Here is a 56377-nt window from a genome sequence, read left to right as displayed (position 1 = left end):
GGTCAAGCCCGGCGGCCAGGTGTTCTTCTCCACCATCAACCGCAACCCGAAGGCGTACCTGTTCGCCATCGTCGGCGCCGAATACATCATGAAGCTGCTACCGCGCGGCACTCACGACTTCAAGAAATTCATCCGCCCGTCCGAGCTGGGCGCCTGGAGCCGCATGGCCGGCCTGACCGTCAAGGACATCATCGGCCTGACCTACAACCCGCTGACCAAGCACTACAAGCTGGCGGCGGACGTTGACGTCAACTACATGATCCAGACCCTGCGCGAGGAGTAAGCCGATGGCCATCAGAGCAGTCCTTTTCGACATGGACGGCACTCTGCTCGACACCGCGCCGGACTTCATCGCCATCTGCCAGGCGATGCGCGCGGATCGTGGCTTGCCGCCGATGAACGACAAACACATCCGCGATGAAATCTCCGGCGGCGCCAAGGCCATGGTCGCGGTGACGTTCTCGATGGATCCGGAGTCGCCGGGCTTCGAGGAATTGCGTCTGGAGTTCCTTGAGCGCTACCTCGTCGGTTGTGCCGTGCACAGCAAGCTGTTCGACGGCATGGGCGAATTGCTGGCCGACATCGAGAAAGCCCATCTGGTCTGGGGCGTGGTCACCAACAAGCCGCTGCGCTTCGCCGAGCCGATCATGCAGCAACTGGGGCTGGCCGAGCGCTCGGCCCTGCTGATCTGCCCGGATCACGTAAAGAACAGCAAGCCGGATCCCGAGATGCTGACCCTGGCCTGCAAGATGCTTGATCTGGATCCGTCGACCGTTCTGTTTATCGGCGATGATCTGCGCGATATCGAATCCGGCCGTGACGCCGGCACCAAAACCGCTGCCGTGACCTATGGCTATATCCACCCCGACGACAACCCTCGGCACTGGGGCGCGGACGTGGTGGTGGATCATCCGCTGGAGTTGCGCAAGGTGCTCGACAACGCGCTCTGCAGTTGCTGAGTGGTGCGGCAAAGCGACCATCGCTGAATTCCCGCGCATGACGCGGGAACGATCAGAAGTTAATGGATTAGAGGTTTCTTATGTTTGATTACTCCGCTCGCCCCGAATTGCTCAAGGATCGGGTCATTCTGGTCACCGGTGCCGGTCGTGGCATCGGCGCGGCTGCCGCCAAGGCCTACGCCGCCCACGGTGCAACCGTGCTGCTATTGGGCAAGACCGAAGCCAACCTGACCCAGGTCTACGACGAGATCGAAGCAGCCGGGCATCCGCAGCCGGCCGTGATCCCGTTCAACCTCGAAACCGCCCTGCCCCATCAATACGATGAGCTGGCGGCGATGATCGAGACCGAGTTCGGCCACCTCGACGGCCTGCTGCATAACGCCTCGATCATCGGCCCGCGCACGCCGATCGAGCAGTTGTCCGGTGAAAACTTCATGCGCGTCATGCAGGTCAACGTCAACGCGATGTTCATGCTGACCAGCACGCTGCTGCCGCTGCTCAAACTGTCGCAGGACGCCTCGGTGGTCTTCACCTCCAGCAGCGTCGGGCGCAAGGGCCGTGCTTACTGGGGCGCCTATGGCGTGTCGAAGTTCGCCACCGAAGGCCTGATGCAAACCCTGGCCGACGAAGTCGAAAACGTCGCCCCGGTACGCTCCAACAGCATCAACCCGGGCGCCACTCGCACCAGCATGCGCGCTCAGGCTTACCCGGGTGAAAACCCGCTGAACAACCCGACTCCGGAAGAAATCATGCCGGTCTATCTGTACCTGATGGGCCCGGACAGCACCGGTATCAATGGCCAGGCCTTCAACGCCCAGTAATGCCATACGTCGCATTTGTTGCCGTGGCGGAATACCGTCGCGGCATGCAATTGCCGCTTTGAGCACGGAAAATTCAGTCAAATAACCACCGCCCTTCTTTTCGTTAAAATCTCAAGCCATTGATCCACAACGGTTTTAATAAAATATGAACCGTATGGCACGACTTTCGCTCTACATTTCCTCAAAGCACGCCGTGTGAAGGCAGTCGGGCAAGGCCTGATTCGATAGCTGACTAATCGTCATCGGGCAGACTAAACTTACGCCAAATGTCCTACGGGACTGATGGATCAGTATGACGCGCAGCCCATAGCCGCTCTCACCCAGCCTGTAAGACAGACTTACTGCTTAGGGGCTCACGCCATATGAAATCACCCTCCCAGACCACTGCAATTGACTTCGACAATGCCAAATTGCAACGCCTGGGCTTTGGTCAGCAGCCACCTCTCCTGGCGCGACCTGCCAGCCTGGCGCAATTGCGCCAGCAAATGAGCCTGCAACTGCAAACCAGCCTTGAGCCTCAACGCATCCTCGGTCTGTTTTTCCGCGAGGTTCAGCGCCTGGTGCCGCTGGACGCCTTGACCTACGTGCACAATGGCAGTGACCTGCGCCTGGAGTTCGGTGCCCGCGGTCACCACTCGGCCAGCTACAGCCTCAGCCACGAAGGCGAGCACATGGGTGAGCTGGTGTTCCGCCGCAACCAGCGCTTCAGCGAACAGGAACTGGGCAATCTCGAATCGTTGCTGTCTGCGCTGCTGTATCCGATGCGCAATGCGCTGCTGTACCGCGCAGCAACACAAAGCGCGTTGCGTGATCCGCTGACCGGCGCCGGCAACCGCATTGCCATGGAGCAGACGCTGCTGCGGGAAATCGAGATGTCACGCCGGCACCTGCAACCGCTGTCGTTGCTGATGCTGGACATCGATCATTTCAAACAGGTCAACGACCTCCATGGTCACAGCGCCGGCGACGACGTGCTCAAAGCCGTGGCGGCATCGATCAAGGGTCAGTTGCGCAACGTCGACATGGTGTTCCGTTATGGCGGGGAAGAGTTTCTGATCCTGCTGTCCAACACCGGTCGCGATGCGGCCGCCATGGTCGGCGAGCGCCTGCGCCAGGCAGCGCAGTCCCAGGATTACTACGCAAATAACCAATTGATCGAACTGACCGTGAGCCTCGGCTGCTCGACTCTGTTGCCGGGCGAATCCGCCGACAGCCTGCTGCGCCGCGCCGACAGCGCGCTGTATGTCGCCAAGCGCGAGGGCCGCAATCGCCTGACCATGGCGGGCTGATTATTCCCGCCAACAAAAAACGGGAGCCAAGGGGCTCCCGTTTTTTTATGGATGTCGCCGAAATCAGCTCTCGACCAGCGCCCGACGTTCACGCCCGACTAACACCCGCTCCGACAGTTCGAGCTGCATGCAGCGCTCGAGGAACAGGTACATGTAGTCGTAGCTCTTGCAGATGGCCTGTCGCAGCTCAGCCTGCAGGGCTTTGCTCGGATTCAACCCGGCCAGGGTGCAGATGATCTCCAGCGCTTCCCACGGGTGGGCATCATCGTACTGGGCGTGCATCTTCAGCCATTTCATGGCCCGCTTTCGATCTTCCTCAGGGAAGGCCGCGGCGTAGACACCCGTCGAACAGACCAGCGCCGACCACTCCCCGGTCGCGCCTTCGATGGCGTAGTTGGTGGCCGCGATGGCCACGATCAGTGAATCCGCCGAACTGGTGTGCCAGCACCAGTGGCTCAGGGCGTGCAATTCCGGTGGCACTTGCTGCGCCTGCAGGTCTTCCAGGCTCACCCCATGGGCCCGGCTCCAGTGCAGCCAGTAATCGGCGTGGTTGAGTTCGACGCGAATGTTGCGCATCAACCAGCGCCGCGCCATGTCTTCACCCGGATGACGGGCGAATTTGGTCTTGGTGAGGTTCTGCGCCATGTACAACGCGAATTGCTCAACGACGGGCCAGCCCCCGATCAGGTACTGGCGCATGGTTTTGGCGCTGAGCTTGTTATCACGCATGCGCAGATAAAGTTCATGTTCGACAACCCGGCGTTTGCTCTCGCTGCAATCCTGGATCAACTGTTGCGCCCAGGCGGGATAACTTGCAGCTTCCATGAGTGGTCCGGTTCGGTTGAATGTGTCGATCACTGTTCGGCTCCTTTTGATTTGTGATTGTACGGATCGGCAAGAGACTTCAACGGAACGTGCCAGGCGCCTTGAATAACAACGGCTGCGGTCTGGCGGGCCGACTTTGCAAACTGTCACAGGTAAACAACTGCGGGCGTTCGATGACATAACCCTGAGCGTAATCCACGCCGATTTCAAGCAATGCCTGCTCGATCTGCGCTGTTTCGACAAACTCGGCAATTGTCTGCTTACCCATGACATGCCCGATGTGATTGATCACTTCGACCATTGCACGGTTAATCGGGTCGTCCAGCATATCCTTTACGAAACTCCCGTCGATCTTCAGGAAGTCTACAGGCAAATGTTTCAGATAAGCGAATGAAGACATTCCGGCACAAAAGTCATCGAGTGAGAAATAACAACCCAAGCCTTTGAGTTCATTAATAAATCTGATTGCACTCCCGAGATTTGCAATGGCACTGGTTTCTGTAATTTCAAAACAAATCATTTCAGGCGGTACGCCGTAGTTATCAAACTGTTCCCGCAGAAAGTGCAAGAACGCGTCATCTCCGATAGTAATGCCTGAAAGATTAATCGCACACATTGCCAGAGGGCCTTCGCACTCTTCGTTAATACATTGAGCAATAACCTTAAATACATTCTGCACAACCCAGCGATCCAGCGACGTCATCAAACCGTAACGTTCCGCCGCCGGTATGAAACTGTCCGGCAGGATCATCCGGCCTGCCTCATCGTGCAGACGCAACAGGATTTCGATGTGCCCGCGGGTGCCACCGGCAACCGAACCCAGTGGTGCGATTTCCTGGGCGTAGAGACAGAAGCGGTTTTCCTCCAAAGCCATATGCAGGCGTTGCACCCAAGCCATCTCGCCAAAACGCAGGGACAGTTCCGAGTCGTCGGCGTGGTAGACCTGCACCCGGTTGCGGCCCTTTTCCTTGGCCATGTAGCAAGCCATGTCGGCGGCCCGCAACGAGGCCTCGAGGGTGGTCGGGTTCTGTGCGACGTGCACCAGACCAATGCTGACGGTGGTCAGGAACGGCCGCCCCTTCCAGACGAAATGCAGGTTTTGCACGGTCTGACGCAGGCTCTCGGCGATCTTCTCGGCCGCCTCCGGTGCGCAGTTCTCCAGCAGGATGCCGAACTCGTCGCCGCCCAGCCGCGCCAGCGTGTCGCCCTCACGCAAGCCCGATTGCAGCAACGCGCAGATATGGCGCAGCAACTCATCGCCTGCCGCGTGCCCGCAGGTGTCGTTGACCAGCTTGAACTGATCCAGATCGAGGAACATCAGCGCATGTCGCCCGGCCTGCCGCGTCAGGTTGTGCAGGGCCTGTTCGAGCCGGTATTCGAACTCGCGACGGTTGGCCAGGCCGGTCAGCGCATCGTGGGTGGCCTGCCACGACAGATTGGCGATGTATTGCCGCTCCTGAGTCATGTCATGCAGCACCAGCACCGTACCGCTGACCTTGCCGGCATTGCGGATCGGCGCACCGACCAGCGTCACCGACACGGTGCTGCCGTCCAGCCGCTGGATCAGCTTCGAATGCTCGCTGCCGCCGGTGAGCTGGCCACTGAGAATGTGCTCGATCAGGGTCAAGCCCTCGCTCTGGGCATTGTCATCCAGCAGGTTGAACAGCGCCGCCAAGGGCAGACCGGCAGCCTGCTCGGCCTTCCAGTGAGTCAACGCCTCGGCGGCCGGGTTCATGTAATCGATCGCCCCGCTGACGTCGGTGGTGATCACCCCGTCGCCGATCGAGTGCAGGGTCACATGGGCCCGGTCCTTTTCCAGTTGCAGCGCTTCGGCGAAGGCATGTCGCTGCTTGAGCAGTTTGCGGGTGCGCAGCAGCGCCAGCACGATCAGGCCCAGCGCAGTGGCGAGGTTGGTGAACAGCAGCAGGCGCAGGATCATCCGCGAACCTTCACCCAAGGCATCGCTGAACGCCTTGGCGGCCGGGGTCACGCCGTCATTGATCGCAAAGATCCGGTCTTTCCAGCGGCGGATATCGGCTTCGGTGGCGGCATTGGCGGTGATGCGCTGATGCATCTCCTGCGCCACGCCGTCGAGTTCCACCAGATAGGCGTCGCCCAGCGTCCAGCGGTCGATGGCGGTTTCCAGATAACTGAAGTGACGAAAGTTCAGGTACAGCCAGATCAGACTGGAAACGTCGTCCGGATGGTTACCGCCCTTGAGAATGCCCTCACGCGCCGCTTGCAGGTCGGGCGGTTGCTTGTCCAGCGCCAGGCGCAATTGATGGCCGCCCTGAGGCACGGCAATGGCGTTCTGGTATTTAAGGTAAATCGCCTCGTCGCGACTGTCCGCGTAGAGATTGAGGTAATAGATCGCGTCTTTCTGGCCCTTGGACCAAAGGCTTTCACCAGCGACATAGCCGCGAACGGCCGACAGGACGTAAAGACTCACGCCCCCCAACAAGGCTTGAAACAACACGACGGCGATAAATGGCCAGACGATGCCCAGCAACCGAGGCGTTCCGAGAGTCCGCTTTTGCTTCATGGAGTTCCTTGCGTGGTCACTGCCTGATTGTCCGTCTCTATCAGACCAACCCCCAAAGACTAGGAGGCGTTCGGGGTTCCGGCAAGCGGCGGATCCGCCTCAGTTCAGGACAAACGCCGGATAGACATATGTACAGCCACGGTCGCTGGCGGCATCGATCTACTGGGCACTTCAGGCATCCAACCCTCTGTAACGGGAATGCCTTCACAAGGAGTGTGATATGCCCTCGACGTTTTCAGCTTCAACCGACTTATCGACAACCGCAGAAACCAGCGCCATCGAGGCGCTTGGACTGGATACCGGCCCGGATATCGAATCCCTGATTCCCCAACCGACCGGCCGGGACCGCAAAAGGTTCAAGGCAGCCCGAGTCGCAACACCGGCTATTGCACCCGCCATGACCCTCGAACAGTACATGGCACAACGCATCAATGGACGAATGCTCGACACGGTCAAAACCTTTTTGATCGGCAAACCTTCGCTGATCCGTCATTTGAGTGGCGATATCCTGCGGCTCGCCGACACGGACGAACTGCGCGCGACCCCTTCGGTTTTCCTCCAGCGAGTACTGAATTCCCCCGAATCACTGGACCTGACAGAAAGGCTGCTGAAAAGGCTCAAATGGTTCGGTGCATCCCCGGGCGAACAGACGCCGCCGTCCGTGCGCTATCAGTTGTCATGCAAAGCCATCTGCCTGCATTTGCATGCGCTGTCTCCCGACGAGTCGCAGGAGCTCGCCGGATTCCACTGGCAAGACCCTGCTCACTGGGGCAAAAGCTACCAGACCCTGCGCCGCGATTTCGAACAGCATTTGCTGCGAACCCGACGGGTTGCCACTACCAAAGAGGCGATCCTGCTGGCCCAGATGTTTCAACATCGCCTGTCGAAAGACTTTGCCGTGCGCGATATCCCGCCCGAGCTTCGTTACAAGACGTCGATCGTGTGGGTGAACTTCATGCACGGCGTGCTGCTGGCCGAGGTGCTTGGCCTGGATCAGTCGCAACCCTTGTCTTTCCAGCAACTGGTCAGTTTGCCTCTGGAACGCAGTACTGGCGCCTCCCCCGCAGAGCTGGAAACAATTGCACGACTGCGAATAGGCCCCGCCCTTGAATGGGCGGTGTGCACTGGCGTCATCCCGGCGCGAGCGGCATCCGGTCACGATCAGGAAGACATCAAGCGAGCGCTGACTGCACTGGAAGAACAAAGCGAAAACCTGAACAAGGCCGTGATGACGCTGGATTCAACCCCGCCTGACCGGATACAGATGGCCAGGGAGGTGCTGGCTGACCGGTTCAGTGGTTTTACATTCAACAAGGACGGACGCAAGTTGATGTCTGCCGATCCGAGCCATAGTCATTCAAGAGCACCACTGGACCAGAAGAATCAGCAGGGCCACGACTTTCTGGATGTCTATGCAGACGGCCAACTCGATGGCGAAAAGCGATGGATTGTCTCCATGCCCGACGGCAAAACGCGATCCACCACAGCACTCCGGCTGGATGAGCAGCGCGTCCTCTACGCCGAGCGTGAAAACTCGCGGGGTGGTTATGAACGGGTAAATGCAGATGACTACAGCTGGGCCGGCAAATCCTTGCCGGATATCAATGCGCAGTTTGAAAGCGCCTTCAACCAATATCTGGCGACGATCAGGCCGCCCTATCAGACCTTGATCGCCAGCTTGCTGACTTCACTGCCAGCGAGCGAACGTCAGGCATTGGCAATGGGTGAAATCGAGTTGTTGGGGATGCGTCGAAAATCAGTACCCAACGAACCGCCGGATCTGACCCGGGCCAGGAAGGGCTTCGTTATAAAAGTGACCCACCAGGGAAATATTGCCTACTACGAGCTGATCCCGAGTGCCGGCGTCATTCGCCTTCGACCCACCTTGAGGTTTTCAACCGTCAATGGCGTTCGGACCGAGTTTGCCTTGCACGCCACCATCCCCGGGCAAACCTATTCACCCGAGCGTGACATCAGTACTTCGTTGCTGCTCGACTGGTCGGCCCATCTCCACGGCAGGACACCTGCCGCCCGGGGGGCCTACATCGGCTACCTCGACACCGTGGGCACTATAGCCGCAGCCTCCATGGGTACCGGGACCGATGCTGCGACGCTGACATCACGACTGGACGCACTGGCCAACTACATCGCGACAAACTACCTCTACGTTGATGAAGAACACCTGCGCCAGCAAGCCCGAGGCATGACAATCTTCGACAGCCACAGGGCGAAGATCGAGAAACGGCTGGAAGTATTCGTGACGATCATCAAAGGGTTCGTTCCTTTCTGGGGCAGTATCGAGGACCTGCTCTCCGACGATGTCAAAAGCAAAGCCCTGGGCGGAATCGGACTCCTGTTCGACCTGGCTTCGTTCCTTTGCCCGATCGGCAAATTCATCTCGGGTTCGGTGCGCCTGCTCCGCGCCGCTGCCGGCACCACTCGCATGGTCGTCAATGCAACGCTGCCGCCGTTTTCGACATTGGCCCGCCAACTCCTCACCCGCTCACTGGCAAACCTCAACCCACTGGACGGTATTCCCTCGCTGCTCAAGGGTCTGGGAAGCGGTGCCGGAAAAGGGCTGCTCTTCATCGGCGGAGTGAGCGTTGTCGGCATCAGAAAACTGACGGGAAAGGCCGATGGCTTCCGCTTGGTCCAGAATCTGCCACAAGCCATCGATCCCGGGGACTGGAAGCCGCTGACGAACGGTGATCAGCTCGCGACGGTCAACGGTATTGATGATGTACTCCTGCGCCATACAGATTCTTCGGGACTGGAACGCTTTCATCTGGTCGACCCGATGACCTCCCTGCCCTACGGCCCGCGCCTGCGCAACAACGGCAAAAATCTCACGCAAGGTCGATCCGGCTTCAAGACATTGCCCCCGAGCGAAACCCACGTCGTTGCGCAAGTTCCAGAACACGCCCATGTTCGTGAAGTGCTTGAGGTCGATGGTCGAACCACGCTGCTGATTGATGACATCCCTTATCGACCGGACGGCAACCAACTGCGCCGCGCCGACCTGATCGATGATCAGTCGCTACTCAAAGCCCTGCCCTGCAGAGTGCGGCGCATGCCGGGGTCGGACGCCTGTAAAACGAGCTATGTCACCCGCAATCCGGCCCCCACGCCAGCCAACGGCACTTACGACACGGATAAAGGCTGGGCACCCTGGTTCGGGGACAGCATTTACACCCCGGCCACAGCGGGTCGAGCGATGCTGCTCGAGTTCCTGAAAAAGAAAAGCAGACACCCGGCGGTGATAGCGTTTCAAAAAGGGATTTACGGGAGGATCAAAGTGGATATCCCCTTCGGCACCCGGAATCAGTTCGACACCTTCGAGGCCGGCGCCATCATCGTCCCCGCTATCGACGACTCAAGGCACTATGTGTTCACCCGACTGGACGCCGGATCCTTCTACATCGCCGAACTGCCCAAAGGTCAGAGCCTCACCACTCCGTTGACGCTGCGCAAGGCCAATACCCTGCCTGCCAATCTGAAGGGTGAGCTGATGACGGTGTACACCGGGTCTCTCAATGCCAACAACATGGCGAGAATCTACGGTATTCCAGCCGTAGAACGCGCCCTCGAAACCATGGAGAAAATTGCCATTCGCATTGGTGGTCATGCGAACCCGCCCGACACGCTCAAACTGCTTAAAGTCGATACCAGCCCCGGTGAAGCGGTGTTGTTCGATCATTCCACACGCATGATCGTCAACCGGCTGCCGGACGGTGCAGCATCCTGGTCACGTAGCAGGGATGCTTCAGACAGCTTTCGCCAACGAACCGCCGATATCTTCGATACGCTGTTTTGCGAGAAAACCATCAATATCCAACAAAGCGCCGACCTGAAAATCAATCGGACAATGGACAAGTTGCAGGCGCTGCTCCCGTCTCGTTTACAGGGACAGAATCCGAGAAACATCGCCTACGCCGACATCCTGACTTCAACCGGCAAGCGCGAGGTGTATGTCAGCGTTTCCGGAGCGCAAGGACTGACCGGGGAACTGCCTTTGTTCAAGCCTCCATTCGCGCCGGACAAAGTGATCATCGGCGACACCACCTACTTCAATATCGAGTTCGACCAGACCTTCAACAGAACCTCACTGGAAGTCTCGAGCAAAGGGCAATTAGTGGCGATTCCCCATACGATAAAGGACATCGACACCTACACGCCTGCGCTGACCCGTCGGCCGACCTCTCTGGACAGCGAGGCCAAACTGATCAGTGTGCTTCGCAAGAAATACCCCGAAAACCACATGATCGCTTCGGTCGACGTGGCTACAACCATGCCTCCATGCACCAGTTGTTCAGTGATCGTCAAAGAGTTTGGCTACGACGGCACGGCCAACGCACTGGAGGTGCTATGGAAATGATCTACAACCTCTGCAAATGCCCATAAAGCTTGGCGTACAACCCGCCATCGGCAATCAGTTGCTGGTGGTCGCCGTCTTCGGCCACTTGCCCGCCGTCGAACACCAGCACCCGATCCGCCTGCTTCACCGCTGACAGGCGGTGGGCGATGATCAGCGTGGTGCGGCCATGGAGAAAGCGCGCCATGGCCTGGTGCAGGTTGTATTCGGTGGCGGCGTCGAGGGCTGACGTCGCTTCGTCGAGGATCACCACTTTGGGTTCGGCGAGGATCATCCGCGCGATGGCCAGACGCTGGCGCTGACCGCCGGACAGACGCACGCCGGCGCGGCCGACGATGCTGTCCAGCCCGTCCGGCAAGGCGCGGATGGTGGGTTCGAGCTGGGCGATTTCCAGTGCCTGCCAGCAGGCTTCATCGCTGCGGGTGCGGCCCATGGTCAGGTTGGCGCGTACGGTGTCGTTGAACAGCGCCGGATGTTGCAACACCACAGCCACGTTTTCCCGGACCGTTTCCAGGCCGATTTCCTGCTGGGTCGATCCGCCGAAACGGATCGTCCCGGCCAGCGGTGTGTAAAGGCCCAGCAGCAATTGAACGAGGGTACTTTTGCCGCCGCCACTGGCGCCGACAATCGCCACTTTCTCGCCCGGCGCGATGGACAGGTTCAACTGATCCAGCACCAGGTCGTCGCCGTAACCGAAACTCAGACCCTGCACCTGAATCCCGACGGTATCGCGGCCCTTGAACGGGTCGACGCCGCCGGGGTATTGCGGCTCGTCGGCGCGGGCCAGCAGTTCGTTGATCCGCGACAGCGCACCGCCCGCCGCGTAATAGGCGTACTGCAGGTTCAGCAGTTGTTCGACCGGGCCGATCATGAACCACAGGTAGCTGAACACCGCGAGCATCTGGCCGATCGACAGGTCGGAGAACAACACCGTCAACATGGCCGCCGCGCGGAAAATATCGATGCCGAACTGGAACAGCAGACCACTGGCGCGGTTCGACGCATCGGTCTTCCACTGCGAGTTAACCGCGTAGTTGCGCACTTCCTGCGCACGCAGACCCAACCGTCCGAGGAAGAAGCCCTGCCGGTTGCCAGCGCGCACTTCCTGGATCGCATCGAGGGTTTCGCTCAGCGCCTGGGTGAAGCGCGAGGTGCTGTCGTTCTCCAGTTTCTTCAGGTGCTTGACCCGTTTGCCCAACTGCACCGTGGCGTAGATCACCAGCGGGTTGAACAGCAGGATCAGCAGCGCCAGTTTCCAGTGCATCCACATCAGGATGCTGGCGGTGCCGACCAGCGTCAGTATCGCCACCAGGAAACGGCTGAGGGTTTCGCCGACAAACTTGTCGAGGGTGTCGAGGTCGGTGACCAGGTGCGTGGTAACCGTGCCGCTACCGAGGCTTTCGTATTCGCCGAGGGAGATCCGTTTGAGTCGTTCAATCAAACGCACGCGAATGCGATAAACGATGTCCTTGGCCAGCCGCGCAAACAACCGCGCCTGCAACACGCCAAAACACAGGGCGCTGCAGCGCAAGGTCAGCGTCACCACCAGCATCAGGCCGATGTAGCCCGCCGCTTGCTGCCACATTGAGGGCAGCACGTGGTTCATGACTTTCAGCGCGGCATCGCCGTGGCCGAGCAGGACTTCGTCCACCAGCAACGGCAACAGCAGAGGAATCGGCACGCTGCACAGCGTCGCCAGTACGGCCACGCCGTTGGCGATCCACAGGGATTTTTTGTGATGAAGTGCCAGTCGCCGGACTTCAGCCCAGCTCAGCCGGTCGACACGCTTGACGGCTGGCGTGTCATCGGCCGGGTCAGACACAGGCCGCGCGCTCCAGCCATCGACCGAGCAGCGGTGACAGTTCACTGAGCGGCTGGTAGCCGTTGGTCAGCAACGCCAGTTGGCCGTTGCGTTCTGCGAGCAGGGTCGGGAATCCGGCGATGCCCAGATCCCGCACCCAACTGAAATCGGCCTGGGTCGCCTTGTGTTGATCGGCATGATCGAACAGGGCGGCAAATTCGATGCGCGGGACGCCGGCCTGCTCTGCCAGCTCCACCAGAACGCTGGCCTGGGTGACATCGCGACCTTCGGCGTAGAACGCGTGCTGGATCAACCCGACCAGTTTCCACGCGCAATCCGGCGCCAGGCTGCGCGCGGTGACGATGGCCCGGCAGGCAGGTTCGGTGTCGTAGACAAAGCCGTCCGGCAACGCGCCTTCCAGCTTGAACGGCTGGCCGGTGGCCTCGGTGACCGCCTGCCAGTGTTCGAGAATGTAGCGCCGGGTGGTGGGTTCAAGTGCTGCACCGCTGCCGGTGCGCAACCCGCCGACCACCAGGTGCAGTTCCACCCCGGCTGCCTGCGCCTGCTCCACCAATGCCTTGGCGACCGGGGCAAATCCCCAGCACCACGAACACATCGGATCCATCACATAGAGCAGGCGTGCAGACATGATTAAGCCTCGGTGGATGCTTGCTTATAGTTGTAGCCGATCGGGTGCGGCATGTTGCGCGCTTTTGCCAGTTCGATCTGTTTCTGGCGGTCGATCGCACTGCGGCGAGTCTTCTCGCTCAGGGTGTCCCAGCAGTGCGGGCAGCTGATGCCAGCCACGTAATGCTCGGAGGCGCGATCTTCAACGCTGACCGGGGTGCGGCAGGCATGGCACTGATCGTAGTCGCCTTCGCTCAGGTCATGGCGCACGGTCACGCGGTTGTCGAAGACGAAGCAGTCGCCCTGCCATTTGGTCTCTTCCTGCGGCACTTCTTCGAGGTACTTCAGGATCCCGCCCTTGAGGTGGTAAACCTCTTCGAAACCTTCGCCGAGCATGTAGCTCGAGGCTTTTTCGCAGCGAATGCCGCCGGTGCAGAACATCGCGACCTTCTTGTGCACGGCCGGATCGAAGTGTTCTTTGATGTAGTCGGGGAATTCGCGAAAACTGGTGGTTTTCGGATCGATGGCGCCTTCGAAAGTGCCGATCAAGACTTCGTAATCGTTGCGGGTGTCGATCAGCAGCACTTCCGGGTCGCTGATCAGCGCGTTCCAGTCCCGCGGTTCGACGTAGGTGCCGACCTTCTTGTTCGGGTCGACGCCTTCGACGCCCAGGGTCACGATCTCTTTCTTGAGCTTGACCTTGGTGCGATAGAACGGCTGCTCGTCGCAGTACGATTCCTTGTGATCGATATCGACCATGCGCGGATCGTTGCGCAGCCAGGCCAGCAGGCCGTCGATGCCTTCGCGGCTGCCGGAAACCGTGCCGTTGATGCCTTCTTCGGCGATCAGCAGGGTGCCTTTGATGCCGTTGTCGACCATCGCTTGCAGCAGAGGCTCGCGCAGGTTGACGTAATCTTCGAGGGTGACGAACTTGTACAGTGCCGCCACGACAATCGGTTGTGTCATGGGTATTTCTCCAGGTGGCTACCCTCGTAAAGGGTGAACCGGATGCGAAAAAAAACGCGCCGGGTGAGCGGCGCGTTGCGGATTCTAGCAAAAAACCTCAGTTCATTGCTGCAAGGCTCAATGCTTGCTGCCGCCGGCACAGGTCGGCGACGCCGGAGCGACGCCTGTCTCTGCCCATTCCTGCGGGGTGTAGGTGTGCAGCGCCAACGCATGGAACTCGCCCATCAGCTCGCCGAGCGTGCCGTAGACTTTCTGGTGGCGCTTGACCCGGTTCAGGCCTTCGAACTGCGCACTGACCACCACTGCCTTGAAGTGGGTCTGCAACCCGCGACTGTGCATGTGGCTTTCGTCCAGCACTTGCAGATGCTCAGGCTGAAGCAGCGCCAGCGTCGATTCGATGCGTTGTTGCATGGTCATCACGAACTCCGCTTACTTCTTCTTGGCCGGCGCTGCGCCTTTCGGTGCCAGCTCGTTGGTCATGTCGTCCAGCAGCTTGTTGACCACCGGTACGGCGCTTTCCAGTTTGGCCTGGGTCATCTGGGCCGATTGCTGGGTCAGCTGCGGCATTTTTTCCAGGACTTTCTTGCCCAGTGGCGACTGGTAGAACGCAACCAGGTCTTTCAGCTCGGATTCGCTGAAGTTGCTGGTGTAGAGCTTGACCATGTCCGGTTTCAGCTTGTTCCAGCCAATGGCCTGGTCCAGAGCGGCGTTGGCCTTGGCCTGATAGGTATCCAGGACGGCTTTCTTGGATTCCGGCGCCTTGGTCTGTTCAAAACGCTGGGCGAACATCTGCTGAACCTGCATGTACACCGGAGTGCCCAGCTTGTCAGCGTGCGCCAGGGTCAGGAAAGCTTCGGCACTGGCGTTGTGGCTGGCGGTATCGGCAAGCACCTGGCCGCTGGCGCAAACCAGGGCAACCGCGGTGCAGATGGCACGAAGACGAGTCATCGAGTTTCCTTTTCAGCTAGGCGAGGTAAAACCCCAAGGGCAACCATTCTGCGCCTGAATAACGCTGCGGCTCAACCCCCGGGCCTTGCCGTGCTTGATTGGCGGGGATTTGCCGGTCAACAATCGACCGGATGGAACCACCCGGGCCGACACCGGCCTAAACTGCGCAAACAGACCAACAGGAGTGTGCACGATGAGCCGTATCGAAACCGACAGCCTGGGCCAGATCGAGGTCCCGGACGACGCTTACTGGGGCGCTCAGACGCAACGCTCGCTGATCAACTTCGCCATCGGTCAGGAACGCATGCCCTTGCCGGTACTGCACGCCCTGGCCCTGATCAAGAAAGCCGCGGCCCGGGTTAACGACCGCAACGGCGATCTGCCTGCCGACATCGCCCGCCTGATCGAACAGGCCGCCGACGAAGTGCTCGACGGCCAGCATGACGACCAGTTCCCGCTGGTGGTCTGGCAGACCGGCAGCGGCACCCAAAGCAACATGAACGCCAACGAAGTGATTGCCGGCCGCGCCAACGAACTGGCCGGCAACCCGCGCGGCGGCAAGACGCCGGTGCACCCCAACGATCACGTCAACCGCTCGCAGAGCTCCAACGACTGCTTCCCCACCGCCATGAGCATCGCCACTGCGCAAGCGGTGCAGACCCAACTGTTGCCGGCGATCGCCGAGCTGTCGGGCGGCCTGGCCGAACTGTCGGCGCGACACATGAAACTGGTGAAAACCGGTCGCACCCACATGATGGACGCCACGCCGATCACCTTCGGCCAGGAGATTTCCGGTTTCATAGCGCAGCTGGATTACGCCGAACGGGCAATTCGCGCGGCGCTGCCGGCAGTCTGCGAACTGGCGCAGGGCGGCACCGCGGTCGGCACCGGGCTCAACTCGCCGCACGGTTTCGGCGAAGCGATTGCCGCTGAACTGGCGGCGTTGTCCGGCCTGCCGTTCGTCACCGCACCGAACAAGTTCGCCGCCCTCGCCGGCCATGAGCCACTGACTACGCTGTCCGGTGCCCTGAAAACCCTCGCCGTGGCGCTGATGAAAATCGCCAACGACCTGCGTCTGCTGGGTTCCGGTCCGCGTGCCGGTTTTGCCGAAGTGCGCCTGCCGGCCAACGAACCGGGCAGTTCGATTATGCCCGGCAAGGTCAACCCGACCCAGTGCGAGGCGTTGTCGATGCTCGCCTGTCAGGTGCTGGGCAACGATGTGGCGATCGGCATCGCCGCCAGTCAGGGTCACCTGCAACTGAACGTGTTCAAACCGGTGATCATCCATAACCTGCTGCAATCGATCCGCCTGCTGGCCGATGGCTGCAGCAATTTCCAGCAGCATTGCATCGCCGGGCTTGAGCCGGACGCCGAAGTCATGGCGAAACATCTGGAACGCGGCCTGATGCTGGTAACGGCGCTGAACCCGCACATCGGCTACGACAAGTCGGCGGAAATTGCCAAGAAGGCCTACAGCGAAGGCAAGACTCTGCGCGAAGCGGCGCTGGAGCTGGGTTATCTGACCGATGAAGAGTTCGATGCCTGGGTGCGGCCGGAGAACATGATCGAGGCCGGGGCCAAGGGCTGAGTCATCCCGATCCTTCCCGTGCCCGGCACGGGAAGGTCATCCGACCAACAGTTTCGCCCGCCGGGCCTTGAGCCCGGCAATCAGCGAAGGCCCGAGCGCCACCAGCGCCGAACCCAGCACCACCAGCACCGCCCCGCCATACCCCAGCAGATTGATTTGCTCGGCATGCACATATTCAGGCCACACTCCGGCCGCCACGGCCACCGCACCGAACGTCACCAACGGCGTGATCGCGAGCGTCGCGCTGACCCGCGAAGCTTCCCAATGCGCCAGCGCCTCGGCAAAGGCGCCGTAGGCGATCAGGGTATTCATGCAGCACGCCAGCAGCAGCCAGCCCTGCAACGGATTCAGCGACAGTGCTTCGAGCGGATGCACCCACGGCGTCAGCAACAAGGCGCAGAACAGGTAGATCACCATCATCACCTGCAGCGAATTCCACACCGTCAGCAATTGCTTCTGACCCAGTGCGTAAAAGGTCCAGACCGTCGACGCCAGCAGCACCAGCAACACGCCGGCGGTGTAGTCAGACAGAGAGGTGAGCAATTCAGCCAGACGCTGATTGAAGAACAGCGCGAATCCGATCAGCAGCACCGCCAGACCAATGCCCTGACCAATACTGAAGCGTTCCTTGAATACAAACAGGCTGGCGATCAGCAACATGATCGGCCCCATCTGCACCACCAGTTGCGCAGTGCCGGGGCTGAGCAGGTTCAGGCCCATCAGGTACAGCACGTAGTTGCCCACCAGCCCGAGTACCGCCATCAGCACCAGCCAGCCGCCCTTCGGCCCGAGCACCTTGCGACTCGGCAACCTTTTGGTCGCCGCCAGATAAAGGAACAGACAGCCGCCGGACACCAGCAGGCGAAACCAGGTCACCGTGACCGGGTCCATCACCACCAGCACTTGCTTGAGCTTGATCGGCAGGATTCCCCACAGAAACGCCGTCAACAACGCCAGGAACATGCCGTACACCCAACGACCCGATGAAACGTGCATGAGAACCCCAAGCGCCAGAGACAGGAGCGCTCATTCTAGGCGCACAGCCCCTGCCCGACACAGGGACAGTTGCGCTCCAGCCGCAAATGAAACTGTGCAGGTCGCAGCAGAAAATTGACGATGGGCCGTTGATCGGCCGGCCGGGCAAGGTAAGTGGTTCAGGCATAAGCTTCTTGGATCCAGCCCGGGACATCACTCACCAAGGAGACCCCGTCATGTTAGGCATGCGCGCCCAGGACACCGCCCCCGCCACGCACTTTCGCAGCGACCGCGTGTGCCGGGTCAACGGCGAACTGTATTTCAGCACCCGGGAAAACACCCTCGAAGGGCCGTTCGACAGCCACGAGAAAGCCGAGCAGGAAATCCGCGCGTACATCGCGCGGATGCAGTTGATGGATTCTGGCAGGTCGAACTAGCGTACGGCCTCAAACAACCCGGTCGCGCCCATCCCGCCGCCCACGCACATGGTCACGATCCCGTAACGCAGATTGCGCCGCTGCAACTCGCGCACCAGATGCCCGACCTGCCGTGACCCGGTCATGCCGAACGGGTGGCCGATGGAAATCGAGCCGCCGTTGACGTTGTACTTCTCGTTGTCGATTTCCAGACGGTCACGGGCGTACAGGCACTGCGAGGCGAACGCTTCGTTCAATTCCCACAGATCGATATCCGCCACCTGCAAGCCTTTGGCCTTGAGCAGCTTCGGCACCGAGAACACCGGGCCGATGCCCATTTCATCCGGTTCGCAACCGGCCACGGTGAACCCACGGAAAAACGCCTTAGGCTTGAGCCCCAGTTGCAGGGCCTTTTCCAGGCTCATCACCAGCGTCATCGAGGCGCCGTCGGACAACTGCGACGAGTTGCCGGCAGTCACCGAACCGTCCTCGGCGAACACCGGTTTCAACCCGGCGAGGCTTTCATAGGTGGTGTCCGGGCGATTGCAGTCGTCGCGATCGACGAGGCCGTCGAGGATCTGCACCTCCCCACTGTTCTTGTCTTCAACACGGTACTTCACCGCCATCGGCACGATTTCATCGTTGAACAGGCCGGCAGCCTGCGCCTGGGCGGTACGGATCTGACTTTGCAGCGAGTAGCGATCCTGCGCCTCGCGACTGACGCCATAACGGCGCGCCACCACTTCGGCGGTCTGGCCCATGGTGTAGTAGATGCCCGGCGTCTGTTGCTTGAGCAGCGGGTTGATCAGGTGATCGGTGTTGACACTTTTCAGCGTCAGGCTGATCGACTCGACGCCGCCGGCGACGATGATGTCGCTGCAACCCGAAGCGATCTGATTGGCGGCAATCGCAATCGCCTGCAAGCCCGAAGAACAGAAACGGTTGAGGGTCATGCCGGCGGTGCCGGTGCCCAATTGGGAGAGCACCGCCACGTTGCGGCCAATGTTGTAGCCCTGGGCACCCTCGTTGGAGCCGGCGCCGACGATGCAATCCTCGACGCTGGCCGGGTCGATGTCGTTGCGCGAGAGCAACGCATTGACGCAATGGGCCGCCATGTCATCGGGGCGGGTCTGGTTGAACTTGCCGCGAAAGGACTTGGCCAGGCCGGTCCGTACGCTGTCGACGATCACCACTTCACGCATGGCATACCTCATTGTTGCAGTCGGTTGAGAGTGGACCGAGCATAAGTCCACCCGATCGCCGACCGCGACAATCATTCACCTCGCGTATGCGGGCCCATCGGTTCAGTCCTTGTGCTTCTTGGCTCGCTTGTCGGACTTCTCGAACGCTTCTTCCAGCGCCCGGTTGATCGTGCGCAGCACCTTGACCCGGGCCCAGCGCTTGTCATTGGCCTCGACCAGGGTCCACGGCGCAATTTCGGTGCTGGTGCGGTCGACCATGTCGCCCACGGCGGCGCGATAGGCGTCCCACTTGTCGCGGTTGCGCCAGTCGTCTTCGGTGATCTTGAAGCGCTTGAACGGGATTTCTTCGCGCTCCTGGAAGCGCTCCATCTGCGTGTCCTTGTCGATGGCCAGCCAGAACTTGACCACGATCACCCCGGCATCGGCCAGTTGCTCCTCGAAGTCGTTGATTTCGCCATAGGCACGCATCCAGTCGGCGGTACTGCAAAAACCTTCGACCCGCTCCACCAGCACCCGACCGTACCACGAGCGATCAAATACGGTGAATTTGCCCCGCGCCGGAATGTGCCGCCAGAACCGCCACAGATACGGCTGCGCCCGCTCCTCTTCGGTGGGCGCGGCAATCGGCACGATGTTGTACTGACGCGGATCGAGCGCCGCCGCGACCCGGCGAATCGAACCGCCCTTGCCCGCCGCATCGTTGCCTTCGAACACCGCCACCAGCGCGTGACGACGCATGCGCTTGTCACGCATCAGCCCCGACAGTCGCGCCTGTTCGGTGATCAGTTGTTCTTCGTAGTCTTTTTTGTCCAGACGCTGGGTCAGGTCGAGGCTGTCGAGCAGGTTCAACTGATCGACGGAAGTCCCCAACGGTGCAGCGTTGACCTCATGGGGATGCACATCGGGACGCTTCAAGGCGTTTTGCAGCCCTTCGAGCAGAATCTTGCCGACCGTCAGGCTGCGGTAGTACGGGTCGACACCCTCGATGACATGCCATGGCGCGTAATCGCGACTGGTACGGCGCAACACGCGCTCGCCGTATTTGACGAACTTGTCGTAGGTCTGCGATTGCTGCCAGTCCAGCGGGCTGATGCGCCAACTGTGCAGCGGGTCATCGGCCAGGGCCTTGAGCCGCGCCTTCATCTGTTTCTTGGACAGGTGGAACCAGAACTTGAAGATCAGCGCGCCTTCATCGCAGAACATCTTTTCCATGCGCTCGGCGCCGGCAATCGCCTGATCCAGACGTGGATCCTTGAACAAGCCGTGCACCCGGCCCTGCAGCATCTGGCTGTACCAGTTGCCGAAGAAAATCCCCATCCGCCCCTTGGCCGGCAGCATCCGCCAGTAACGCCAGGCCGGTGGCCGCGCCAGCTCTTCATCGGTCTGCTGGTCGAAAGTGCGCACTTCGATCAGGCGCGGGTCCATCCACTCGTTGAGCAACTTCACCGTCTCGCCCTTCCCGGCGCCTTCGATGCCGTTGATCAAAATGATCACCGGGAAACGCTTCTGCTGCTGCAACTCGAACTGGGCTTCGAGCAAGGCTTCACGCAGGGCGGGCACGGCGGCTTCGTAGGTGTCTTTGTCGATGGCGTGACCGATTTCAGCGGATTCGAACATAAGGACGGCTCCTTCCAGGATTCAGCAAGACTAGCGGATTGGGCTCTGGCGCGGCACAGAAATTCCCGCCGGCGGCGGATTGTCCTTGAGTGATCGTCAGCAAGGCTTGCCATGGATCAAGCGCCGCCTGCGTGATCGGCTAGAATGGCCGCCTTGTCGTTGCCGAGCCTGCCATGAAACCTGTAATGCCCCACGCCCAACTCGACTGGGATGACCAGGGACGCCCGCGTTCGCGAGTGTTCGACGATGTGTATTTTTCCGACCAGTCGGGGCTGGATGAAACCCGCTACGTGTTCCTCGAACAGAACCGTCTGGCCGAGCGCTTCGCCGCGCTGACGGCGGGTGGGCGACTGGTGATCGGTGAAACCGGCTTCGGCACCGGGCTGAATTTTCTCTGCGCCTGGCAGTTGTTCGAACAGCATGCGGTGGCCGGTGCACGGCTGCATTTTGTCAGCGTCGAAAAGTTTCCGTTGAGCCCTGCCGACCTGCAACGGGCACTGGCGTTGTGGCCCGATTTGAAGCTGTTCTCCGATCAGTTGCTCAAGCATTACGTGGCAATTCATCAGGGCTTTCAGCGCATTGTTCTGGATAACGGTCGTGTGACCCTGACGCTGCTGATCGGTGATGCACTGGAGCAGTTGCCGCAACTGGACGGCCAGATCGACGCCTGGTTTCTCGACGGTTTCGCCCCGGCGAAAAACCCGGAGATGTGGACTGCCGAACTGTTCGCGGAACTGGCGAGATTGGCGGCGCCCGGTTCGACCATCAGCACGTTCACCAGCACCGGTTGGGTGCGGCGCTTGCTCAACGCCGCCGGCTTCAAGATGAAACGCACGCCGGGCATCGGCCACAAATGGGAAATCCTGCGCGGCGAATTTCTCGGCTGGCCCGACGGTGTTGCGCCACCTGCGGCGGCAAAACCGTGGTTCGCCCGCCCAACAGCGTTGACAGGTGACCGTCGAGCCCTGGTGATCGGCGCCGGTCTGGCCGGTTGTGCCACGGCAGCCAGCCTTGCAGCACGGGGCTGGCAGGTCAGTCTGCTGGAACGGCATGACGCGGTGGCCCAGGAAGCTTCGGGTAACCCGCAAGGCGTTCTGTATCTGAAACTGTCCGCCCACGGCACCGCACTGTCGCAGTTGATCGTCAGCGGTTTCGGCTACACCCGTCGCCTGCTGGAAACCCTGCAACGCGGTACCGACTGGGATGACTGCGGCGTGCTGCAACTGGCGTTCAATGAAAAGGAACGCGAGCGTCAGGCGCAACTGGCGGCGGCGTTTCCCGAAGACCTTCTGCAATGGCTCGATCAACCCGACGCTCAGGCCCGCGCCGGGATCGGTCTGGCCCATGGCGGTTTGTATTATCCCGAAGGCGGCTGGGTGCATCCGCCCGCATTGTGTCAGGCGCAAGCCGCACAACCGGGCGTCACGCTGCTCACCCATCAGGAAGCCATTGAGCTGCGCAAGCTTGACGGTCAGTGGCAGGCCTTCGACGGTGAACGACTGATCGCAACAGCCCCCGTCGTGGTGCTGGCCGGTGCTGCCGAAATCAAGCGTTTTGCCCAGAGCGCCGACCTGCCCCTCAAGCGCATTCGCGGGCAGATCACTTGCTTGGCGCTGACCACACAAAGTCAGGCGCTGAGCACGGTGGTCTGCGCCGAAGGTTACGTAGCACCGGCACGCTTTGGCGAACACACCCTCGGCGCCAGCTTCGATTTCAATAACGACGACCTGACCCCGACCACCGCCGAACACCTGGGCAATCTGGCGATGCTCGAAGAGATCTCCACGGATCTGGTGGCGCGCCTGCACATCGGCGAACCCGACGCCGACAGCCTTCAGGGTCGCGCAGCGTTCCGTTGCACCAGCCCCGACTACCTGCCGATTGTCGGCCCGCTCTCCGATCGCGAGGCCTTCACCGCGGCCTATCGCGCCTTGAGCAAGGATGCCCGGCAAGTGCCGGACACTCCGTGCCCGTGGCTGGACGGTCTGTACGTCAACAGTGGCCACGGCTCACGCGGGTTGATCACTGCACCACTGTCTGGCGAGTTGCTGGCCGCGTGGCTGGACAATGAACCGCTGCCGCTGCCAAGAGCGGTGGCCGAGGCGTGTCATCCCAACCGTTTTGCCTTGCGTGAACTGATTCGCGGGAAGGCCTGAGGGACGCCGGCCTGCACTCTGCAGGTTCGGCAAATCCCGTGATGACTGACCGCTGTTCGAGCAGCCCTACCCAAGCAGCACAACACCCTCCAACTCCTCCCTTCTGCGCCTCGCTCCCTTGCCTGCCATCGGTCGGCACATCGCGCCTTATAACTCATTGTTCTAAAACTCCGACGTCCGCGCCGGGGTCAGTCTCTGAGTACCCACCCTTTTTGGCGGGTCCCGATTGCCCCTCCCCAACGGAAAAACCGGTAAGGACTTTATGTGCGGATTAGCTGGCGAGTTACGTTTTGATCAACAACCTGCAAACCTTGCAGCCATTGAGCGAATCACCCATCACCTGGCCCCTCGCGGCCCCGACGCGTGGGGCTTCCATGCCCAGGGGCCGATTGTCCTGGGCCATCGACGCCTGAAAATCATGGACCTGTCGGACGGCTCGGCGCAGCCGATGATCGACAGCCAACTGGGCCTGTCCCTGGCCTTCAACGGCGCGATCTACAACTTCCCGGAACTGCGTGCAGAACTCGAAGCGCTCGGTTATGCGTTCTACTCCGGCGGCGACACCGAAGTGCTGCTCAAGGGTTACCACGCCTGGGGCGAAGCGCTGCTGCCGAAACTCAACGGCATGTTCGCCTTCGCCATCTGGGAGCGCGATGCCCAGCGCCTGTTCATCGCCCGCGACCGTCTCGGTGTGAAGCCGCTGTACCTGTCGCGCACCGGCCAGCGCCTGCGTTTTGCTTCGGCTCTGCCGGCGCTGCTCAAGGGCGGTGACATCAACCCGATCCTCGACCCGGTGGCGCTCAATCATTACTTGAATTTCCACGCCGTGGTGCCTGCGCCGCGCACCTTGCTGGCCGGCATCGAAAAGCTGCCGCCAGCGAGCTGGATGCGCATTGAAGCGGACGGCAGCACCGAGCAGAAAACCTGGTGGACCCTGCCCTACGGCCCACACGACGACGAGAAAAACCTGACCCTGGAAGACTGGCGCGACCGCGTGCTCGACAGCACCCGCGAAGCCGTGGCAATCCGCCAACGGGCGGCAGTGGATGTCGGCGTGCTGCTTTCCGGCGGCGTTGATTCGAGCATGCTCGTCGGCCTGCTGCGCGAAGTCGGCGTAGAGAACCTTTCGACCTTTTCCATCGGTTTCCAGGATGCCGGTGGCGAACGCGGTGACGAGTTTCAGTATTCCGATCTGATCGCCAAGCACTACGGCACTCAGCACCATCAATTGCGTATCGACGAAAAAGAAATCATCGAGCAACTGCCCGCTGCGTTCCGTGCCATGAGCGAGCCGATGGTGAGCCACGACTGCATCGCCTTCTATCTGCTGTCCCGCGAAGTGGCCAAGCACTGCAAGGTTGTACAGAGCGGCCAGGGCGCCGACGAGTTGTTCGCCGGTTATCACTGGTACCCGCAAGTCGACGGCGCGGCCGATCCGTATGCGGCCTATCGCGAGGCGTTTTTCGACCGCAGCTACGACGATTACGCCGCCACGGTGCAGCCGAAATGGCTGACCGCCAATGACGCTGCCGGTGACTTCGTGAAGGAACATTTCGCACAGCCGGGCGCCGATGCGGCGGTCGACAAGGCCCTGCGTCTGGACAGCACGGTGATGCTGGTGGACGACCCGGTCAAACGCGTCGACAACATGACCATGGCCTGGGGACTGGAAGCGCGTACGCCGTTTCTCGACTATCGACTGGTGGAATTGTCGGCCCGTGTTCCGGGCAAATTCAAACTGCCGGACGGCGGCAAGCAAGTGTTGAAAGAAGCCGCGCGACTGGTCATCCCGAGCGAAGTGATCGACCGCAAGAAAGGTTACTTCCCGGTGCCCGGCCTCAAACACTTGCAGGGCGATACCCTCAACTGGGTGCGCGAACTGCTGCTCGATCCGAGTCAGGATCGCGGCCTGTTCAACCCCGCCATGCTCGACAAACTGCTGACCGATCCACAAGGCCAGTTGACCCCGTTGCGCGGCTCCAAGCTGTGGCAACTGGCGGCTTTGAACCTGTGGCTCAGCGAACAAGGAATCTGATCGATGAAACCTCACGCCACGGCTTACAGCCAACGGCTACTACGCGGTCAGACACCGTCCTACGAACGCTTGCAGGCGCGTCTGGCCGAGGACGGCAGCGAGCCGGCCGCCGAGCCGATTGCGGTGCATTGCGGCTGGGGCCGGTTGCTGATCGGCCACACTTTTCCCGATCCGGCCAGCCTTGCCCGGGAACTGCTCAACGAACAACCGGGCGAACGCGACATTGCCTTGTACGTCGCGGCGCCGCAGCAGATTCTCGGCCTTGAGCCGACCCAACTGTTTCTCGACCCGTCCGACACCCTGCGCTTGTGGTTCAGCGATTATCGTCAGGCGACCAGGGTGTTTCGCGGCTTCCGTATTCGTCGCGCGCAAAGTGACGCGGACTGGCAGGCGATCAATCAGCTGTATCAGGCGCGCGGCATGTTGCCGATCGATGCCACCCTGCTCACCCCGCACCATCAGGGCGGCCCGGTGTACTGGCTGGCGGAAGACGACGACAGCGGCGCGGTGATCGGCAGCGTCATGGGCCTCAATCACCAGAAGGCCTACAACGACCCGGAAAACGGCAGCAGCCTGTGGTGCCTGGCGGTCGACCCGCAGTGCTCGCGTCCCGGTGTCGGTGAAGTATTGGTGCGCCATCTGATCGAGCATTTCATGAGTCGCGGTCTGAGCTACCTCGATCTGTCGGTGCTGCATGACAACCGGCAGGCGAAAAATCTCTACGCCAAACTCGGTTTTCGCAACCTGCCGACGTTCGCCATCAAGCGCAAGAACGGCATCAACCAGCCGCTGTTCCTCGGTCCGGGGCCGGAGGCGCAGTTCAACCCTTACGCGCGAATCATCGTCGAGGAAGCCCATCGACGCGGCATCGATGTGCAGGTGGATGACGCCGACTCCGGACTGTTCACCCTCAGTCATGGTGGGCGCCGGGTGCGTTGCCGTGAATCCCTGAGCGACCTGACCAGCGCCATCAGCATGAACCTGTGCCAGGACAAAAGCCTGACCCACAAAGTATTGAAAGCCGCCGGACTGAATGTGCCGTCGCAGCAGTTGGCGGGAAATGCGGACGACAATCTGGCGTTTCTCGATGAGCACCAGCGAGTGGTGGTCAAACCGCTGGATGGCGAACAGGGCCGAGGCGTGGCGGTGGATCTGCAGACCATCGAGGACGTGCAGAAGGCCATCGAAGCGGCCAGGCAGTTCGACACTCGCGTGCTGCTGGAAAGCTTTCACGAAGGCTTCGACCTGCGGATTCTGGTGATCGGTTTCGAGGTGGTTGCAGCGGCGATCCGCAGGCCGGCGGAAGTGGTCGGCGACGGTCATCATTCCATCGGCGCGTTGATTGAAGCGCAGAGCCGACGCAGACAAGCAGCCACCAGCGGCGAAAGCAAAATCCCGCTGGACCACGAAACCCAGCGAACCCTGCATGCGGCCGGTTACGACTACAGCAGCATCCTGCCGGCCGGTGAGCATCTGTTCGTGCGGCGCACGGCGAACCTGCATACCGGCGGCACGCTGGAAGACGTCACGGCGATTCTGCACCCGACCCTGGCCGAGGCTGCCGTGCGCGCGGCTCGGGCGCTGGAGATCCCGATGGTCGGCCTCGACCTGATGGTGCCGGCGGCGGATCAACCGACGTACGTGTTCATCGAAGCCAACGAACGGGCAGGGCTCGCCAACCATGAGCCGCAGCCGACGGCGGAGCGGTTTGTCGATCTGCTGTTTCCGCACAGTCAGCCGGCCGTTTGATCTCTCTTCAGCGTCATTCCCGCGTTCAACGCGCGAATGACGCCCCGCAACAGGAGTCTCCATGACCACCCAAATTCCCGAACCGGATCTGAACTACCTGCAGAAAGTCCTGCTGGAAATGCTCGCCATCCCGAGCCCGACCGGGTTCACCGACACCATCGTGCGCTACGTCGCCGAGCGTCTGGAAGAACTCGGCATTCCCTTCGAGATGACCCGTCGCGGCACGATCCGCGCCACCCTTAAAGGCAAGAAAAACAGCCCCGACCGTGCGGTCTCGGCGCACCTGGACACCATCGGCGCCGCCGTGCGCGCGGTGAAGGACAACGGGCGTCTGACCCTGGCGCCGGTGGGTTGCTGGTCGAGCCGGTTCGCCGAGGGCAGTCGCGTCAGCCTGTTCACCGACAACGGCGTGATTCGCGGCAGCGTGTTGCCGTTGATGGCGTCCGGGCATGCCTTCAATACGGCCGTGGATGAGATGCCGATCAGCTGGGATCACGTCGAGCTGCGTCTGGACGCCTACTGCGCGACCCGCGCCGATTGCGATTCGCTGGGCATCAGCGTCGGCGATGTGGTGGCCTTTGACCCACTGCCGGAGTTCACCGAAAGCGGTCACATCAGCGCCCGACATCTGGACGACAAAGCCGGTGTCGCCGCGCTGCTGGCAGCACTGAAAGCCATCGTCGACAGCGGTCAGGAACTGATGATCGACTGTCATCCGCTGTTCACCATCACCGAGGAAACCGGCAGCGGCGCAGCAGCAGCGTTGCCGTGGGACGTCAGCGAATTCGTCGGCATCGACATCGCCCCGGTCGCGCCGGGCCAACACTCCAGCGAACACGCGGTGAGCGTGGCGATGCAGGATTCCGGCGGGCCGTACGACTATCACCTGTCGCGGCACCTGTTGCGTCTGGCCGGCGAGCACGAACTGCCGGTGCGCCGCGACCTGTTCCGCTATTACTTCAGCGACGCCCATTCGGCGGTCACTGCCGGTCACGACATCCGCACCGCCCTGCTCGCCTTCGGCTGCGACGCAACCCACGGCTACGAACGCACACACATCGACAGCCTGGCGGCGCTCAGTCGCCTGCTGGGGGCGTACATTTTGAGTCCACCGGTGTTCGCCAGCGATGCGCAACCGGCCACCGGGTCACTGGATCGCTTCAGTCACCAAATCGAGCACGAAACGCAGATGGAGAGCGACACCCGTGTGCCGTCGGTGGACAGCCTGGTGGGGCAACGCTCGGACGGTTGAGTCTGGCCCTCGGCGATCATTCGCCGTAGCATCCCGACATTGATTTAGCCGAGGTGCCCATGCTGATTCCCTACGACGCGCTCGAAGTCGACACCCTCACCCGCCTGATCGAGGATTTCGTCACCCGCGACGGTACCGACAACGGTGACGACACGCCGCTGGAAACCCGCGTATTGCGGGTTCGCCAGGCGCTGACCAAAGGCCAGGCGTTGATTGTTTTCGATCCGGAAAGCGAGCAATGCCAGTTGATGCTCAAGCACGACGTGCCCAAGCACCTGTTCGACTGAAAACGGTCAGCGGCCCTTGCCGCTGGCCTGTTTGCGCTGGATCCGTTCGTAGACCTCGGCGCGATGCACGCCGATCTGCTCCGGCGCTTCGACGCCGAACCGCACGCTGGAGCCGTTGACCGCCAGAACGCGCAGAGTGATGTTGTCGCCGATGGAAATCAGTTCACCGACAACACGGCTGAGTACAAGCATGGGGGTTGTCCTTCAAGGTTTGCGAGCCTCGAAGATGCGCGGGTTTCGACCGCCCTACAATGCACGCCGGGCAATTCAGTCATTCCCTACGCATCAGGTCGCGCAAGCCTTCAGACGTTTCCTTCAGGGCTGCAAGATTCAGCTCGCGGAAAACCGTGGCCCGAACAGGATCACACTCGCCCCGATCACACACAAAGCCACACCGATCCAGTCCGAACCCAGCGGCCGGATACGTTCGACCACCGCCAGCCAGCCAATCGAAGCAATGATGTAGATGCCACCATACGCGGCGTAGGCGCGACCGGCGTAGGTCGCTTCGACGCGCGTCAACAGCAGCGCGAACAGGGTCAGGCTGATCAGCGCCGGGATCACCCACAAGGCGCTCTTGCCCTGGCGCAACCACATCCAGAACGCGAAACAGCCGGCGATTTCGAACAGCGCGGCGAGGAAGAACCACAGGTAATTGAGCATGCAAAACATCTCGTCAGGGTGACTGTTGCGGCCACCCTAACGATGCGGTGAACCCCGGGCAAGTTCAGCCGTTGTTCTGTTTGGCCTTGGCGCGCATCTTTTCGGCCATCGCGGTCATTTCGTTGTACAGCAGCTGCGGATTCTTCTGTTTGAGCGCCCAGGCCATACGCCCTTGTTCGTGAGGCAGGATCATGAACTCGCCGGCCGCGACTTGCTGGTAGATGTAGTCGGCAATATCGCTGGCGGTGATCGGCGAACTTTCCAGCAACTTGCCGACCTGGGCTTTCATCGCCGGCGTCGGGCCACGGAAGGAATCCAGCAGATTGGTCTGGAAAAATGACGGGCAGACCACATGAACCCCGACTTCCTGTTGGGCCAGTTCGATCAACAGACTTTCCGACAGCGCCACTACCCCGGCCTTCGCCACGTTGTAGTTGCTCATCGCCGGGCCCTGCATCAGTGCGGCCATCGAGGCGATGTTGATGATCTTGCCCTTGCTCAGTTCCAGCAGCGGCAGGAACGCCTTGCAGCCCTTGACCACGCCCATCAGGTTGATCGCGATCTGCCAGTCCCAGTCCTCCAGCGACAGTTCGCTGAAGAAACCGCCCGAGGCCACACCGGCGTTGTTGACGATGATGTCGATGCCGCCAAGTTTCACTTCGCAGGCCTGGGCGAACGCCGTTAGCTGGCTGTAATCGCGCACGTCGCAGCGCTGGATGAAGCCGTCGCCGCCAGCCTCGCGAACCAGTTTCAGGGTCTCTTGCAAACCGGGTTCGCTGACGTCGGACAAGGCCAGTTGCCAGCCTTCACGCGCCCAGCGCAGCGCGATTTCGCGACCCAGGCCTGAGCCCGCGCCAGTGATCATCATGCGATTTTGCATAGCAGACAGCCTTGTTGTTCCGGGGAAGATGCGCGGAGTGTAGCGAAGGATCCGCAGCGACCCACGCTCCATCAGATTGCTGAATGGCGAGGGCAAACCGCAACAACAAACGAAATAAGCAGGCGAGCCAAATACCTTAAAAAAACATTGAATTTTCTTTCATATGCACCAGTCGGAATTAACAAGCCGGCTGGATTTAATTCAACTTCCAGCCGCCCTTGAACACCAAGACTTAACAGACACTATCAACAAGGAAATAGACATGGGCACAATTTTAATCATTATCCTGATCCTGTTGCTGATCGGTGGTCTGCCGGTCTTCCCGCACTCCAGAAGTTGGGGTTATGGCCCATCGGGCATTATCGGCGTAGTGCTGGTAGTCCTGTTGGTGCTGTTGTTACTCGGTCGGATATGACTGTTTGACCGACAAAAAAAGAGGCCCTTCAAGGGCCTCTTTTTTATGGTGCCGACTGATCAGTCCGGCTTGCCGTTAATCACACCGGCGGTGTTGTCCATCAGGCTCTTGGTCGCCGTTTGCAGGAACGCTTCGAGCTTGAGTTTCAGCTCGGCTGTGCGCGGAGCATCCGGTACCACTTCAGCGTGCGGGTTGGCACCCAGCTCGTACTGATAGATCTTCGGTGCCATTTCCTTCTCTTTCGGCAGCACCAGGATCTGGTCGGCGGTGACGATGGCGGTGGTCTGCTCGCTGCCCGACGGCTTGATCACACCGAAACCGGTGTCACCCTGCGGCAGGTTCAGCAGATCGCGGCCCCAGCACTGATGGCGCACTTCGCCACCGAGGCGACCCATGATGGTCGGCACGATGTCGATCTGAGTGCCCACGGTGTGGTCACGGGTACCGAATTTTTCCTGGATGCCCGGTGCGATCATCAGCATCGGCACGTTGAAGCGGCCCAGGTCCATTTCGGTGATCTGACGCTCGTTGCCGAAGCCGTGGTCGCCGACGATGACGAACAGGGTTTCCTTGAAGTACGGCTCCTTGCGGGCTTTCTCGAAGAACTGGCCCAGCGCCCAGTCCGCGTAACGCATGGCGGTCAAGTGCTCGTTGAGCGTGCCACGATCCGTCACGCGCTCGACCGGCAGCGGCGTCGGCAAGGCGTACGGCGTGTGGTTGGACAGGGTCTGCAGCAGCGCGTAGAACGGCTTGCCGTTTTCCCGTGCCTTGAGCTCCACCAGACCGCGGTCGAACATGTCCTGGTCGGACACGCCCCAAGTCGGATCGGAGAACACCGGGTTCACGAAGTCGTTGCGGCCGACGAAGTTGGTCATGCCCTGGTTGCTGAAGAAACCGGACTGGTTATCCCAGGCAAAATCACCGTTGTAGACGTAGACATCGTCATAGTCACGAGCGCTGAGCAACTGCGGCAGGCCGGACAGCTTGTGGCTGCCTTCCGGGGTCTGCATCAGGTATTCGAAACCCGGCAGGTTCGGGAAACATGCCATGGTGGCGAACATGCCCTGGTGGGTGTGGGTGCCGTTGGAGAAGAAACGGTCGAACAGCAGGCCTTCCTTCGACAGCTTGTCGAGGTACGGCGTGATGTTGCCCGGCGCGCCCAGAGCACCGACCGAGTGACCGGCCATGCTTTCCATGAGGATCACGACGACGTTCTTGATCGGCAGGGTCTTGTCGGCAGGCGGCGTGTATTCACGACGCACGGCGGCGATATCGGCATCCACCAGTTTGTCGTCCGGCATCACCAGCATCTCGCGGACCACTTTCTGCGCCTGATCCTGCGGCAGCGTGGCTTTCCAGATGTTGTCGCGATCCTCGCCCATCCGGTCCTTGGCCGCCGCGATCAGCGACAGCGTGCCGTTGAGGCCGAGCTGATTGGCGAAGTTCGATTCGGTGGTATACACGTCCCCCCAACGCAGCGGCGGGCCTTGACGCAGGGTGCCGCGAGCGGCCACCACGCAGACCAGCAGGCATACTACGAAGACAACCAGACGCGCATACCATGGCGCCACTTGACGGGTGCCGACGTTGCCACCGCTGAACGGACCACGCGGACGGGTCAGACGGTCGGCGCCCTTGAACGCCAGGGTCAGGATCAGCGTGCCCACGGCCCAGGCCAGCAGATAACGCACCACCGGGAAACCGTACCAGAGCATGCTCATCACGGTTTTCGGGTCTTCCTTCACGTACTGGAACACCAGGCCGTTGAGGCGCTGGTGGAACTCGCGATAGAAGTCCATCTCCATCAGACCGAGGAACAGTGCAATGCTCGAAGCAACGGTCAGCCACAGACGGAAGAAACCGCGGGCCGCCATGGCCCGGGCACTGAACAGCGCCAGCACCAGCGGAATGCACAGGTACACCACCAGACGCACATCGAAGCGCAGGCCGTTGGCGAAGGCTTCGAGGAAGGTCGAGGCCGGGGTGTCGAGGATCATCTCGCGGTTGTAGACCAGCAGCGCGAGGCGCAGCACGGAAAACATCACCATCATGACCAGCGCGCACAGGAGCGTGTAGGCCAGATGCGATTTGACGGTCGGTTGCAGCAGGCGACTGGAAGATCGCTGCTGACTCAGGGCGTCCGGGTTTGCCATGTCGTTTTAGGACCCATTGGAAGTTGAAGTTGCAAAAATTCAGCTGCGCCCTGCCCTCTGTTGGCCATTCCAGGCCCCGGGGCTTGCGCGGAGCGCAAATGTTGCACGATCACCGGCGGCATTGCCATTGATTAGTGCCCGTTGCCGGACGCTTTCATTCAAGGCACGGCGCACCGGGACAGGTGCAGACAGCGCGGGCGAATTGTCTTGGAGACTTTGTGAAAATTTCGTCCAACGCATATCTGGAAACACAATAAACCCGGAAAACAAAACGCCCCGAGTTCTTCGGGGCGTTTACAGATGAACGCGACAGTTACTTCTCGGCGCGTTCTTTCAAGGCTTTGAGGGTGTTGAACGGTGCATCGACCACAAACTTGTTGGCGATCATCGACGGCACGCTGCCGCCCGGCTCGGTGTGAACCTGATAGGTCACTTCAACCTGGTCGCCTTTTGGTACGAACTTCCAGAAGCCTTTGACTTGAGCAACCCGCACAAAGCCCTTTTCTTCAGGCAGGTACTTCGGCACGCCTTCCAGATTACGGGTCAGGCTGCCATCGGCGCCTTCAACAGTGGTGACATGCAGAATCGAATCGCGCGGAGTCACCGGCCATGGCGTGTTGAACTGAGTGTAGGTCCAGCTCTGGTCGCCTTCGTGCTTGAGCAGTTTCTGGGTCTTGCATTCGTGAATCCAGGCGCAGGCACCGGAAACGTCTTCCTGCAAGGCGCGCAGTTTGGCGATGGTGGTCTTCATCACGGTCACGCCCTGATAAGACTTGTAGTCCGAACCCGGCACTTCGCTCAGGGAGACCTTGATGCCGTCCTCGTTCTTGGCGACTTTCCAGTCTTCAGCCTGGGCGGCCGAGGTGGCCAGCACGGCCGTCAAACCACACAACACAGCGATACGATGCAGCGAACCCATAGTCTTATTCCTTATTGTTGAAGTTCCGTTCGTTTGACACATCACGCCGCCGTCATCTGCTCCCACCAGCCGAGCAGTCTGATCGCGTCGTCCTGGCTGCTGCCGCAGACTTCGGGATCGGCCTTGAATCCTGAGCAGACCGCTGGACGTTCCGGTCGGCCGAAAATGTTGCACAGGTTATCGACCGACAACTGAACGCAGCGTTCACCGGCAGGTTTGCCATCGGGCATGCCTGGAATCGGCGAACTGATGGAAGGGGCAATGCAGCAGGCGCCACAGCCTTCACGGCATTTCATGACGACGCATTCCTCGCAGCGGGCAATGTGTTAAAGGGACGCGGAACAGGGTAACCGCTTAAACGGCTGTTTTAAATTGCCTGAACCGGGGTTTTTACGCAGAAACGAAAGTGACTGACCAGTCTCCGACAAAGCGTCTGGTCTGCGGGTCACCGATGGGGACGATTTATTGCTTGAACTCGAAATCCAGCGCCGCGCCTTCGACTTCTCGACGCTCCTCATTGCGCAGTTGCAGCTGCATTTCGTTGCTGAGCAGACGGCCGTTGAGCTGAAACCCGTTGTTCTTGTCACCGAACATTTGCGGCAGAATCGGTTCGCGTTTGGGCAGCGTCACGGAGCCAGGTGGTTTCAATTCCTGAACCATATCTTTGGGCAGGCTCAAATCGAGTTTCGCGGACGGCAACGGCGTCTTGGCCACTTCTTTTGCCGACTTCGACTTGGAAGCGACCGGTGCGCGCTTCTTGGCTGGAGCAGCCTTTTTCTGCGGTGTTTTTTTCGCTGGAACGGTTTTCTTGGCCGTGACCGGTTTTTTCGCGGTAGCGGTGGCCGGCGTCTTTTCCTGCGCCGCAGCCGCCAAAGCGCCGGGCACATGACCCATCAACAGCAAGCAGAACACGACCCAGGCGGCAGAAAATTTCGCTTTCATGAACCCAACGAAGCTAACGGCAGATAGCCATATGCTCGCCTGTTGGACGTCACATGACAAGCGCCCTCAATGTTTCAAAACCCGCCGGCCATCTCCTGGCAGAGCTGGGTCGCCAGCATCCCGAGGGTCATCAGCGCCCGTTCCGCCTCGCGATTCCACGGGATGCCGCAGTTCAACCGGATGCAGTGGTTGAACTGTTCGGTGTTGCTGAAGATCAGGCCTGGCGCAATGCTGATGCCCTGTTGCAGCGCTCGCACGTGCAATTCCTGGGTGTTGACCCGCCCTGGCAGACTGACCCATAGAATGAATCCACCGGTCGGCCGGGTCATCTGAGTGCCTTCCGGAAAATACTGCTGAACCGCCAGCTGGAATGCGCTGAGATTTTTTCGGTATTCCTGGCGGATGTACCTTAAATGCCGGTCATAGCCGCCGTTTTCCAGGTACGCCGCGATGGCCATTTGCGTGACGCTGCACGCCGAATGGGTGCTGAAAGTCTGCAAGCGCTGGATTTCCTGCTGGTACTTGCCGGCGATCATCCAGCCGATGCGCACACCGGGCGATAATGTCTTGGAAAAACTCGAGCAGTAGATCACCCGATCGAGCCGGTCGTAGGCTTTGAGTGATTTTGTGCGACCCTGTTCGAACATCAACTCGCCGTAGATGTCGTCTTCGACGATCTGGATATCGAAGTCCGAGGCCAGTCTCAGCAATTGCTTCTGCCGTTCTTCCGGCATGGTGCCGCCGAGTGGATTGCTCAGACGCGTGGTCAGCACCAGCGCCTTGATCGACCATTGGTTGGCCGCCAGTTGCAGGGCTTCGAGGCTCATGCCGGTGGCAGGATCGCTGGGAATCTCGATGACTTTCAGGCCCAGCAGGTCAGCCAGTTGCAGCAACCCGTAATACGTCGGTGATTCGGCGGCGATCAGGTCACCGGGGCGAGTCAGCACCCGCAACGACATCTGCAAGGCGTCGACGCAACCGTGGGTGATCACCACTTCCGAAGGGTCGACGACAACGCCTGCATCACGCATGCGGATCGCCACCTGTCGGCGCAGCGGCTCGAAACCCGGGCTGAACATGTAGCTGAACGCCCGAGGGCTGTGAAACCGGGTGACTTTGGCCAGTTGCTGATGCAGGGCGCGCACCGGCAGGTAATCGACACTCGGCACCGCCGCACCCAGCGGGAACACGCCTTCACGACGGGATTCGACCAGCACTTGCTGAATGATGCTGCTGCGGGTGACCAGGCCTGGCCGTTCGACCCGGGCGATGTCCGGCGTGGGCGCCGTCAGTGCGGGAGTCTGGTGCACGTAGTAACCGGACTGCGGCCGCGCGCGGATCAGGCCCTGATCCTCGAGGTTGGCGTAAGCCTGCAATACGGTGGCATGGCTGACGTTGAGCTGCGAACTCATCTTGCGCACCGAAGGCACGCGCTCGCCAGGTTGATAGACGCCACGGCGGATATCTTCGGCCAGCTGTTGAGCAATACGTTGGTAGAGCAAGAGATTGGTCATGACGCAGCACTCGATTTCACGGGCGTTTTATTCTTGTGTGAAACAATACCGGAACAGTTTGGAAGTGTACTGGGACAGTTGCCATATTAGTCAACCATACAGTGCTGTGTCGGTTAAATCTGTACTGCTTTGTGAGGTAATCGACAGACGTAAAAAAGCCCGGCGCTGCCTGACAGCCCGGGCTTTCCAGTAACGCCACCCTCAGCGGGTGGCGCCGAGCTGGCCTTTTTCGTCGGAGAACACGATTTCCACCCGACGGTTCTGCGCACGCCCACGCTCGGAAGCGTTTGCGTCCACCGGGTATTCGTCGCCGTAGCCTTCGACCTGAATGCGTTTTTCGTCGATGCCCAGATCCGTCAGCACGTCCGCTACCGACTGCGCGCGATCGCGGGACAGCTTGAGATTTTCCTGCTTGCCGCCGGTGCTATCGGTGTAGCCCTCGATGCGCACGACGCGTTTCGGGTTGAGTTGCAGAAATTGCACGATCTTCAGCACCACGCGGTTGGCCGAATTTTTCAGTTCGGCTTCGCCGGTATCGAACAGCACGTCACCCAGGGTCATCACCAGGCCACGGTCGGTCTGGGTGGTGGCCAGCGCAACGATCTGCTCTTCCAGCCATTTGCCCTGCTGTTGCACGCTCAGCAGTTTCGACTCGCGCAGGGCCAGTTGCAGGCGCTGGCGTTCAAGTTCCAGTTTCGCTGCGCGTTCTTCGTTGAGCACCTGATTGGTGTGCTCACGGGCGATTTCGCTGTAGCGCTGACTCAGGTAGGCGTAATGCACCACGTCCGAGCCGCTGCCCCAGTACGTCGACAGACGATCGGCACGGGCCAGGGACTCACCGGCGCGAATCACGTCTTTCGGCGCGATACGCAGCACGTTGGAATCTTCCTTGACCTTCTGGAAGTCGGTGCTGGCCTGCTGCAATGCGGATTCACTGTGCTGACCGGCGCAGCCGTACAGGCTGGCGCAACCGGTGAGGATCAGAGCGCCGAGGGTTTTGGACTTCAGGCTCATTGGGCATCCCCCAGTTGCTTGCGCAGTCGGACGATGCGGGTGTTGAGCACATTCACTTGCTCTTCGCTCTTCTGGGTCAACACTTTGGCTTCCGCCAGACGGGCGTCGAGTTCGGCCTGTTCGAGGCGCATCCGCGCATTCTTGTACGATTCGCCGGCCATGCTGCCCTTGGCCCGGTTGAACTTGTCTTCTGCCAGTTTCATTTCCGGCACGTCTTCAGCGGTGGCGCCCACGGCTTTGGCTTGCTCAAGGGCCTGCTCGGTCAGGCGCATTTGTTCGTTGGGTGCCGGATCGCTGGCGCAACCGGCCAGGGCCAGAACGGCCATGGCCGCGAAAAGAAGTCGATTACTCACTAAGAATCCCTACTGTTTTGGGGCGCTGACAGGTGGTTGCGGCGGCTGTTGCTGCTGCGCCTTCCAGCGCTCGATGTTGCGTTGCAGCGCGGCTTCCGTCAGGCCGGACGCGGGCAATTCTGTCATCTTTTTGGCCAGCTGTCCGCGCAACCACGGATCGTTGCAGGCCGAGTTGTGCGAAACCGCGAGGAACAGACCGGGGCGGTCGATGGGTTGTTCAAAAGCCAGCAGATCATTGGCCATGCCCAGTGCCTGCGCGGCTGCCATGCCCGAGTAGCGACCGGCGAGTACATATTCCACCTCGCCCAGCAGAAGTTTCTGAAACGCCTGGGTCAGGTTTGCCGTACGGGTCAGGGTCAATTGCTGCTCGGCGAAAGTGCCGAATGCCGGGGTCATTCGAGACTTTTCCGACAAGCCTCCTTGATGGTCCTGGAGATCCTTCGCTTCGCTGTAGACCAGAGTCGACCCCTTGCGGGTCCAAACTAGATAGTCGTTTTCCAGCAACGGCGGGTGAATGTAGTCGAGGTTTTCCAGCTCGTTGAAGGTCAGCGGCGCGTCAGCCAGCATGTCCATGCGCCCGCTGCGCACCTCGTCGAGGGCCTGGGAACGCTTGCCGGCGTACAGCAGATCGACTTTGATCCCCAGCTCTTTCGCCACCTGTTGCAACAGGTCAGCACTGGCACCGATCAGTTGTTTGGGGTTCTGCGGATCCTGCCAGAGATACGGCGGTGCATCCGGGCTGCCGGTGACGACCAGCCGCTCGCACTTGCCCGCCGCCAACGACAGGCCCGGCAACAATGCCAGCCCCAGTAACCACGAGCAGTCCAACCGACGATGCAGATCCATGGCGAAACGCTCCCACTCAAATCCGAGACAAAAAAAAGCCCGACCAAAAGGTCGGGCTCTTTATAAGTGAAGCGGCCGGATTAGACCAGCTTCTCCAACTCAGGTACGGCTTCGAACAGATCCGCCACCAGGCCGTAATCGGCCACCTGGAAGATCGGCGCTTCTTCGTCCTTGTTGATCGCAACGATCACTTTGGAGTCTTTCATACCGGCCAGGTGTTGGATCGCGCCAGAGATACCGACGGCGATGTACAGCTGTGGCGCAACGATCTTGCCGGTCTGACCGACCTGCATGTCGTTCGGTACGAAACCTGCGTCGACCGCGGCGCGGGAAGCACCAACGGCAGCGCCCAGCTTGTCGGCCAGAGCGTACAGGTGTTTGAAGTTGTCGCCGTTCTGCATGCCGCGCCCGCCGGAAACGACGATCTTGGCAGCGGTCAGTTCAGGACGATCGGACTTGGCCAGCTCTTCGCTGACGAAGCTGGAAGTGCCGGCGTTGTGAGCAGCAGCAACGGATTCAACCGAAGCGGAACCGCCTTCAGCGGCAACCGGATCGAAACCGGTGGCACGCACGGTGATCACTTTGATCGCTGCGGTCGATTGCACGGTAGCGATGGCGTTACCGGCGTAGATCGGACGCTTGAAGGTGTCAGCGCTTTCTACCGAGATGATCTCGGAGATCTGGTCAACGTCCAGCTGGGCGGCAACGCGCGGCAGGATGTTTTTGCCGTTGGAAGTAGCGGCAGCCAGGATGTGGCTGTAGCCAGCGCCCAGTTCGGCTACCAGCGGAGCAACGTTTTCCGGCAGCTGATGCGCGTAGGCAGCATTGTCAGCGTTCAGGACTTTGCTCACACCCGCGATTTTCGCGGCGGCTTCAGCCACGGCGCCAGCGCCCTGGCCTGCAACCAGAACGTGAATGTCGCCGCCGATTTTGGCAGCGGCAGCCACGGTGTTCAGGGTGGCCGGAGCCAGCACCTTGTTGTCGTGTTCGGCGATTACCAAGATAGTCATGATCAGATTACCTTCGCTTCGTTTTTCAGTTTCTCGACCAGTTCAGCCACCGACTTGACCTTGATGCCCGCGCTGCGTGCAGCCGGCGCTTCGACTTTCAGGGTCTTGTTGGTGGAGGCGGTGGAAACGCCCAAAGCGTCCGGAGTCAGCACTTCGAGAGGCTTCTTCTTGGCTTTCATGATGTTTGGAAGGGACGCGTAGCGCGGCTCGTTCAAACGCAGGTCGGTGGTGACGATCGCTGGCAGTTTCAGGGAAACGGTCTGCGCGCCGCCGTCGATTTCGCGGGTCACGGCAACGCTGTCGCCGGAAACTTCGACTTTCGAGGCAAAAGTGCCCTGACCGTAGCCGCTCAGTGCAGCGAGCATCTGGCCGGTCTGGTTGTTGTCGCTGTCGATGGCCTGTTTGCCCAGGATCACCAGCTGAGGCTGTTCCTTGTCGACCACGGCCTTGAGCAGCTTGGCCACGGCCAGGGAAGTCAGGTCTTCAGCGGATTCGACGAGGATGGCGCGGTCGGCACCCAGAGCCAGTGCGGTACGCAGCTGTTCCTGAGCGGTGGACGGGCCGATGGAGACGACGACGATTTCAGTCGCAACGCCTTTTTCTTTCAGGCGTACGGCTTCTTCCACTGCGATTTCGCAGAACGGGTTCATCGACATCTTGACGTTGGCGAGGTCTACGCCGGAATTGTCCGCCTTGACGCGAACCTTGACGTTGTAATCCACAACGCGTTTGACAGCTACAAGAACCTTCATGGATTCCTCGTTACTCTCCGGTGAAAAGAAAGTCGCCTAGGCGAACCTGGCGGTTGATGCTCATCGGGCACAAGGGCACCTCTAAAAACGCCGGCTGAGCGGGATGACCGTTCGTCAGTCGTGACCGACGAGTCATGCCGCTTCGCGGTGTGTAAACTGCGCGCCGAACCTGCGCTGCGCATCACCGGTTACCGCCTACGCCCTGTCTTTAGAGGTGCTCTTGAAACCACCATTCAGCCTACGGCGAGCGCAAAACCGCCCGTATCTTGACCGGAACGCCCATTCTGGTCAATACGCCAAAATGCCCTGTCATAAGCCGCGCTTCTTTGATTTCTCTGGGCTGGAGCCGATTCAAACAAACGTTTGTATTGGACGCTAAGAGTGGTGTAGATATAATGCGCCGCCTAGAGAGAAAGGTGGTTTGCCCATTATTACCCTTGACGTTAACGTAAAGGCAATAACGGATACGACACCGAACCTCCAAATTAGAAAAAAAACTGTTGAGCCTTGAGTAGGAGATAGCCTGTGGAACGCGAATACATGGAATTCGACGTGGTCATCGTCGGTGCCGGCCCCGCTGGCCTGTCCGCCGCCTGCCGTCTGAAGCAGAAGGCCGCCGAAGCCGGTAAGGAAATCAGCGTCTGCGTGGTCGAAAAAGGCTCCGAAGTCGGCGCACACATCCTGTCCGGTGCCGTGTTCGAACCGCGCGCTCTGAACGAACTGTTCCCGGACTGGAAAGAACTCGGCGCCCCGCTGAACACGCCCGTCACCCGCGATGACATCTTCGTGCTGAAAAACGCCGAAAGCGCGCAAAAAATTCCTGACTTCTTTGTGCCCAAGACCATGCACAACGAAGGCAACTACATTATCTCCCTCGGCAACCTGTGCCGCTGGCTCGCTCAGCAGGCCGAAAACCTGGGCGTGGAAATCTACCCGGGCTTCGCCGCTCAGGAAGCGTTGATCGATGAAAACGGCGTGGTACGCGGGATCATCACCGGCGACCTCGGCGTCGACCGCGAAGGTCATCCGAAAGAAGGTCTGTACACCCCGGGCATGGAACTGCGTGGCAAATACACACTGTTCGCCGAAGGCTGCCGTGGCCACATCGGCAAGCAACTGATCAAGCGCTACAACCTCGACAGCGATGCCGACGCCCAGCACTACGGCATCGGCCTGAAGGAAATCTGGGAAATCGACCCGGCCAAACACCAGCCGGGCCTGGTGGTGCACACCGCCGGTTGGCCGATGGACATCATGGGCACCGAGAACACCGGCGGCTCCTTCCTCTATCACCTGGAAAACAATCAGGTGGTAGTCGGTCTGATCGTCGATCTTTCCTACAGCAACACCTACCTGTCGCCGTTCGACGAATTCCAGCGCCTCAAGCATCACCCGGTGCTCAAGCAATATCTGGAAGGCGGCAAGCGCATCAGCTACGGCGCTCGCGCAATCTGCAAGGGTGGCCTGAACTCGCTGCCGAAAATGGTCTTCAAGGGCGGCGCGCTGATCGGTTGCGATCTCGGCACCCTGAACTTCGCCAAGATCAAGGGCAGCCACACCGCGATGAAGTCCGGCATGCTCGCCGCCGAGTCCGTGGCCGACGCGCTGTTCGCTGAAAAGGACGGCACCGAAGAGCTGACCACCTACGTCGACGCGTTCAAGAAGAGCTGGCTCTACGAAGAACTGTTCGCCAGCCGCAACTTCGGCCCGGCGATCCACAAGTTCGGCGCTATCGTCGGCGGCGGTTTCAACTGGCTGGATCAGAACATCTTCGGCGGCAAACTGCCGTTCACCCTGCACGACACCAAGCCGGACTACGCCTGCCTCAAGCTCGCGGCCGACTGCAAGAAGATCGACTACCCGAAACCCGACGGCAAGATCAGTTTCGACAAGCTGAGCTCGGTGTTCATCTCCGGTACCAACCATGAAGAAGAACAGCCGTGCCACCTGAAACTGACCGACCCGACCATCCCGCTGAGCAAGAACCTGCCGCTGTATGACGAGCCGGCACAGCGCTATTGCCCGGCCGGCGTGTATGAAGTGATCACCAAGGAAGACGGCGAGAAGCGCTTCCAGATCAACGCCCAGAACTGCGTGCACTGCAAGACCTGTGACATCAAGGATCCTTCGCAGAACATCACCTGGGTGACGCCGGAAGGCGCCGGCGGCCCGACCTACCCGAACATGTAAGTCGAATTGCTGAACATCAAGGCTCCCGAAACGGGGGCCTTTTTGTTGCCCGCGATTCAGTGCATCACATCAATATTTGTGGCAGTTCAGGCAGCGCGCTCATCCCCCGGACTGCGCTCGAAATAGCGTTTGTACTCGCGGCTGAACTGCGACGTGCTCTGATACCCCACCCGATGCGCCACCTGCGCCACTCCCAGTCCCTCGGCGATCAGCAACGTCTGCGCCTTCAACAAACGTAAACGCTTCAGATACTGCACCGGCGACAGCAACGTGCTGCGTTTGAAATGCTCATGAAAGGTCGACACGCTCATGTTCGCGCAACTGGCCAATGTCTCGACATTCAACGGTTCGGTGTAGTGCGAATGCAAATGGCTGATAGAAGCCGCCACCCGGGCGAACTGCCCCTGCTGCTCCACCAGCGCCCGCAGCACATCAGCCTGAGGTCCGCGCAACGCCACGAACAATAACTCTCGTACCCGCGCCGGCCCAAGAATCTGGCATTCCAGCGGATCATGCAGACAGCGCAGCAAGCGTTCGACGCAACCGCGCATGTCATCGTCGAGCACCACCGAGGTCATCGACTCCGGGGTCTGCGCCGGAATATGCCGCCCCGGCGCCAACCCCATGGCCAGCACCAGTTCACCGAGCAGAACCCGGTCGATCGCCACCGACACACCCAGCAACGGCGCATCCGGCAACGCGTAGGTCTCGCACTCGAACGGCACCGGCAACGCCTGGATCAGATAATGCCCGGCGCCGTACTCCATGGTGCGCGGCCCCAGATACGCCAGTTTGCTGCCCTGGGCGATGATCATCAGGCTCGGCTCATAAATGTGCGGGCCACGGGCGACGTCGCAACTGGCGCGCAACACCTGCACGCCCGGCAGCCCGGTCTGGCTGTAACCATCGCGCAGTGCCAGCGGTTCGATCAGCGAAACCAGGGTGGCGTTGGCATCAAGGTGACGGGTTAATTGCATCGGGTGGCTCTTCAGAAAAAATCACGGAAAAAGGGATAAAAGCATCATCGCAGATCCTTTTGCCAATGCGACCGATCAACCCCGCATGCCGGAGGATTAGGCATGACACCCGGAGGAATCGCCATGGCCGGACGACCGGACGGCGCCCAGAATGCGCCGCCTCACCTGTCACTGCTTTTGCGAGGTTTCACATGTACACCGCCATCGGCTATGCCGCTCAAACGGCCACCACGCCCCTCGCCCCGATGAAGTTCGAACGCCGCAGCCCACGGGCCGACGACGTCGCCATCGAAATCCTGTACTGCGGCGTCTGCCACTCCGACATCCACCAGGCGCGCAACGAATGGGGCATCGCCGTTTACCCGTTGATGCCCGGCCACGAGATCGTCGGAAAAGTCACCGCCGTCGGTGCGAATGTCACTAAACACAAGGTAGGCGATCTGGTTGGCGTCGGTTGCATGGTCGACTCCTGCCGCACCTGCGAAGCCTGCCAGTCGAACCTCGAGCAATACTGCCTCGAAGGCCCGACCATGACCTATGCCACCCCGGACCGGGTCGATGGCAGCAACACCATGGGCGGTTATTCGGACAGCATTGTGGTCAGCGAACACTTCGTGGTGCGCATTCCCGAGAAGCTGGATCTGGCGGCTGCCGCACCGATTCTCTGCGCCGGCATCACCACCTACTCGCCGCTCAAGCACTACGGCGTGAAGGCCGGCGACAAGGTCGGGATTCTCGGCATGGGCGGCCTCGGCCACATGGGCATCAAGTTCGCCAAGGCCATGGGCGCTGAAGTGACGCTGTTCACCCGTTCGGCAAGCAAGGCCGAGGAAGGTCGTCGTCAGGGCGCCGATCACGTGATCGTGTCCACCGACGAACAACAGATGAAAGCGGCGGCCGGTCGTTTCGACTTCCTGCTCGACACCATCCCGGTCCAGCACGACCTCAATCCGTACCTCGACACCCTGCGCTTCGACGGCGTGCACATTCTGGTGGGCCTGATCGAACCGATCGATCCGCCGGTCCACGCCGCGAAACTGGTGCTGGGTCGTCGCGTATTGGCCGGTTCGTTGATCGGTGGCGTCGCTGAAACCCAGGAAGTGCTGGATTTCTGCGCCGAACACAACATCAGCTGCGACATCGAAATGCTCGACATCCGCCAGATCAACGAGGCCTACGCGCGGATGATCGCCGGAGATGTGAAGTATCGCTTCGTCATCGACATGGCGACTCTGAAGCTCTGATTCCTCAGACCTTCAAGCCAAGCTCCGCCGAGAGCCGGGCCGTGACCCCTTTGATCAGGGGAATCAGCTCGGCCATTTTTTCCAGCGGCATGTACGGCACGGTGCTGGCGATGCTGATGGCCGCGACGATGCGCTTGCTCGCGTCGCGGATCGGCGCCGCCACGCAGCGGATCGACGGCTCGTTGTCTTCCAGATCGAACGCATAGCCACCGGCCACGTACTCGGTCATCCGTTGCTCCAACTGCTCCCACGACTGCTGGGGATGCTGCGGCCAGAACTGACTTTTCCCACCCGCCGGCAGACTGATGTCGTACAGTCGCTGCCAGTCCTGCGGTGCGTCATCCAGCATCAGCGCCTTGCCGATCCCGGTCCGCGCCAGCGGCATGCGATGGCCGACCCGCGAGCGCATTTCCGGGCCGTTGCGCCCCGGATTCTTCAGCAAATAAAGCACCTCGTCGCCTTCACGAATGCCCAGGTGAACGGTGTCGCCGGTCAGCGCCGACAACTCGTCCAGATACGGCCCGGCCAACGTCACCAGCGGCAACTCTTCACGCGCCTGGAAACCCAGTTCGATCAGCTTCGGCCCCAGCAGATAACCGACTTGCGGCACGACCCGCAGGTAGCGCTCGTCCACCAGACAACTGGCCAGACGATGGGTGGTGCTGCGCGTGGTACCGATCAGGCGGGCAATCTCTTTGAGATCGCGGGCGCCACTGGCGACGGCCTGCACCACACCCAACCCGCGAAGCAGGGTCTGGGTGCCGGTCGGCGCGGCGTCCTTGGCGGTTTTCGGGGCGTCTTCCTGCATATCCAGCCTTTAGCGTTGAGCGAGGGAACGGGCGGCATTATGGTCGCCCGACAGGGACGACTACAACTCGATGCGCTCGACCTTGCCCACCAGCAGCACGTAGGACAAAGCACCGATCAATGCCAGAACCGCGATGTAGGTGATCGCCGGAGCGAACGAATCGCCGCTGGCGAGGAAGCCGATGACAATCGGCGTGGCAATCGCCGACAGGTTGCCGATGAAGTTGAATACCCCACCGGTCAAGCCCAGCAACCGCGCCGGCGCCAGTGTCGAGACCAGCGACCAGGTGATCGACGCCAGCCCGTTGCCGAAAAACGCCAGCGCCAGGAAGGCAATCACCAGCGGCGTCGATTCGACGAAGTTGGCGCCGATGATCGAGGTGGAAATCAACAGCCCGCCAATGATCGGCAACTTGCGCGCAAACCCGACGGTGCAACCACGACGGATCAGGAAGTCGGAAAAGAACCCGGAGCACAGCACGCCGATGAACGCGGCGAGAAACGGCAGCGACGCCAGCAGGCCGGACTTGATGAAGTCCATACCGCGATATTTCACCAGATAGGTCGGGAACCACGTCAGGAAAAACCACAGCGTCGAGTTCAGGCAGAACTGGCCGAGGTAAATGCCCCACAATTTGCGTTTGCTCAGGACGATGCCGAGATCGGTCCAGCTGAATTTCGCCTTCACCTTGGCGGTTTCGGCGGCGATATCCACCAGCCCGCCGCCCTCGCGGATCAGGTCGATTTCCGCTTCGTTGGCGCCTTTGAAATCACGCGGTTCGCGATACACCGCGTACCAGATCGCCGCCCACACGATGCCCACCGCGCCGGTCACGACAAACACCATATGCCAGCCAAATTCATGTTGCAGCCACGCCAGCACCGGGGTCAGAAACGCCAGCCCGACAAACTGCCCGGAGGTATAGAAGCCGATGGCCGTGGCCCGTTCACGCTCGGGGAACCAGGTCGTCACCACACGGCTGTTGATCGGATACGCCGGTGCTTCCAGCGCACCGACCGCCATGCGCAGCACGAACAGGGCGATAAAACTGGCCGCGAAACCGAGCATCACCGTGGCCAGCGACCACAACAGCAGCGCGACGCTATAAAGAATGCGCGGCGGCACCCGATCCACCAGCCAGCCGCCGGGGATCTGCATGGCGGCGTAGGTCCAGCCGAACGCCGAGAAGATCAGCCCGACGTGCACCGGGTCGATGCCCAGATCCGTCGTCAACGCCGGGGCGGCAATCGACAGGTTGCTGCGGTCGAGGTAGTTGATGACCACGGTGATGAACAGCAACACCATGATGAAAAATCGCTTGCGGCTGGGCGTGACTAACGTCGCTTGCCCGGTGAGGGTTTGCGGTTGCATGGGGAGCGCCTCTTCTTATGTTTATTGAGGTCGGATTTAGCAGGCGAGATCGTTCCCACGCTCTGCGTGGGAATGCCTCTATGGACGCTCTGCGTCCGCTCTTGGGACGCAGAGCGTCCAGGGCTGCATTCCCACGCGGAGCGTGGGAACGATCTCGTAGTTCTCGTAGTTCTCGTCGAGCTCACGGCAGAGAATCAGCGACTCACCACTCGGCAAAACTGCCATCGGCATGGCGCCAGATCGGGTTGCGCCAGCGGTGGCCGACCGCCGCGCGTTCGATCACGTATTCCTCGTTGATCTCGATCCCCAGGCCCGGGCCGTTGGGGATTTTCACGAAGCCCTTGTCGTAGTCGAACACCCGTGGATCCTTCACATAGTCGAGCAGGTCATTGCTCTCGTTGTAATGGATGCCCAGGCTCTGCTCCTGGATAAACGCGTTGTAACAAGCGGCGTCCAGTTGCAGACACGCCGCCAGCGCGATCGGCCCCAGCGGGCAATGCAGCGCCAGCGCCACGTCGTAGGCTTCGGCCATGTTGGCGATCTTGCGGGTCTCGGTGATGCCGCCGGCGTGGGAGGCATCCGGCTGGATGATGTCGACGTAGCCTTCGCTCAACACCCGTTTAAAGTCCCACCGCGAAAACAGCCGCTCACCGAGGGCAATCGGGGTGCTGGTCAGCGGCGCCAGTTCCTTCAACGCTTCGTAGTTTTCGCTGAGCACCGGTTCCTCGATGAACATCAGTTTGTACGGGTCGAGTTCCTTCATCAGTACCTTGGCCATGGGTTTGTGCACCCGGCCATGGAAGTCGACGCCGATACCGACATTCGGCCCCACCGCATCGCGCACGGCGGCAACGTTGGCCAGCGCCAGATCGACTTTTTCGAAGGTATCGAGAAATTGCAGCTCCTCGGTGCCGTTCATTTTCACCGCCGTAAAACCCCGGCCCACCGCCTCTTTAGCGGCCCGCGCGGTGTCCGCCGGACGGTCGCCACCGATCCACGAATACACGCGGATCTTGTCCCGCACCTGACCGCCGAGCAGGTCGCTGACCGACACACCCAGCGCCTTGCCCTTGATATCCCACAGCGCCTGATCGATGCCGGCCAATGCGCTCATATGGATCGCGCCGCCGCGGTAGAAGCCGCCGCGATACAGCACAGTCCAGATGTCTTCAATGTTGCGTGGGTCTTTGCCGATCAGGTAGTCGGACAATTCCTCAACAGCAGCGGCGACCGTATGGGCGCGCCCTTCGACCACGGGTTCGCCCCAACCGGTCACGCCCTCGTCGGTTTCGACTTTCAGGAAGCACCAGCGCGGCGGGACGATGAAGGTGGTGAGTTTGGTGATTTTCATCTGCTTGTCTCTCTTGTTAGATGCAGCGCACGCAGCGCCGAAAAGTCTTAGCGAAGGGCTTTCCAGGCCGCCACGTAGGCCTTGGCATTGGCCGCCACTTGCTCAGTCGTCATGCCGGGTTTGAACAGCCCGGAACCGAGGCCGAAGCCTTTGACGCCGGCGTCGATGAACGCCTGCATGTTGTCCGGCGTGATGCCGCCGACCGGGGCCAGAATCGTCCCGACCGGCAATACCGCCAGCCAGGCTTTCACCACTGCCGGCCCCATCTGTTCGGCCGGGAACAGCTTGAGAATGTCCGCGCCCTCCTCCAGCGCCGCGAAGGCTTCGGTCGGTGTGGCAACGCCCGGCGACAGGTACAGCCCCGCCGCTTTCGCTGCCCGCAACACCTTGGCATCGCTGTGGGGCATGACGATGACTTGGCCGCCAGCCTCCTTCACCCGTTCGACCTGTTCCGGGGTCAGCACCGTGCCGGCACCGATCAGGCAATCGGCGGGCAGGGTCTTACGCAGGATGCGAATGCTTTCGTACGGCGCAGGGGAATTGAGCGGTACTTCGATGACGCGAAATCCGGCCGCATACAGGACTTCTCCGACAGCGGCGGCTTCCTGCGGATGCAGGCCGCGCAGGATCGCGATCAGACCGTTTTGCGCCAGTGCTTGCTTGAGCATGTCAGGCCTCCAGTCAGGGTTAACGGGATGAGGAATCGATCAGTCCGGCGGCGAGCGCCAGTTGCCACAGACCACGCTCGGTGGCTTGCTCGGCCAGGGTCACCCGGGCAAAACCGCAGGCGTCGAGGGCCCGGCTGTAGCGGGCGCACAACTGCGCGTTGCCGATGAGGATGATCGAAGGAAGATGTGTGCTGTTGCGTCGGCGCCGTTGCACGGCGGCCAGCGCCGTCAGTTCATGGCCGATCAGCAGGCCGGACAGATAGTCCGGTTGAGCGGTGGCGCTGAGTTCACCGGTCAGGCCCAGGCTGCGGGCGCTGAACAGGGTCGACAGCACGCCGATGTCGCCCTCTGCCGACAACGCCACCTGCACGCCGCGATCGAAGGCCTCGGCGTCGAACGTCGCGCTGTGCTGTTGGGTACGGCCGAGAATGCTGTGTTCGCTGAGCACGGCGAACACTTCGCCGGTCATGAAGGTGTCGAAGCGGGTGATGCAGCCGTCGGCCACTTCCACCCATTTCGAATGACTGCCCGGCAGGCCGATCAGCAGATCGTTGCCCGCCTCGACCGGCAGATTCTGCAGGACGCCGAGGACCTGGGTTTCTTCGCCGCGCATCACGTTCGGCAGCGTCGAGCGCTGAATCACACCCGGCACGATGTGCACATCGACACCGCGAAGACTGCGAACGGTTTGCAGGGATTTTCCGAGATCGGCGACGTTGGCCGGCGTATCGCGGTAGGACGCTTCGCGCCAGCCCTGAGCGCTGCCGACCATGCCACAAGCGATCACCGGCAAGCCGGGTTGCGCGTCGAGCCAGTCGCCGCACGCCTCGTCGAACGCCAGTTCAAAACCGTCGGCGCATTCACGAACGTTGATGACCCGCGGCGTCTTCGGCAACTGCATGATCCCGAACGACAGCGAACGCTGCGCCAGCACCTGTCCGCCCGCCGCGAGTTTGTAAGCACGTAGTGAGGTCGTCCCCCAATCGAGCGCGATCAATTGCGCCAGCATCGCTTCACCTGTTTTGTTATTGGCAGTGAGTGAGCTGGACTATAGACCTCCCAGATGGAAAATCTCAATATGTAATTTTGCATCCCATATTTTGGGATTCGAATTCCTAAAAAATCGGACAGCTAGCTGAGCAGCAATCGCAGCCCGTTTAAAACTTATCGATCTCTCTTAACAGATCTGCCGTTGGAACCTTCATGTCCTCCGACAAATATATTTTATAGGAGTAGGAATTAATTCTGACCTTACAGACAATAGACTCTCGGCTCACTAATAAAGACCTCAACGCCTCACCTTCAATGATTTTTTCACTGGTATCGTTTTTTCTTTCGAAAAATAAAACATCCGCCCTGAAAACCGGCCCGGCACTTGAAATTTCAGGCTCGATAAAACCCTCTCCATATCTACCCGCAGAGTGAGTTGCCGAAAAATCAAAATCGCCCTCAAAAGAACACATCAGCGTCTGGCTTATTTTTGATTTGAAAAGATTGACAACATCAACATCGGACGAGAAACGCACCTGATAAATGGCCCTATCCAAATAACGTTCAACACCAACGTATTGTAAATGAGCAATGGGCTTGCCATGATTTATCGCACAGGAAGTGCAAAGCAAGAAAGCCATGCATAAAATTATATTACGCACATTTCCGTCCTTTAAAATGAGTAACAACAACCTGCATCAAAGCGTCTCTGGCCGAGATGCCACTTTGCAGGACTGATGTGTAGATAACCCAGGCATCGGCGTGATTCACATTCACTCGCCCGTTCATATTGGGCCCACTTTTCATATCCCATTGCTCTCCAAAATCGGCTACGAGATCGGAAAAATTCCAGTCTTTGGCATCGGCTCTGACGTTAACCCAATATTCCGCCTTCGGCTTCGGTTCCTGACGGTAGATGCTAGAAACCCCCCACACGATTTTTCCTTCGCCAACCGGATCGAGTGTAACCAGACACGGAATTCGATACCCCTTATCAGTCAATACAGCTGACATGTGCGCACCATTCCAACCGCCCAAGCTATGCCCAATGATATATACAGGCGTGGTCACATCAGCAATCTTCTCCAGCACATTCTTTTTCAGATCATCATCACTAATAAAATAGTTATAACCAATATGGTGGGCATCATAATTATCAGAACAAATACCCTCAGCCTCCATATCCCTGACAAACACCTTCATGACGTCAGCAACGTTATTATTGGGGCCTGTGCCGTAATAACTTTCTTTATCACCCGCACCACCCACAAAAAACAGAACAATCTTTTTGGGAGTGATCGTGGCCTGCTTGACTGTTCCGTCCGTTTTGCAGGTCAGGTCGTGGGTCACGACCAGTCTTTTACACCCTTTCAGAGCAGGATTTTCAGCTGTCATACGTTTCCTACTCCACGAACAGCTTGATCGACTCAGGCAAATGCGAACTCACCGTATGGGTGAAGCCCGCGTCATTGGTTACGCCGTGCTCCACGCTCCCATCAGCGCGTTGAATCGCGTAAGGGTGATTTGGCATGGGCTCACCAGTAATTTCGTTAATCACCTGCATCCGATCATTGAAATGCACCGGCATCGGCAACAACCCACTAAACGCCGCCCCTCCCCCGCTCTGTCCAATAATCACCGTCCCCGACCCACCGACTACGACATTGCCATGCCCGCCGGTGCTGTCGAGCATCGCGGCATTCAGGCCGTTGATGAAGACCGTGGCGGAAACACCGCCGGTGATCGGGCTGCCGCACGCCGATTTATCGGTCATTCGCGCAGCGGGGAGTCCGTCGAAGAACACGTCCGGCGAACCGGAGACGATCGGGTTGTTGCCGTGGCCCGGCAGTGGGCAGGCGGTTGGGTCGGTGACGCGTGCAGCGGGTTTGCCACTCAATTCAAAGCTCCTTGCTTCAGAGGTTCCGGGTGAGGCTGATAGAGATCGACGTCGGTCGCGGCGAAACGCCAGCGGTTGTCGACGGAATCAAACAGCGCGTGACAATGCTCGCGGCTGTTCGGAGGTGTAAGGGTTTGCAGTTGTTGCCAGGCTTCATCGGCAAACCAGTTCAACTCGGCGGATGTAGCGTCGTCGAGTTGGTTGAGCCAGGTGTTGTAGCCGGTCAGTCGATGCTGGTCGTAGGTGGTTTGCAGCAGCTCGGCCATCTGCGGGCCGAGTTCCAGATAACGCTCGGCTGTCCAGCGGCCGGTTTGCGAGTAGACATACCAGCCCATCGGCGACAGCACGCTTTGGTGGAAAATCGATTGTCCCGCAGGCGCGACAAAACCGCAGCACACGTGCAGGGTCAGCCAGCCTTGATGTGCATCGATGAATCCGTTCGGATCGAACGTGCGCAGCGGTATCACGCGGTAGTCGTCGAAGCCCGCACTGCGTGACATCAGCTCGGCATCGAGGCGCGAGACAAACGCACGGATGGCCTTGCCCCCCAGGCGGTTGAGGGTGCAGAGGATGTCCACCGGTTGGCGGTTCGGGTTGTCGCTTGAGCCGAGGTTTTTGACCAGGCCGTACAGACGGATCGACGCCCGTAGTCCGCTCATCGCCGGTCACTCGTTGACGCAGCGAAGGCTCCACGGGCGTGGAGAAAGAGTGCCAGAGGCATTGCAGGTGTCGTCCGTGAGCGCGCAAAAATGGCGCGTAGAATGCCGGACCAGAGCGGTTTGGACAATCGAATCAGCAATCAGATTGCCACTATTTGTTCAGCCCTCGGCAAATTCGCGCAATACCTTGCCATCCATGCGATAACGCACCCACTCTTCCTGCGGCTGGGCGCCGAGGGATTTGTAGAATTCGATGGCCGGGGTGTTCCAGTCCAGCACGCTCCATTCGAACCGGCCACAGTCGTTGGCGCAGGCGATTTTCGCGAGGTGGCGCAGCAGGGTTTTGCCGGCGCCGCCGCCCCGTTGTTCCGGAGTGATGTACAGGTCTTCGAGGTACAGGCAGTTGCTGCCCAGCCAGGTCGAATAGCTGAAGAAGAACACCGCAAAACCGATCGGTACGCCGTCGCGCAGGCAGATCAGACCGTGGGCCGTGGCGCCTTCGCTGAACAGGCTGCGCTCGATGTCGGCGACGCTGGCGATGACTTCGTGACGGGCCTTTTCGAAGTCTGCCAATTCGGTGATGAACGCGAGGATTTGCGGTGCATCGCTGGGGGTCGCCGGGCGGATTTCGATCGTCATGGACGGGCCTTGTCGGAAAAAGGAAAACGCCATACTAAGGCGGTGCGCGGCGCTCGTCACATGGCAATCCACGGATTAGGCTAGCGCGGCCGATGACTCGCAAGGACTCCCATGAACAATCTCGTTTTTTCACCTCTCACGGAGCTCGCCGCCGAACTGCTGCCCCACGCGCTGGAACCGTCGGAAGACGGCGCTCATGACCTGTCGCATCTGCAACGGGTCTGGCACAACGCGCGCACCTTGCAGGCCGACGAAGGCGGCGACCTTGAAGTCCTTCTGGCAGCGGTGTTGCTGCACGATTGCGTCGCGGTGGAAAAGAACTCGCCGCTGCGCTCACAGGCATCGCGTCTGGCTGCGGAAAAAGCTTCGAAGGTGCTGGCGAACATGCATTGGCCCGACGCCAAAATCGACGCTGTCACCCACGCCATCGAAGCCCACAGCTTTTCCGCCAACATCACACCGCTCACCCTCGAGGCGCGACTGATGCAGGACGCCGACCGTCTCGACTCCCTCGGCATGCTCGGCGTCGCCCGCACCTTTTACACGGCCGGACGCATGGGCAGCGCGTTGTATGACCCGCACGATCCCGAGGCCCGGGATAGGGACTACGACGACAAGCGATTCTGCCTCGATCATTTCCAGACCAAACTGCTGCACCTCGCAGACGGATTCCAGACCGTTGCCGGCCAACGTCTGGCACAGCTACGCCATCGACGCTTGAAAGATTTTATGGAGCAATTCAAGGAAGAGATCGGCCTCGAAAGCACTCAGCCCTTCTGAACCGTTCGTCGATCATCAGGCACCAATCTTTCACGACGGCAGACCAAAAGAAGGTAAGGATTTCAATCACTGGAGACACTCTATGATCTCGTCAAGGTTGACTGCGCTCGTATTCGCTACCCTCCTCAGCCCGGCGGTATTCGCCGCCTCGACTACCGCTGCCGGTACCGGGCCGACCGATCCGGTTACCCAGCCAAGAGCCCCCGCCATCAACAGCGCCCCCGGTATGAATACCGACGGCTCGGGTGTTCCGCTGATCAATCAGCCACCCGCGACGGGAACCGATCCTCGCACCCAGGGCAGCGATCCCGGTCGTCAGGGCGGGATGAACACCCCCGACGCTCCGGCCGCCCCCGACAACGCAGGTCCCGGCGTCGGCTCGAAAACCACCACGGGTGGTTCGGGCTCTGAAGGCGCAGGTCAGTGATCCGTGCTGCATCCACGCAACGTGTCTTATCCACTTCCCTGAAGAGGTAACCATGAACGTCGATAAAAACCTGGAAAAAGAAGTCCTCACCCGCCTGTTGCATGCTCACCCGAGCGGCCTCGGCAAAGAGGTGCTGGACAATTATCGCGGCGAGAAAGTCGTGGCCAGTGCCCTCGCTGCCCTGCAGGAGCGTGGACTGATTCACCACGGACACATCACTTGCAACGAAGCGGGAGAACATTCGCTGAATCTGCCGATCAAGCTCAGCGCTGCAGGTGTGGAAGCGGCCCGTAAACTCGATACCTGACGCATGCGGTCACTGGCGCATGCAGTGTTCGAATGCATTGCCTGCGCCGGTTCATACCGAGATTCATCCAGCCACCAGGAGACTCGCCATGCCTCGTGGAAGCAAAGCCAAATACACTGAAGAACAGAAGCGCAAAGCCGAACACATTGAAGACAGCTATCAGAACAAAGGGATGTCCAAGGACGAAGCTGAAGCCCGCGCCTGGGCGACTGTGAACAAACAGTCCGGCGGCGGCGAGAAGGCCGGAGGTTCCGGGCGCCGGAAACCTGCCAGCGCCAAAGCTTCAGATCGCAAGGAGTCGGCGCGGCGCGCGACAGTAAGCCGTGAGGGACATTCGCGCGACAGCAAGGCTTCACGCGAAGTGCAGACGGTCGACAGCCTGCGCAAGGAGGCCCGGGAGCGGAAAATCCCCGGGCGTTCGTCGATGCGAAAGGATGAGTTGATTGCGGCGTTGCGCAGAGCCGGCTAGGTCCAGACTGGATGTAACGGCTGAAGGCCTTATCGCTGGCAAGCCAGCGATTGCGATCGTTCAGTCAGTGCATTTTTTGCTGATCAGCACATCAACCTCGGCAGTGCCAGGAGCGGTCGCCGGGCCCCAGCGAGTGACCGCTAACGCAGCCGCAGCGTTGGCGCGCCTTGCGGCTTCGTGAGCTGCAAGCCCTTGCGCCAGCCCGGCAACAAATACCCCGGCGTGCGCATCGCCCGCACCATTGCTGTCCACCGCCTGCACCTTGAAACCTGGCACATGCTGACGTTCACCGCGCTGATGAATCCAGCAACCCTGCGGGCCGTCGCGCACTACCATCAGCACATTTCGTGGCAGGTGCACGGTCAATCGGTCCAGCGCGGTTTCGATGTCCGTCGCGTCAGTAAAGCGCAACGCCTCGACGCTGTTGCTGGTCCACACATCGATGCGCGGCAGCAGCGCCTGCATCATCGGTGAGTCCGGCGATTCCACTAGCGGGCCAGGATCGAACACCACGTTGATCGTCTTCGGCAGCGCCAACGTCCAGTCCAGCAACGCCTGGGCCTTGCCGCTGTGTAGCAGGCTGTAGCCGCTGACGTAGACGTAGTCCCCCGTCTCGGCGGCGACGCTGTTCAGCTCCGCCGTCGTGACCTCGCCTTCGGCGCCGATGTAGGAAATGAAACTGCGCTCGGCCGACGCATCGGTCAGCGCCACGCAGATCCCGGTGTCACGTTCTGCAGGTTGTTCGATGCCGATGCGGATGCCTTCGGCGTTCATCGCCTGCCGTGCCAGATCACCGAAACGCCCATTGCCATGACGGCCGAGATAGACCACCGGCAAGCCGTTGCGCGCAGCGGCAGCCATCACATTGAAGCCGCCGCCGGCTTCGAAACTGGCGGACTGCGCCAGCACGTCACCGCCGATTTGCGGCAGCGCCTCCACGGCCATGACCAGGTCGATGATGACCTGGCCGGTGTGCAACATCTTAGGCATGAGCATTCTCGGATTGCGCAGCGCGGCGATCTCTCGCCCCGCCGAGTACGAAGTAAATGCCGCCGGCGACCACGAACGTCACGATCCAGCCGAGGCCGTTGTGGCCCAGCCACGAGTCGGACAGGAAGCCCTTGAACCAGACATTTTCAGCCGTGGTGCCGATGGTGGTGAAACTGAAGCCCAGCACGATCGCGATCGCCCATGCGCCGAACGCGCGCCACTCGATGCCGCCGCTGTACCAGTAGGCGCTGCTCGGGCTGACGTCGAGCAGGTCTTTGGGGCTGTAGTAGTGACGGTGAATCAGGTCGACCACGAAGATCCCGACCCACGCAGTGATCGGCACTGCCAGCAGGGAAATGAAGGTAATGAACGGGCCATAGAAGCTGTCGGCGATCAGCATGAAGTAGATCGAACCGGCGAAGATCGCAACGATGTCGACCACCACCGCGTACACGCGCTTGACCTTCAGGCCGAGGGTCAGCGTGGTCAGACCGGCGGAATACACCGACAGGTTGTTCGACAGCAGCAGGCCTCCGAATGCGGTGATCAGGTACGGCACGGCCATCCACGTTGGCAGCATGTCGCGGATCGCCACGATCGGGTCAGTGGCCGAAGCGAGGTCGTTGTTGCCCACGGACAGCAGGCCGCCGAGGGTGATCAATAGCACCAGCGGAATCCCCGCGCCGAACGCCGCCGAAGCGACAAGGCGCACGGCTTTGACG

The 56377-nt window shown here is 60.4% G+C and carries 55 protein-coding genes (2 of these 55 running past the window's edge); 19 read left to right on the top strand and 36 right to left on the bottom strand.

Features of this window, described 5'->3' with window-relative positions; all coding sequences use genetic code 11:
* The 4 genes from ubiG to AC07XZ_RS11400 all read left to right on the top strand — a co-directional run.
* Window positions 1-283, top strand: the 3' portion of a protein-coding gene (gene ubiG / locus AC07XZ_RS11415) for a bifunctional 2-polyprenyl-6-hydroxyphenol methylase/3-demethylubiquinol 3-O-methyltransferase UbiG (protein WP_007950906.1). 416 nt of this gene lie to the left of the window's left edge; only the last 283 of its 699 coding nucleotides appear in the window; its start codon lies off the left edge, out of view; it ends in the stop codon at window positions 281-283.
* Window positions 284-287: 4 nt separating this feature from the next.
* On the top strand, window positions 288-959 hold the full coding sequence (mupP, locus tag AC07XZ_RS11410; protein WP_085745014.1) for an N-acetylmuramic acid 6-phosphate phosphatase MupP: 672 nt from the start codon (window positions 288-290) through the stop codon (window positions 957-959).
* Between the two features lie 80 nt (window positions 960-1039).
* The gene (locus AC07XZ_RS11405; RefSeq protein WP_085745015.1) at window positions 1040-1780 is read left to right on the top strand and encodes a YciK family oxidoreductase; all 741 of its coding nucleotides are present in this window, start codon (window positions 1040-1042) and stop codon (window positions 1778-1780) included.
* A gap of 362 nt (window positions 1781-2142) precedes the next feature.
* On the top strand, window positions 2143-3069 hold the full coding sequence (locus tag AC07XZ_RS11400) for a GGDEF domain-containing protein (RefSeq protein WP_102686482.1): 927 nt from the start codon (window positions 2143-2145) through the stop codon (window positions 3067-3069).
* Between the two features lie 63 nt (window positions 3070-3132).
* Here the strand turns inward: AC07XZ_RS11400 and AC07XZ_RS11395 are convergent, their stop codons facing one another.
* On the bottom strand, window positions 3133-3927 hold the full coding sequence (locus AC07XZ_RS11395) for an iron-containing redox enzyme family protein (protein WP_007950902.1): 795 nt from the start codon (window positions 3925-3927) through the stop codon (window positions 3133-3135).
* Window positions 3928-3973: 46 nt separating this feature from the next.
* Entirely contained in the window at window positions 3974-6436 is a 2463-nt protein-coding gene (locus AC07XZ_RS11390; protein WP_085745018.1) for an EAL domain-containing protein, read from the bottom strand.
* A 220-nt stretch (window positions 6437-6656) separates the two neighbouring features.
* On the opposite strand from AC07XZ_RS11390, the gene AC07XZ_RS11385 reads away from it, so the two are divergent.
* Complete coding sequence (locus AC07XZ_RS11385) at window positions 6657-10811, top strand: hypothetical protein (RefSeq protein ID WP_102686483.1); 4155 nt, start codon at window positions 6657-6659, stop codon at window positions 10809-10811.
* A 1-nt stretch (window position 10812) separates the two neighbouring features.
* Here the strand turns inward: AC07XZ_RS11385 and AC07XZ_RS11380 are convergent, their stop codons facing one another.
* The 5 genes from AC07XZ_RS11380 to AC07XZ_RS11360 all read right to left on the bottom strand — a co-directional run bounded on the left by AC07XZ_RS11380 (window position 10813) and on the right by AC07XZ_RS11360 (window position 15150).
* The gene (locus AC07XZ_RS11380) at window positions 10813-12630 is read right to left on the bottom strand and encodes an ABC transporter ATP-binding protein (RefSeq protein ID WP_102686484.1); all 1818 of its coding nucleotides are present in this window, start codon (window positions 12628-12630) and stop codon (window positions 10813-10815) included.
* On the bottom strand, window positions 12623-13225 hold the full coding sequence (locus tag AC07XZ_RS11375; protein ID WP_173892749.1) for a DsbA family protein: 603 nt from the start codon (window positions 13223-13225) through the stop codon (window positions 12623-12625). Before AC07XZ_RS11375 ends, AC07XZ_RS11380 begins: the two co-directional genes overlap by 8 nt.
* A gap of 35 nt (window positions 13226-13260) precedes the next feature.
* On the bottom strand, window positions 13261-14202 hold the full coding sequence (trhO, locus tag AC07XZ_RS11370) for an oxygen-dependent tRNA uridine(34) hydroxylase TrhO (RefSeq protein ID WP_102686486.1): 942 nt from the start codon (window positions 14200-14202) through the stop codon (window positions 13261-13263).
* 117 nt (window positions 14203-14319) lie between these two features.
* Complete coding sequence (locus AC07XZ_RS11365) at window positions 14320-14619, bottom strand: BolA family protein (RefSeq protein ID WP_007950896.1); 300 nt, start codon at window positions 14617-14619, stop codon at window positions 14320-14322.
* A 12-nt stretch (window positions 14620-14631) separates the two neighbouring features.
* Window positions 14632-15150: a DUF2059 domain-containing protein gene (locus tag AC07XZ_RS11360; RefSeq protein WP_007950895.1), complete on the bottom strand. Its 519-nt coding sequence runs from the start codon at window positions 15148-15150 to the stop codon at window positions 14632-14634.
* A 193-nt stretch (window positions 15151-15343) separates the two neighbouring features.
* Here AC07XZ_RS11360 and AC07XZ_RS11355 point away from each other — a divergent pair, with 193 nt between their 5' ends.
* Window positions 15344-16738: a class II fumarate hydratase gene (locus tag AC07XZ_RS11355; RefSeq protein WP_039770582.1), complete on the top strand. Its 1395-nt coding sequence runs from the start codon at window positions 15344-15346 to the stop codon at window positions 16736-16738.
* Window positions 16739-16774: 36 nt separating this feature from the next.
* Here AC07XZ_RS11355 and AC07XZ_RS11350 read toward each other — a convergent pair whose 3' ends face one another.
* Entirely contained in the window at window positions 16775-17734 is a 960-nt protein-coding gene (locus AC07XZ_RS11350) for a DMT family transporter (protein WP_102686487.1), read from the bottom strand.
* 215 nt (window positions 17735-17949) lie between these two features.
* Between AC07XZ_RS11350 and AC07XZ_RS11345 the strand changes: the two genes are divergently transcribed.
* A complete protein-coding gene (locus tag AC07XZ_RS11345) occupies window positions 17950-18150 on the top strand; it encodes a DUF6316 family protein (protein ID WP_085745022.1) in 201 nt (66 codons plus the stop codon).
* Here AC07XZ_RS11345 and AC07XZ_RS11340 read toward each other — a convergent pair.
* Together AC07XZ_RS11340 and pap are read right to left on the bottom strand one after the other, a co-directional pair.
* Window positions 18147-19331 (bottom strand): thiolase family protein, encoded by a 1185-nt coding sequence (locus AC07XZ_RS11340; RefSeq protein WP_102686488.1) that lies wholly within the window; start codon window positions 19329-19331, stop codon window positions 18147-18149. The two genes, AC07XZ_RS11345 and AC07XZ_RS11340, sit on opposite strands and share 4 nt — an antisense overlap.
* 102 nt (window positions 19332-19433) lie before the next feature.
* Window positions 19434-20948: a polyphosphate:AMP phosphotransferase gene (gene pap / locus AC07XZ_RS11335; protein ID WP_102686489.1), complete on the bottom strand. Its 1515-nt coding sequence runs from the start codon at window positions 20946-20948 to the stop codon at window positions 19434-19436.
* A 173-nt stretch (window positions 20949-21121) separates the two neighbouring features.
* On the opposite strand from pap, the gene mnmC reads away from it, so the two are divergent.
* From mnmC to AC07XZ_RS11310, 5 genes are all read left to right on the top strand, one after another.
* A complete protein-coding gene (mnmC, locus tag AC07XZ_RS11330) occupies window positions 21122-23104 on the top strand; it encodes a bifunctional tRNA (5-methylaminomethyl-2-thiouridine)(34)-methyltransferase MnmC2/FAD-dependent 5-carboxymethylaminomethyl-2-thiouridine(34) oxidoreductase MnmC1 (protein WP_102686490.1) in 1983 nt (660 codons plus the stop codon).
* 262 nt (window positions 23105-23366) lie between these two features.
* Window positions 23367-25139 (top strand): N-acetylglutaminylglutamine amidotransferase, encoded by a 1773-nt coding sequence (locus AC07XZ_RS11325; protein WP_102686491.1) that lies wholly within the window; start codon window positions 23367-23369, stop codon window positions 25137-25139.
* A gap of 3 nt (window positions 25140-25142) precedes the next feature.
* On the top strand, window positions 25143-26888 hold the full coding sequence (gene ngg, locus AC07XZ_RS11320) for an N-acetylglutaminylglutamine synthetase (protein ID WP_102686492.1): 1746 nt from the start codon (window positions 25143-25145) through the stop codon (window positions 26886-26888).
* 61 nt (window positions 26889-26949) lie between these two features.
* A complete protein-coding gene (locus AC07XZ_RS11315; RefSeq protein ID WP_085745028.1) occupies window positions 26950-28140 on the top strand; it encodes an osmoprotectant NAGGN system M42 family peptidase in 1191 nt (396 codons plus the stop codon).
* 59 nt (window positions 28141-28199) lie between these two features.
* Entirely contained in the window at window positions 28200-28427 is a 228-nt protein-coding gene (locus AC07XZ_RS11310) for a YheU family protein (protein ID WP_003192759.1), read from the top strand.
* A gap of 6 nt (window positions 28428-28433) precedes the next feature.
* Here the strand turns inward: AC07XZ_RS11310 and csrA are convergent, their stop codons facing one another.
* From csrA to AC07XZ_RS11295, 3 genes are all read right to left on the bottom strand, one after another.
* Window positions 28434-28619, bottom strand: coding sequence for a carbon storage regulator CsrA (gene csrA, locus AC07XZ_RS11305; protein ID WP_039770603.1), 186 nt, complete (start codon window positions 28617-28619; stop codon window positions 28434-28436).
* A gap of 138 nt (window positions 28620-28757) precedes the next feature.
* A complete protein-coding gene (locus AC07XZ_RS11300) occupies window positions 28758-29090 on the bottom strand; it encodes a YnfA family protein (RefSeq protein ID WP_007950874.1) in 333 nt (110 codons plus the stop codon).
* A 64-nt stretch (window positions 29091-29154) separates the two neighbouring features.
* The gene (locus AC07XZ_RS11295) at window positions 29155-29970 is read right to left on the bottom strand and encodes an SDR family oxidoreductase (protein WP_085745029.1); all 816 of its coding nucleotides are present in this window, start codon (window positions 29968-29970) and stop codon (window positions 29155-29157) included.
* Window positions 29971-30226: 256 nt separating this feature from the next.
* On the opposite strand from AC07XZ_RS11295, the gene AC07XZ_RS11290 reads away from it, so the two are divergent.
* Window positions 30227-30385 carry a DUF3309 family protein gene (locus AC07XZ_RS11290; protein ID WP_169432680.1) on the top strand — a complete coding sequence of 53 codons (159 nt, stop codon included), beginning with the start codon at window positions 30227-30229 and terminating at the stop codon, window positions 30383-30385.
* Window positions 30386-30444: 59 nt separating this feature from the next.
* On the opposite strand, the gene AC07XZ_RS11285 is transcribed toward AC07XZ_RS11290, so the two are convergent.
* The 10 genes from AC07XZ_RS11285 to AC07XZ_RS11240 form a co-directional block, all read right to left on the bottom strand.
* On the bottom strand, window positions 30445-32538 hold the full coding sequence (locus AC07XZ_RS11285) for an LTA synthase family protein (RefSeq protein ID WP_085745030.1): 2094 nt from the start codon (window positions 32536-32538) through the stop codon (window positions 30445-30447).
* A 313-nt stretch (window positions 32539-32851) separates the two neighbouring features.
* Entirely contained in the window at window positions 32852-33457 is a 606-nt protein-coding gene (locus AC07XZ_RS11280; protein ID WP_007950871.1) for an START domain-containing protein, read from the bottom strand.
* Between the two features lie 41 nt (window positions 33458-33498).
* Window positions 33499-33753: a YkgJ family cysteine cluster protein gene (locus AC07XZ_RS11275; protein ID WP_085745031.1), complete on the bottom strand. Its 255-nt coding sequence runs from the start codon at window positions 33751-33753 to the stop codon at window positions 33499-33501.
* A 166-nt stretch (window positions 33754-33919) separates the two neighbouring features.
* Complete coding sequence (locus AC07XZ_RS11270) at window positions 33920-34399, bottom strand: translation initiation factor 2 (RefSeq protein ID WP_085745032.1); 480 nt, start codon at window positions 34397-34399, stop codon at window positions 33920-33922.
* A 74-nt stretch (window positions 34400-34473) separates the two neighbouring features.
* Window positions 34474-35913, bottom strand: a complete 1440-nt coding sequence (locus AC07XZ_RS11265) for an aminotransferase-like domain-containing protein (protein WP_007950868.1) — start codon at window positions 35911-35913, stop codon at window positions 34474-34476.
* A 201-nt stretch (window positions 35914-36114) separates the two neighbouring features.
* On the bottom strand, window positions 36115-36927 hold the full coding sequence (locus AC07XZ_RS11260) for an OmpA family protein (protein ID WP_085745033.1): 813 nt from the start codon (window positions 36925-36927) through the stop codon (window positions 36115-36117).
* On the bottom strand, window positions 36924-37280 hold the full coding sequence (locus tag AC07XZ_RS11255) for a DUF4398 domain-containing protein (RefSeq protein WP_173892743.1): 357 nt from the start codon (window positions 37278-37280) through the stop codon (window positions 36924-36926). The genes AC07XZ_RS11260 and AC07XZ_RS11255 overlap by 4 nt, the downstream gene beginning before the upstream one ends.
* A 9-nt stretch (window positions 37281-37289) precedes the next feature.
* Entirely contained in the window at window positions 37290-38126 is an 837-nt protein-coding gene (locus AC07XZ_RS11250) for a substrate-binding periplasmic protein (protein WP_102686493.1), read from the bottom strand.
* Between the two features lie 80 nt (window positions 38127-38206).
* Window positions 38207-39136, bottom strand: coding sequence for an electron transfer flavoprotein subunit alpha/FixB family protein (locus tag AC07XZ_RS11245; protein ID WP_085647477.1), 930 nt, complete (start codon window positions 39134-39136; stop codon window positions 38207-38209).
* 2 nt (window positions 39137-39138) lie between these two features.
* Window positions 39139-39888 (bottom strand): electron transfer flavoprotein subunit beta/FixA family protein, encoded by a 750-nt coding sequence (locus AC07XZ_RS11240; RefSeq protein ID WP_003226982.1) that lies wholly within the window; start codon window positions 39886-39888, stop codon window positions 39139-39141.
* A gap of 525 nt (window positions 39889-40413) precedes the next feature.
* Between AC07XZ_RS11240 and AC07XZ_RS11235 the strand changes: the two genes are divergently transcribed.
* Window positions 40414-42078, top strand: coding sequence for an electron transfer flavoprotein-ubiquinone oxidoreductase (locus AC07XZ_RS11235; RefSeq protein WP_007950858.1), 1665 nt, complete (start codon window positions 40414-40416; stop codon window positions 42076-42078).
* Between the two features lie 86 nt (window positions 42079-42164).
* Here AC07XZ_RS11235 and AC07XZ_RS11230 read toward each other — a convergent pair whose 3' ends face one another.
* Window positions 42165-43055 carry an AraC family transcriptional regulator gene (locus tag AC07XZ_RS11230; RefSeq protein WP_007950856.1) on the bottom strand — a complete coding sequence of 297 codons (891 nt, stop codon included), beginning with the start codon at window positions 43053-43055 and terminating at the stop codon, window positions 42165-42167.
* A 191-nt stretch (window positions 43056-43246) separates the two neighbouring features.
* Here AC07XZ_RS11230 and AC07XZ_RS11225 point away from each other — a divergent pair, with 191 nt between their 5' ends.
* Entirely contained in the window at window positions 43247-44299 is a 1053-nt protein-coding gene (locus AC07XZ_RS11225; RefSeq protein ID WP_102686494.1) for an NAD(P)-dependent alcohol dehydrogenase, read from the top strand.
* Between the two features lie 4 nt (window positions 44300-44303).
* Here the strand turns inward: AC07XZ_RS11225 and AC07XZ_RS11220 are convergent, their stop codons facing one another.
* From AC07XZ_RS11220 to AC07XZ_RS11175, 10 genes are all read right to left on the bottom strand, one after another.
* Window positions 44304-45107 (bottom strand): IclR family transcriptional regulator, encoded by an 804-nt coding sequence (locus tag AC07XZ_RS11220; protein ID WP_007950852.1) that lies wholly within the window; start codon window positions 45105-45107, stop codon window positions 44304-44306.
* A gap of 60 nt (window positions 45108-45167) precedes the next feature.
* Window positions 45168-46478, bottom strand: coding sequence for an MFS transporter (locus tag AC07XZ_RS11215; RefSeq protein WP_007950850.1), 1311 nt, complete (start codon window positions 46476-46478; stop codon window positions 45168-45170).
* 202 nt (window positions 46479-46680) lie between these two features.
* A complete protein-coding gene (gene dgoD / locus AC07XZ_RS11210) occupies window positions 46681-47829 on the bottom strand; it encodes a galactonate dehydratase (protein WP_007950849.1) in 1149 nt (382 codons plus the stop codon).
* A 47-nt stretch (window positions 47830-47876) separates the two neighbouring features.
* Window positions 47877-48497: a 2-dehydro-3-deoxy-6-phosphogalactonate aldolase gene (locus AC07XZ_RS11205; RefSeq protein ID WP_085745040.1), complete on the bottom strand. Its 621-nt coding sequence runs from the start codon at window positions 48495-48497 to the stop codon at window positions 47877-47879.
* 19 nt (window positions 48498-48516) lie between these two features.
* Window positions 48517-49506, bottom strand: a complete 990-nt coding sequence (locus AC07XZ_RS11200; protein ID WP_102686496.1) for a 2-dehydro-3-deoxygalactonokinase — start codon at window positions 49504-49506, stop codon at window positions 48517-48519.
* Between the two features lie 148 nt (window positions 49507-49654).
* Window positions 49655-50149: a hypothetical protein gene (locus AC07XZ_RS11195; protein WP_146024014.1), complete on the bottom strand. Its 495-nt coding sequence runs from the start codon at window positions 50147-50149 to the stop codon at window positions 49655-49657.
* Window positions 50142-50882, bottom strand: coding sequence for an alpha/beta hydrolase family protein (locus AC07XZ_RS11190; protein WP_102686498.1), 741 nt, complete (start codon window positions 50880-50882; stop codon window positions 50142-50144). The genes AC07XZ_RS11195 and AC07XZ_RS11190 overlap by 8 nt, the downstream gene beginning before the upstream one ends.
* A 7-nt stretch (window positions 50883-50889) precedes the next feature.
* Window positions 50890-51384 carry a PAAR domain-containing protein gene (locus AC07XZ_RS11185; protein ID WP_074688083.1) on the bottom strand — a complete coding sequence of 165 codons (495 nt, stop codon included), beginning with the start codon at window positions 51382-51384 and terminating at the stop codon, window positions 50890-50892.
* A complete protein-coding gene (locus AC07XZ_RS11180; RefSeq protein WP_085745044.1) occupies window positions 51381-52043 on the bottom strand; it encodes a hypothetical protein in 663 nt (220 codons plus the stop codon). The genes AC07XZ_RS11185 and AC07XZ_RS11180 overlap by 4 nt, the downstream gene beginning before the upstream one ends.
* Window positions 52044-52202: 159 nt before the next feature.
* Window positions 52203-52682: a GNAT family N-acetyltransferase gene (locus AC07XZ_RS11175; RefSeq protein ID WP_085607298.1), complete on the bottom strand. Its 480-nt coding sequence runs from the start codon at window positions 52680-52682 to the stop codon at window positions 52203-52205.
* A 111-nt stretch (window positions 52683-52793) separates the two neighbouring features.
* Here AC07XZ_RS11175 and AC07XZ_RS11170 point away from each other — a divergent pair, with 111 nt between their 5' ends.
* The 4 genes from AC07XZ_RS11170 to AC07XZ_RS11155 all read left to right on the top strand — a co-directional run bounded on the left by AC07XZ_RS11170 (window position 52794) and on the right by AC07XZ_RS11155 (window position 54665).
* Entirely contained in the window at window positions 52794-53462 is a 669-nt protein-coding gene (locus tag AC07XZ_RS11170) for an HD domain-containing protein (RefSeq protein ID WP_102686499.1), read from the top strand.
* Between the two features lie 82 nt (window positions 53463-53544).
* The gene (locus tag AC07XZ_RS11165) at window positions 53545-53889 is read left to right on the top strand and encodes a hypothetical protein (RefSeq protein ID WP_039770633.1); all 345 of its coding nucleotides are present in this window, start codon (window positions 53545-53547) and stop codon (window positions 53887-53889) included.
* A gap of 52 nt (window positions 53890-53941) precedes the next feature.
* Entirely contained in the window at window positions 53942-54196 is a 255-nt protein-coding gene (locus tag AC07XZ_RS11160) for a hypothetical protein (protein ID WP_011335416.1), read from the top strand.
* 88 nt (window positions 54197-54284) lie between these two features.
* Complete coding sequence (locus tag AC07XZ_RS11155) at window positions 54285-54665, top strand: Rho termination factor N-terminal domain-containing protein (RefSeq protein WP_064383457.1); 381 nt, start codon at window positions 54285-54287, stop codon at window positions 54663-54665.
* Between the two features lie 60 nt (window positions 54666-54725).
* Here the strand turns inward: AC07XZ_RS11155 and AC07XZ_RS11150 are convergent, their stop codons facing one another.
* Entirely contained in the window at window positions 54726-55655 is a 930-nt protein-coding gene (locus AC07XZ_RS11150) for a PfkB family carbohydrate kinase (protein WP_102686500.1), read from the bottom strand.
* Window positions 55648-56377, bottom strand: partial view of a purine-cytosine permease family protein gene (locus AC07XZ_RS11145; protein WP_085647459.1) — the end only. The gene runs 737 nt beyond the window's last position; 730 of the gene's 1467 nt are visible here — the last part of the coding sequence; its start codon lies beyond the right edge, outside the window; the stop codon is at window positions 55648-55650. Before AC07XZ_RS11145 ends, AC07XZ_RS11150 begins: the two co-directional genes overlap by 8 nt.

This window comes from Pseudomonas sp. GW458-11-26-14-LB4, from assembly GCF_059423925.1.
This window is presented reverse-complemented; position numbering and strand designations above follow the sequence as displayed.

What these genes read in the sequence shown, in the direction of transcription:
- mupP (WP_085745014.1), top strand. Translation starts at nt 288, where the DNA reads ATGGCCATCAGAGCAGTCCTTTTCGACATGGACGGCACTCTGCTCGAC.
- AC07XZ_RS11405 (WP_085745015.1), top strand. Translation starts at nt 1,040, where the DNA reads ATGTTTGATTACTCCGCTCGCCCCGAATTGCTCAAGGATCGGGTCATT.
- AC07XZ_RS11400 (WP_102686482.1), top strand. Translation starts at nt 2,143, where the DNA reads ATGAAATCACCCTCCCAGACCACTGCAATTGACTTCGACAATGCCAAA.
- AC07XZ_RS11390 (WP_085745018.1), bottom strand. Translation starts at nt 6,436, where the DNA reads ATGAAGCAAAAGCGGACTCTCGGAACGCCTCGGTTGCTGGGCATCGTC.
- AC07XZ_RS11385 (WP_102686483.1), top strand. Translation starts at nt 6,657, where the DNA reads ATGCCCTCGACGTTTTCAGCTTCAACCGACTTATCGACAACCGCAGAA.
- AC07XZ_RS11375 (WP_173892749.1), bottom strand. Translation starts at nt 13,225, where the DNA reads ATGTGTTCGTGGTGCTGGGGATTTGCCCCGGTCGCCAAGGCATTGGTG.
- trhO (WP_102686486.1), bottom strand. Translation starts at nt 14,202, where the DNA reads ATGACACAACCGATTGTCGTGGCGGCACTGTACAAGTTCGTCACCCTC.
- AC07XZ_RS11365 (WP_007950896.1), bottom strand. Translation starts at nt 14,619, where the DNA reads ATGACCATGCAACAACGCATCGAATCGACGCTGGCGCTGCTTCAGCCT.
- AC07XZ_RS11360 (WP_007950895.1), bottom strand. Translation starts at nt 15,150, where the DNA reads ATGACTCGTCTTCGTGCCATCTGCACCGCGGTTGCCCTGGTTTGCGCC.
- AC07XZ_RS11355 (WP_039770582.1), top strand. Translation starts at nt 15,344, where the DNA reads ATGAGCCGTATCGAAACCGACAGCCTGGGCCAGATCGAGGTCCCGGAC.
- AC07XZ_RS11350 (WP_102686487.1), bottom strand. Translation starts at nt 17,734, where the DNA reads ATGCACGTTTCATCGGGTCGTTGGGTGTACGGCATGTTCCTGGCGTTG.
- AC07XZ_RS11345 (WP_085745022.1), top strand. Translation starts at nt 17,950, where the DNA reads ATGTTAGGCATGCGCGCCCAGGACACCGCCCCCGCCACGCACTTTCGC.
- AC07XZ_RS11340 (WP_102686488.1), bottom strand. Translation starts at nt 19,331, where the DNA reads ATGCGTGAAGTGGTGATCGTCGACAGCGTACGGACCGGCCTGGCCAAG.
- pap (WP_102686489.1), bottom strand. Translation starts at nt 20,948, where the DNA reads ATGTTCGAATCCGCTGAAATCGGTCACGCCATCGACAAAGACACCTAC.
- mnmC (WP_102686490.1), top strand. Translation starts at nt 21,122, where the DNA reads ATGAAACCTGTAATGCCCCACGCCCAACTCGACTGGGATGACCAGGGA.
- AC07XZ_RS11325 (WP_102686491.1), top strand. Translation starts at nt 23,367, where the DNA reads ATGTGCGGATTAGCTGGCGAGTTACGTTTTGATCAACAACCTGCAAAC.
- ngg (WP_102686492.1), top strand. Translation starts at nt 25,143, where the DNA reads ATGAAACCTCACGCCACGGCTTACAGCCAACGGCTACTACGCGGTCAG.
- AC07XZ_RS11315 (WP_085745028.1), top strand. Translation starts at nt 26,950, where the DNA reads ATGACCACCCAAATTCCCGAACCGGATCTGAACTACCTGCAGAAAGTC.
- AC07XZ_RS11310 (WP_003192759.1), top strand. Translation starts at nt 28,200, where the DNA reads ATGCTGATTCCCTACGACGCGCTCGAAGTCGACACCCTCACCCGCCTG.
- csrA (WP_039770603.1), bottom strand. Translation starts at nt 28,619, where the DNA reads ATGCTTGTACTCAGCCGTGTTGTCGGTGAACTGATTTCCATCGGCGAC.
- AC07XZ_RS11300 (WP_007950874.1), bottom strand. Translation starts at nt 29,090, where the DNA reads ATGCTCAATTACCTGTGGTTCTTCCTCGCCGCGCTGTTCGAAATCGCC.
- AC07XZ_RS11295 (WP_085745029.1), bottom strand. Translation starts at nt 29,970, where the DNA reads ATGCAAAATCGCATGATGATCACTGGCGCGGGCTCAGGCCTGGGTCGC.
- AC07XZ_RS11285 (WP_085745030.1), bottom strand. Translation starts at nt 32,538, where the DNA reads ATGGCAAACCCGGACGCCCTGAGTCAGCAGCGATCTTCCAGTCGCCTG.
- AC07XZ_RS11280 (WP_007950871.1), bottom strand. Translation starts at nt 33,457, where the DNA reads ATGGGTTCGCTGCATCGTATCGCTGTGTTGTGTGGTTTGACGGCCGTG.
- AC07XZ_RS11275 (WP_085745031.1), bottom strand. Translation starts at nt 33,753, where the DNA reads ATGAAATGCCGTGAAGGCTGTGGCGCCTGCTGCATTGCCCCTTCCATC.
- AC07XZ_RS11270 (WP_085745032.1), bottom strand. Translation starts at nt 34,399, where the DNA reads ATGAAAGCGAAATTTTCTGCCGCCTGGGTCGTGTTCTGCTTGCTGTTG.
- AC07XZ_RS11265 (WP_007950868.1), bottom strand. Translation starts at nt 35,913, where the DNA reads ATGACCAATCTCTTGCTCTACCAACGTATTGCTCAACAGCTGGCCGAA.
- AC07XZ_RS11260 (WP_085745033.1), bottom strand. Translation starts at nt 36,927, where the DNA reads ATGAGCCTGAAGTCCAAAACCCTCGGCGCTCTGATCCTCACCGGTTGC.
- AC07XZ_RS11250 (WP_102686493.1), bottom strand. Translation starts at nt 38,126, where the DNA reads ATGGATCTGCATCGTCGGTTGGACTGCTCGTGGTTACTGGGGCTGGCA.
- AC07XZ_RS11245 (WP_085647477.1), bottom strand. Translation starts at nt 39,136, where the DNA reads ATGACTATCTTGGTAATCGCCGAACACGACAACAAGGTGCTGGCTCCG.
- AC07XZ_RS11240 (WP_003226982.1), bottom strand. Translation starts at nt 39,888, where the DNA reads ATGAAGGTTCTTGTAGCTGTCAAACGCGTTGTGGATTACAACGTCAAG.
- AC07XZ_RS11230 (WP_007950856.1), bottom strand. Translation starts at nt 43,055, where the DNA reads ATGCAATTAACCCGTCACCTTGATGCCAACGCCACCCTGGTTTCGCTG.
- AC07XZ_RS11225 (WP_102686494.1), top strand. Translation starts at nt 43,247, where the DNA reads ATGTACACCGCCATCGGCTATGCCGCTCAAACGGCCACCACGCCCCTC.
- AC07XZ_RS11220 (WP_007950852.1), bottom strand. Translation starts at nt 45,107, where the DNA reads ATGCAGGAAGACGCCCCGAAAACCGCCAAGGACGCCGCGCCGACCGGC.
- AC07XZ_RS11215 (WP_007950850.1), bottom strand. Translation starts at nt 46,478, where the DNA reads ATGCAACCGCAAACCCTCACCGGGCAAGCGACGTTAGTCACGCCCAGC.
- dgoD (WP_007950849.1), bottom strand. Translation starts at nt 47,829, where the DNA reads ATGAAAATCACCAAACTCACCACCTTCATCGTCCCGCCGCGCTGGTGC.
- AC07XZ_RS11205 (WP_085745040.1), bottom strand. Translation starts at nt 48,497, where the DNA reads ATGCTCAAGCAAGCACTGGCGCAAAACGGTCTGATCGCGATCCTGCGC.
- AC07XZ_RS11200 (WP_102686496.1), bottom strand. Translation starts at nt 49,506, where the DNA reads ATGCTGGCGCAATTGATCGCGCTCGATTGGGGGACGACCTCACTACGT.
- AC07XZ_RS11190 (WP_102686498.1), bottom strand. Translation starts at nt 50,882, where the DNA reads ATGACAGCTGAAAATCCTGCTCTGAAAGGGTGTAAAAGACTGGTCGTG.
- AC07XZ_RS11180 (WP_085745044.1), bottom strand. Translation starts at nt 52,043, where the DNA reads ATGAGCGGACTACGGGCGTCGATCCGTCTGTACGGCCTGGTCAAAAAC.
- AC07XZ_RS11175 (WP_085607298.1), bottom strand. Translation starts at nt 52,682, where the DNA reads ATGACGATCGAAATCCGCCCGGCGACCCCCAGCGATGCACCGCAAATC.
- AC07XZ_RS11170 (WP_102686499.1), top strand. Translation starts at nt 52,794, where the DNA reads ATGAACAATCTCGTTTTTTCACCTCTCACGGAGCTCGCCGCCGAACTG.
- AC07XZ_RS11165 (WP_039770633.1), top strand. Translation starts at nt 53,545, where the DNA reads ATGATCTCGTCAAGGTTGACTGCGCTCGTATTCGCTACCCTCCTCAGC.
- AC07XZ_RS11160 (WP_011335416.1), top strand. Translation starts at nt 53,942, where the DNA reads ATGAACGTCGATAAAAACCTGGAAAAAGAAGTCCTCACCCGCCTGTTG.
- AC07XZ_RS11155 (WP_064383457.1), top strand. Translation starts at nt 54,285, where the DNA reads ATGCCTCGTGGAAGCAAAGCCAAATACACTGAAGAACAGAAGCGCAAA.
- AC07XZ_RS11150 (WP_102686500.1), bottom strand. Translation starts at nt 55,655, where the DNA reads ATGCCTAAGATGTTGCACACCGGCCAGGTCATCATCGACCTGGTCATG.